Consider the following 41,762-nt stretch of genomic DNA (forward strand, 5'->3'; position numbering starts at 1 on the left):
GCCCCCTATCCTACCGTTACATGGCTGCCAGGGTATGAAACAAACACGCAAGTGCAAGGCTCACCTCCCATGAACATTGATTCTGAAACAGGGCAACTTACCATGCGCCCCAACCGGAAAGGACTTTTTGTGTTCGGTATCAGGTGCCAGGAGTTTAGAAATGGTGTGAAGATAGGAGAAGTGCGTCGTGATTTTCAGGTGCTTGTGCTCGATTGCCCCACAAACCAAACACCGCAGGTTTCTGCCAGAGAGCAAGGCAAGACAGAAAATTATAAACAGGGAGATGTTTTGCGTATAAGTGGCACTAGTAATCGCTGCATAGATGTATTCTTTACCGACCCTGATAAACCTGAGTTTGTATCGCTAAGGGCAAGGCCTGTAAACTTTACAAATCAGAATTTTACACTGCAGGGCGTAACCAGTGGCACAATCAACCAGGGCACAACCGCAAATCAATCTCTTAAGGCAACACTATGCTTTGATGAATGCTTTGATACTGAAGGCAAAGTATACCAGATGGACCTGATCGTAAGCGACGATGGCTGCAGCCTGCCACGCCAGGATACGATACGGCTTAGCTTTGTAGTAGACCCCATACCGGATGCACCACCAACAGTATCGCTTTCTACGCCACAAAGAGTATTTAGTGTAAAGAACGGCGATATCATCAGCTTTAATGCACTGGGTTTTGATACTGACAACGATGACGTTACGATAACAGCTGTTGGTAAAAACTTTAACTTAACAACCCAAGGCATCAGCTTCCAGCCTCAAACAGCTACAGGGCAGGTTACCTCCCCCTTCAGGTGGGCTATAGATTGCAGGGCACAACAAGAGTCTTACCTAATCGATTTTGTAGTAAACACCACTGTGTGCGGCAAAACAATCAGCCGTACCGAAACGATAGAAGTGCGGCCAGAAAATACGAACAATGTTCCTGTAATTAGTTCTGATAAGCAAGTAACAGTATTCAACCTGGTAGTTGGTGAACCATTTGAGGCAAAGATATTTGGTAAAGATATTGACCTGCACAACCTCACTTTGCAAGCATCAGGCAATGGTTTTAACCTGGCAGATGTGGGCATGAACTTTACGAGCACTGGCGGCGAAGGCAACGCAGAGGGTTTGTTTAATTGGATTGCAACCTGCAATGCTGCGCAGCAAAGTATAATGCGTGTTACCTTTAATCTTAAAGAAACTGCCTGTGTACCCTCCGCTGACCAGCAGTTGGTATTTGAATTCAGAATAACTGCTCCCAATACGGCTCCTACTTTTACTACCGATAAAAATGTATTGGTTTTCGACCTTGATTTGAACGAACCATTTGAGGCAAACTTTTTTGGCCGCGACCTGGACCTGAATGCCCTAACGATGAAAGCGACCGGTGACGGCTTTACTTTAGAAGAGATGGGTATGAGCTTTGGCAGCCAGAACGGCAACGGAACCTCTGATGGTAAATTTACGTGGGTAGCGAATTGCCTTGCTGCCGACAGAGGTACGCTTCGTGTAACATTCGACTTAAACGAACAGGCTTGCAATCCCTCACCGGACCAGCAGATCGTAATGGAATTTAGAGTAAAAGTGCCCATTATCTCCGATTATGTGCCTGCCAACATATTTACACCTAACGGAGACGGCCTGAATGATTACTTTGAGATACCTTCTCTACCCCAGGACTTCTGCACCGCACAGTTTGCAAGTATAAAGATATTTAACCGCTGGGGTAAGGAAGTATATGTCAGCAACAGCAATACCTTTAAATGGAACGGAAAAGGTGTGAATGATGGTGTATACTTTTACGTGATAGATTACCAAACTACTACTTACAAGGGCTCAGTGACGCTTGTAAGATAAGCTCTTCTTAAAGTATACGCTTCACCAAGAGCTTACCAAACTAAAATGAAAGTTTATACTTTTAAGCAAGGACAAAATGGAGAAGCTACTTATTGACACCTTTATGCTATACCATGAACAGAAGCACGGTGTATAAGCTTAGCCACAGAAAGTCCATAAAATTCCAGTAACTGCGGAGCATAGTTAACTGAAGCCTACGGTATGGATCGCGGATAAAGATCAGGCTTCTAACACCATCGGCAGCAACGTGTGCCGTTTTAAAGAATAGGAAAGAAAGAAATATAATTCCGCCTAACAGGTGCAGGATATGAAGTGCTGAGATCAAGTATAAATACGTGCCAGAAGCTTTGCCGCTAAAGTACACGCCAGACCTGCTCATCTCATTCCAGCCAAGGAGTTGCGCCACAATAAAGAGCAAACCCAGCACCAGTGTAATACCCAAATAACGGGTCATGCGGTTTAATTTGTCTTTGCGGTATAGCCTTGGAATTTTACTTATTGTATAGCTGCTAAATAGCAGCAGCACTGTACTAACACTAAAAAACTTCGGTAACTCAAAATTCTGGCTCTGAAAACCGCCTGTTCTGGCAAAGGCAACTACTAAAATAAAGAACAACACACCAATACCGATCATGCTCAGGAAAAGCAGCACCCTGATCGGATGCATTCGCTCCATTTTTCCAAAAGCGGAAAGTTGCTTGGGGTTTACTTTATTTTTTTTATCCGGATCCATTTATTACTACAAGCTACTACCAAAGCACGCTGTAAAAGATTTGCTGTGCTTTGTTATTTGGGTTACTACTTTATACCGAACCTCACTACGTATAGTTTTGTATTTATATCATTTAATTTACGTGTAAACGTACATTCTGCTGCTCCCTAACAACTCGTGCATTCATCAGCTAGTGCAATTTCAGTTCAGACCACAGCAGCTGTAGGATTATACAGGATGGCAATTATCTTTCTCTTGCAGAATCCGTTATAGGAGTACACGCAAATCCGAAGGTTCATGCTGAAATCTATACTTTATAACATCCTTCTCTTAATCTTGTTTACGTTTTGTGCAGTTAAAGGTAATGCCCAGAGCAGATCGAACTACACCAGCGATAACAGAGTTTTTGTTACCTTAGATGGGGTATCACAGGCTTACAGCTTCTCGTCTAACGAAATGTTGGTACGCTATAACAGGAGCACCCAGAAACTGGAATGTATCCTAAATATAGCCACATTGCTTCCTGCCAACGACAGTACACCTCCTAACATGGCCTATGATGTATTTTTTGGAGCCAAATACCCGGACCTTCTTTTTTATATTGATGCCCCTATAGAGAAAGTTAACGGAAGTAGCTTAAATCCCGGAAGTATAAACAAAACCACAACAATAAGTCTGCAAGGCGTAACAAAGCAGACCATTGTACCACTTGCACTTACAGCAGACCGGAATGCCATTGTGTTTAACACCAGTTTCGACTTGATGCTGGACAATTTCTCGGCAAGTGTGCCAGTGCAATACTTTAACCTGCTTACGGGGCGTATTATGATTACAATTAACAACGCTAAGTGGGTAGGCCTCGATACCTTCTGACAAAGTATAACCGTACCTGAACTATACACGCACAACCTACAATGCCTACACCCAGCACCAAAAAGTTAATAAGAGCTATAGTAGCCCTACTGCTGCTTTGCCTGAATATATCCGGTGCAATGGCGCAGAAAGTGGCATTAGTGCTTAGTGGCGGCGGCGCCAAGGGGATTGCCCATGTTGGTGTTTTAAAGGCCTTAGAAGAAAACAACATACCCGTAGATTATGTGATAGGGACTTCTATGGGTGGTGTGGTAGGTGGGCTGTACGCAGCCGGCTATGCTCCCACTGAGATAGAGTATTTGTTCAACACTAGAGAATTTCAGGATTGGGCCCGTGGCCGCACTGAAGAAACTTACACCTACAGCTTTGCCTCACCGGATATCAGTCCTTCTTTCCTGCACCTGAACCTATCCATAGACTCCACTTTTCAGATGCACCTTAACTCCAGTCTTGCAAACGGTGCTTCGCTTAATTTTGCCTTTTCCCAGTTACTGGCACAGCCATCTGCCAAAGCAAGGTATAATTTTGATAACCTGATGGTCCCTTTCAGAAGTATGGCTTCAGATATTTATACGCAGCAGCAGGTTATTCTCAGTAAAGGGCAGCTTTCAGATGCAGTACGGGCTACCATGACGGTTCCGCTGGTGTTTAAGCCGATACGCATAGAGCGTAAACTGCTTTATGACGGAGGCTTGTACAACAATTTTCCGGTAGATGTGGCCAGAAGTGAGTTTAAACCTGATGTAGTTATCGGCGTTAATGTGTCTCCTAAAACCTACAACGAATACCCTTATGGGAAAGACGATTTTGACCTGCCCCAGACATTATACTACACAATGCTTTCTAACAGCGACTCTACAGCTCTTGGGATAAAAGACATTTACCTTCAACCCGACACTAGAAACCTGACAGCACTGGATTTTAACGAGGTTAAAACTCTATTCGATGCCGGGTACTATGCCACTCTTAATAAAATGGAAGAGATCAAAAAGAAGATAGGCAGGCGTGTAACACCGGAGCAGATCTCGGCTAAAAGAGAAGCGTACAGACAAGATTTTACAGCACTTACTTTTCAGGATATATCAGTAACTGGTTTAAGCGAAGCACAGAGCGCGTATGTAAAGAAGTTTTTTCGCAAAGAAGGCGAGGTTTATAGCATGCAAGATATCAAAAAGGGATATTTCAGACTAGCAGCCATAGAGAGCTTCAGGAGCATTTACCCAAGCATACAATATAACACTGCGAAAAGAAACTATGAGTTTAACCTGCAGTTGGAGCACGACGATGAGCTGCAGCTATCAGTAGGCGGTGTGCTCGCCTCAAGGCCTATAGATAATATTTATGCCGGCTTCGACTATAGTCTGTTGCGCAAAAGGCTCTATACTTTCTCCAGTAGCTTTAACACGGGCCGTTTTTACCAGGCTGCTAAATTACGTGTGCGGATGGATGTACCCGCGCGGTTCCCATTTTACCTGGAGCCCTCTTTTGTGTATAACAACTGGAGCTACCTGTCTACAAAAGGCTTTCTGCTGGACCGCGACAAGCTGCCCTTTATAGAACAATCAGACAGGAACTATAACCTGAGCCTGGGCTTTACTAATACTTATAAGGGCAAGTTGGTACTTAACGGAGGGTATGTACAAACCATTGACCGCTACAGCAACCGACTAGAAATACTGAGTACCGACACGCTAGACCGAACAAACTTTAATGCATTTACAACCGGACTTACATTCATAAAAGGGCACCTGAACCGGAAGCAATTTGCCTCTGCCGGTAGCATGCTTACAACCTCAGCCAATTATTTTAATGGCCGCGAAACACTCCGCCCCGGTTCTACCAGCACAGCCACAGGCAAGCAGCAGACCGAACATGAATGGTATAAACTAAAGGCCACCTACGAGGGCTATTTTGGAGAACAACGGCACCGGATAGGTTACCTGCTGGAAGGGGTTATCTCAAACCAGCCATTCTTCCAGAACTACCGGTCTACTCTTACTTCCGCCTCCGCATTTACTCCGCTTTCAGATAGCAAAACACTGTTCCTGGATAACTATCGGAGCAACCGCTACCTGGCAGGAGGCATAAAGTATATTTACCTTTTTAGCCAACGGATAGAAGGCCGGTTAGAGGGCTATGGATTTCAGCCTTACAAACCTATCCTACAAAACTCAGAACAGCAGCCATACCATGGCGATTTACTTCAGGGTACCTCCTTTATTGGCAGCACCAGCATGGTCTACCACAGCATCATCGGGCCTGTGGCCGTAAGCCTGAACTACTACGGAGACACGGCCAAAGAGTGGGGACTGCTCTTCCATATCGGCTACATCATCTTCCAGGACAGAGCTTTGGATTAAGTTGATAAGTCTTAATTTATACTTCCTTAATTACTTTAACAATTTCAACCTTATACACTGATTTATAAATATATAACTTATAATATACTTTATAGTTCTTACAGTTACAGCTATCATACATCAGAATGTGTAAATTCTGTATAAAACCCCTCTGTATACTAATTAAAGCCTTTTAAAGACTTTGGAAATGCCACTAAAGTGTTGCCAAGTTTTATGCGATTACAATACCCAGCGTGCAAAAGCTAATGTTTTAAAATTGCTTTGCCTGCTCGCCAAAAAACTGCTAATCAGAGACCCAACTATGGTATTAGCTGTACGGTATGTAGGCTCAGATTTCTTCTGATTTAATGGCATTTGATGCTGCTGGTAATATCTAAAGTTGTTCCTTCTAAAACCATTTTGCAAGTCATTAAACACACTTAGAATATTTCTCATTATACTTTTAATCAATGCCTTACCTCTTTTATAAAAACTTATACTTTAATCTATATCAAGGCTAATGACTGTTCGACTTTGCATTCAAACGCTTGCAAAAAGTGCTCATTACACAGCTTTTTACAGCAGGTGCAACAAATTTTAAAGCCAATCAGGATATCATACTTTAAGTAAAAACTATATCTTTACCTCATCTATCATAACCAGAAACGCCATGAAAAAGACCATCCTTAGCCTTTTTGCCGTTGCCGCACTTGCCTCCTGCAACCAGACTCAATCCACCACCGATGCTACTGAGCCAGCAGTCACAACAGAACAGGCTGCCGCTACTGATAATGCCTACGGTGCCGCTTTTGCTGAAAAGGATATTGTAAGCACAGACCAATTGCAAACACTTGTGCAGAACAAAGATTCTGTTGAAGCCATTGTTACCGCAGAAGTAGTAGAAAGCTGCCAGTCCAAGGGCTGCTGGATGGATGTGAAACTTGCCGATAACAGCACCATGAAAGTTACTTTCCGCGACTATGGTTTCTTCCTACCTGTTGAAGATTTGAAAGGACGTACAGTGGTGTTCACCGGCACAGCCAAACGGGAAGTAATTTCGGTAGATGATCAGCGCCATTATGCTCAGGATGCAGGCAAATCAAAAGAAGAAATTGCCGCCATCACCGAGCCAAGAGAAGAGTTACGCTTTGTAGCCGATGGCGTTAAACTGAAGTAAAGTATAAACTTATACCATATGTTAAACAGGCTCCCCTACCGGAGCCTGTTTTTTTGTGGCTACTATACTTACAAGAGTTAAGAATCAAGACTAATTTTTAAAAATCTCTTTCCTATTTTTACCAAAGTATAACAACACTTGCCATGGCCCTAGAGAAAGATCCGGCTCAGGAGATAAAAGAGCTTACACACCGCATAAATTACCTGAACTACCTATATTACCAGAACAGCGTGTCTGAGGTATCGGACTTTGAGTTTGATGCTATGCTGAAGCGCCTGCACGACCTGGAAGACAAGCACCCTGAACTGCGTGACCAAAACTCCCCTACCCAGCGTGTGGGCGGCACCATTACCAAAAGCTTTAAAACAGTTTTCCACCGCTACCCGATGCTTTCTTTGAGCAACACCTACTCCGAAGAAGACCTGCGCGAGTTCGACAAGCGTGTGCGCAAAGCTATTGGCGATGAGGTGGAGTATGTGTGCGAGCAGAAGTTTGACGGCGTGGCCATCAGCTTAACGTACGAGAACGGCCAGTTTGTACAGGGCGCCACCCGTGGCGACGGCACCAGAGGAGACGATATTTCTGTCAATGTGCGCACCATCCGTGATATTCCGTTGCATGTGCAGGGCCAGGACTACCCTAACCTTTTTGAGGTACGCGGTGAGGTGTTTATGCCGTTACAGGTATTTGAAGACCTGAACGCAGAAAGAGAAGAAGCCGGAGAACAACTGCTGGCTAACCCTAGAAACGCAGCCTCAGGCACCTTAAAGCAGCAGGATTCTTCTATTGTGGCCAGCCGCAAGCTAGGCTGCTTCTCTTACAGCTTCCACTGCGACAACAGTCCGTTCCAGACACACTCCGAAAGTTTGCAGGCCATCCAAAACTGGGGCTTTAAAGTATCGGATACCTGGCGCAAGTGCGGCTCTGTTGAGGATGTGCTGGCGTATATTAACGAATGGGAAACCCGCCGTTTTGAGTTGCCTATTGCTACCGATGGCGTAGTGGTAAAGGTAAATAGCTACCATTTGCAGGAAGAACTGGGCTTTACGGCTAAAAGTCCGCGTTGGGCTATTGCTTATAAATACCCGGCCATGAGTGCCGCCACGAAACTGCTGGGCATACAGTATCAGGTTGGCCGTACGGGTGCAGTTACGCCTGTAGCTTTGCTGGAGCCGGTGCTGCTGGCTGGTACGGTGGTTAAGAGAGCCTCGGTGCACAATGCAAACGAAATTCAGCGACTGGACCTGCGCCTGGGCGATACGGTTTTTGTAGAGAAAGGCGGCGAAATCATCCCAAAGATAACAGAAGTAGATTTTAGTAAACGTACTGCAGACAGCGAGCCTATACTTTATCCTACCCACTGCCCTGCTTGCGGCTCCGAATTAATCCGATCCGAAGGTGAGGCAAACTTTTACTGCCCTAACGAGAAAGATTGCGCTCCTCAGATACAGGCAAAGCTAGAGCATTTCATCAGTCGTAAGGCCATGAACATTGATGAGTTGGGTCCAAAAACGATTGAGCAGCTTTATAAAGCTGGTTATGTGCGCAACGCTGCCGACCTTTACGACCTGACCTTAGAGCAATTGGCGGGTTTAGAGCGTATGGGCGAAAAATCGGCAAACAACATCTTAAAAAGCCTGGAGAAATCGAAAGAAGTAGCTTACGATAGGGTGCTGTTTGCACTGGGCATAAGGTTTGTGGGTAGTACAGTAGCTAAAAAACTAGCTGAACAGCTTCCTGACATCGTTGCCCTGCGCGGCGCCTCTTACGAAGATTTGGTCTCTATAAATGAGATTGGTGACCGCATCGCCAATTCTATACTGGAGTACTTCCAAGACCCTGAGCATGTACAGCTAGTTGAGCGCCTAAAGGCTTCTGGCTTACAGTTTAAAGCAGAGATCAGCCCCATAGAAATGGAAAGCGACAGGCTGACCGGTCAGACTTTCGTAATATCAGGCGCTTTTGAAAGTATAAGCCGTGAAGAGCTGCAGCAGCTGATTGCCAGCCATGGCGGTAAAGTAGTATCATCCATCTCGGGTAAGCTAAACTACCTGGTGGCCGGCGACAAAATGGGGCCGGCTAAACTGGAGAAGGCAACTAAACTCGGCATTAAAATCCTGTCCGAAGATGAATTCCTGCAGATGATCAAATAACAAAACTTCTAGTTAACCACATAAAATGAAGACGCCAGGTTGCAAAACAGCCTGGCGTCACTCATCTTAAACAAACAAACATGATTATTAAGTAGAATTTGAGCATTACAGCTTAGCAAAATCAAAGTATAAATTTGGCTCTGCCTTAGCCTGCTTTGCTACAGCTAAACTAAAACTTCATAGTTTTATTCTGACTTATTTATACAAAGCAATAAGAATTAAAATCTAAAAAAAATATACTATACCAATGCCCATAAAGTATAGACGAAGACTGACATCCTGTAGCAGTTCGTGTCTATAAAAAAAGTAAAGCACCTAAAAGATTTAATATTGCTGCTATTAACCTGTACAGAATGCAGAAAATTTGCTACTTTGTGTAGCTTTAAGCAATAAATTAGCACTAGAAATCATACCTTTTATTAAAGGTTTAGCATCATAAACAAGGCACCTGTGAGCAGCATGTCTATCCCGATTCCGGTTATACCACTTAAAAAACGTTACACCATAGCCATACATGTGTTCGTGTGGCTAATTTTTGGTAGCTGGATATTTTACTACACGGCATCTAAGCAAACTATAACACTGGGCAAAGCCATGGATCTGGTGGTAGGCCTACTGTTTCCGGTAGGTATTTTTTATTTTAACTGGTATGTACTTATATCCAAATATCTTGCCCGCAACAAGATATTCTTGTATATAACAGCTGTACTAGCCACGCTGTTTGCACTGGCACTCGTACAAGCACCTATTGACTATTACATTTTCGGGAATTACAACCCAAGTATGGCCTCGCTTTACAGCACTGAGCGCATTATACAATACATGGTTAGCGGCCTTGTGGTGGTGTTTATAAGTTCTGCCCTTAAGGTTACTGGTAACTACATCCGAAACGAACGCCTGAACAAAGAACTTGAGACGCAAAAACTTACAGCTGAACTGGCTTACCTTAAATCGCAGGTAAACCCTCACTTCCTGTTTAATACACTGAATAATATTTACTCGTTGGCCTATAAGCAGTCGCCGGATACACCGGATGCCATTATGAAACTGTCGCTGCTGATGCGCTACATGCTGTATGAAAGCAACGATACGCTGGTAAGCCTTGAAAAAGAAGTAGACCACATCAAAAACTTTATAGACCTGCAAAAGCTGCGCCTGCGCGAGCATACAGGAATCAAGTTTAACATAGAAGGTGATCTAGCCGGAAAACAGATCGCTCCGATGCTACTCATGACACTGGTAGAAAATGCGTTTAAGCACGGCCTGGTAAGTAAAAACGAGATAGGCATCATATTAAACCTAGTAGTCGATCAGAATTCGCTTACCTTCAGTACCGTTAATAACACCAGCTCCCATAAAAAGCGTGAGTTCGGCGGCATTGGACTGGAAAACCTGCAACGCAGGCTTAACCTGCTTTATGCAAACAAACACGACCTCGCTTTCGAAGAAAAAGACGGTACTTTTTATGCAACCCTAAAACTATACTTTCAACGATAACGCTAAAACTATGACCATACGCTGCATTGCTGTAGACGACGAGCCCCTGGCACTGGATATTATTGAAAGCTATATTAGCAAACTGCCTTTTCTGCAACTGGTAAAAACATGCTCCAGCGCCACTGAGGCCATGCAGGTACTACAGGAAGAGCAGGTAGACCTGATGTTCCTGGATATTGAAATGCCCGAATTAACTGGTATTCAGTTTCTGAACATTCTTAAGCACCAACCACTTATCATCTTTACCACCGCTTACCCTGATTATGCGCTGGAAGGCTTTAACCAGGATGCCGTAGATTACCTGCTCAAACCCATCCCCTTCGACAGGTTTTTGAAAGCCGTAACCAAGGCACAGGAAAGGCTGCAGCGAAACGGTAAGCCAGATACAGCTGCTTCGACTTCAGCACCACAACCGCCTCAGCAGGAACAGGAGTTTATTTTTGTAAAAGCCGATTATAAAACCATACGTGTTGATTTTAAAGACATACTTTGGATTGAGGGCCTGAAGGACTACATCATCATCCAGACAAAAGACCAGAAGATTATCACGCTGCTATCGATGAACAAGATGATGGAAAAACTGCCTGATTCAAAGTTTTTGAGGGTGCATCGTTCTTTTATTGTGTCGCTGCAGAAAATAGACAGCATCGAGAAAAGCCGTATTAAAATTGGCGCGAAAGAAATCCCGATAGGAGAAGTATACAAAGATCAGTTCCTGAAGTGGGTGGAAGAGAACAACATACAATAAAAGTATGAATCTAGAATTACGGGTCATGAAACCAAATTGGTCGTACAAAGAACAGTGATCTGCGAATTAAGCTTATAACATCATTTGCAGAATCCAATTCATAATTCGAACTTCGTAATTCAGAATTCATTATGATGATTAGAGAGAAACTAAGAGGAACTGGCGTAGCTCTGGTAACGCCATTTAAAGAGGATTTATCCGTTGACTACGACGCGCTGAAAAAGCTGTTGGATTTTGTGTTGGACGGCGGAGTTAACTATCTGGTAATAAACGGTACTACAGCGGAGTCGGTGACAACTACCACAGAAGAGAAAGCCGAAATACTTCGCCTTGTAAAGCAGTATGTAAACGGCAGAGTACCTTTAGTGTATGGCATTGGCGGTAATAATACCCAACATGTACTGGAGCTACTACAAACCACCGATCTAGATGGCATTACGGCTATACTTTCTGTTAGCCCATACTATAATAAGCCATCTCAGCAGGGTATTTACCAGCACTACCTGCAGGTAGCCAACGCCTCTCCTGTTCCGGTTATACTTTATAATGTACCTGGCCGCACAGGCAGCAACGTAACCGCCGAAACTACTCTACGCCTGGCCTTGCACGATAACATTATTGGGGTTAAAGAGGCCTCTGGCAACATAGAACAGTGCATGGCCATTGCCAAACACAAACCGGAAGGCTTCATGCTAATCAGCGGCGATGACCTACTGACGGTGCCAATGGCTGCCTTTGGTGCTGAAGGTGTAATTTCGGTCCTGGCAAATGCTTTCCCGGATAAGTTCTCTAAGATGATAGAGCTATCCTTGAACTACCAGTTTAAAGAGGCTACAGCGCTTCTGAACGATTTTGTAGACATTAACCCGCTGATGTACGAAGAAGGCAACCCAGTAGGCGTTAAAGCAGTGCTGGAGCGTTTTGGCGTATGCTCTCCTTTTGTAAGATTACCATTGGTTGAAGCTTCAGCAGGCCTGAAGGATAGAGTTTATAAGCTACTGTAGCAGGGATGAAAATTAAGGTAGTACTTAGCCTGCTCCTAAACAATACAAGCCTGAAGCTCTACAGAAAGTATACATTTCCTTATACAACTCCTACCGAATTCACAGAAGAGGAAACGATCCTTCTGGAGCAGATGTAAGAGCATACCTCATCATTATAAAAGGCCGGCCTGAAACCGGCCTTTTATTTTACGCGCCATACCATTTAGCCATTACCTCCCCAGCAGCTTTGTTCTGAGGTGTAAAATCCAGGTGGTCGCGCCGGTTTTCCCGTAACTTAGGGTACCATTTCCAGATAAAGGTTCCGCCAAACCATGGCTGCTGCCAGAACTGCCGGAACATGGCCTCGTAAGCGTTTGCCTGTGTTTGCTCTGAGAGCTGCAACAGCTGCCATTCTCTGTCTGGCCATTTCCAGGGCTCTATGGCTGCATCAGGAGTACTTTTATAACCTATCTCGGTAAACACTACCGGCTTTTTATACTTTGCCTGCAGGCTGGCAATAGCTGCGAAGTGCCCTTTCCAACCCTGTTGCAGTTCCTCTACCCTAGGCTCTGTGTTTGTAGTAAGCGGAAAGTAGGCTTGTATGCCGATAAAATCCAGCTCGTCCCAAAACCTGATCTCTTCATATTCTTTGTACCAGTTGGCAGCATAGGTTAATTGTCCCTTATATACTTTCCGGATTTCTTTTATGAGTTTACGCCAGTCCTCTTCTCTTTTTACAGCTGACAAGTATAACTCGGTACCGATACAGAGTGCATCAATGTTTTGCTCCTGAGCCAGGCGGGCATAATGAAGTATAAAATTGCTGTAGTTGGTAAACCACTCCTGCCACTCCTCCTCCGTCTGCATTTCAACGTCGCCTAGCCATTTGCCGCTGCTACGGTCCATTAGCCAGATGTGTGGCTTTAGCAGGGTTTTAAGCCCTACCTGCTTAGCTAATTGGGTGGTATGTATCAATCCGCTGTCACGTTCGCCCCAGTAAACTTTATTACCTCGTTCTAATCGTATCTCCGGCTCGTTATAGGCTGTTTGCCAACCAAAAGGCGTCTGGGCAATCCAGGTAACATGATAGCGCTTTAACATTGCCAGCTGCTCCAGCTTTACTGAGTCGCCTGCTACCCAACTCACCCCTCTAAACTTGTTTACCGGTGCAACCTCCTCCTCTGTAACAAAAGCCACGGGAACAAGAGCTGCACCAACCAGGAAGAGGATCAGCAAAATGATAAACAGCGGAATAAACAGTCTCTTTTTCATAAGCAAAACTAAATCGCTTTGATAGCTTTAGAATAACTCCTTGTAACTAAAATAACATTTAAAACCTTTAATCAATTGATTAAACACTGCATCATTTAAAACTGATTTACACATTACTAAAGATATATAAACGAATAAACAAGCTATTTTTTAGAGCAGTGCAGTTGTGAGTTAATTATAAGCTTACCCCAATTTTTTTACTAGATTAATTTAGTAATTTGTGGCCTCTTATAGTTACCCTTATGCGCATACTTCTGTTACTGCCACTGGCCTTATTCTTTAGTTGCAAGCAATCTTCTAATAAAACGGTTTCTGGCCCTCCCACCGATCATGCTTTGGCTGCAGAAGCAAACAAACCTAATGCGAGCAACGACAAAGTATACGTTACCTATGTAGCCGATACCACTAACCTGTCTCCTGAGCCTGAAACACCTATTAAATTAATGCTCGAGGGCAGTTTTCATAAACAGGAAGTATGGCAAGGTGCCGAGAAGAAGCCATGGTTAGCTGTTTTTTATGAAAATAACCGTTACTACCTGCGCTCCACCGCATTAAGTATACACCCTGCCTATGACCCTGTGTACGATTCAGATCAGGAAATAGAGGGCTCACGTGTAATATCAGGAAGAGAAGTTCTCAGCCAGGATTCTAGTACCGTGTTCTTCTTGACTGGCCTTACTAAATACACCGAAGGTGAACTCGATACAGTGGCATTTAAACGAAACATCATACCTGCTAACAGAGCTTTAAGGTATACATTCAAAGGTAAGCCCTACAGCATCAGCGCCTATGGCGACAGCGTACAACTAGGCAAGAATGAGTATAGCTACCGAAACTATGGCTGGAAAGTAGGCGGAACAAAGAAAGGCAGGCGCATTGAACAAATATTAGCTGAAGACGCACAATTTGATGAGTCTATTTACATGTTGCTCTGGGCTGGCGATTTGGATCGCGATGGCATCCCGGACCTGCTGATCGATATATCAAACCATTACAATGTATCCTCTATAGCTTTGTTTCTTTCTTCGATGGCAGATAAAGGCAAGCTATATAAACAGGTGGCGCTGTTTCAAACTATCGGCTGCTAAACTCACTGCTTTTCCCTTTCCGAGTCTCAACTGCTCGTTCAACCTGCTTGCTGATACCCTTCATCCGCGCCAGCACATCATTTACGGAATAGAAGGCATCAGATTGCACTAAAACACCGCAATGTGCATTTACTGGGTAACAAATAGTTAATTGCGGTACAGTATTTAAAGTACACCTTGCCTCTTGTTTAAGCATATTAGAAAGCAACTGGCAAGGTAAAAAGGTACGTTTACGGATTTAATCTACCTTCTCTTTACTGCGGTCCGGAATTTGACAGTTCACCCGCTATGACGCTAACGCAACGTAATTTTACAAAACACTTTTCCGCTCCCCGGATCATACTGCCCGTACTTCTGGGTTTAGGAGTTATTGGGTATATGCTCTATCAAAACTACGAGCCCGAGCAATTAGAAACCCTGCTTAACGCCAGCCCCTTCTGGATAGGCATGACGCTTCTGGTGCTGTTTATACGTGATTTTGGATATATGTACCGCATTCGATTTCTGACAGATAAAGCCCTGAATTGGAAGCAAAGCTTTAATGTGATCATGCTTTGGGAATTTGCCTCTTGTGTACTGCCATCGGTTGTGGGCGGCTCTACCATTGCAGCATTTATACTTTACAAAGAGAAGATACCGCTAGGTAAATCTATTGCGCAGGTAATGGTTACGGCCATGCTTGATAATTTATACTTTGTGGTTATCTTACCATTAATCTTACTTTTTGCGGGCACTCAAGTTTTCCCGGACCTGCTCAGCATAAACCCGACCCTGCGCGAAAGCTTGGGCATTGCGTTCTTCGTGAGTTACCTCATGATTACTATGTATGCCAGCCTCATGTTTTACGCCCTTTTTATCAACCCAAAGGGAGTAAAAAAGCAACTGATACGATTAGGCCAAACGAGGCCGTTTAGGCGCTGGAGAACAGCTTTGTTTCAGCATGCCAACGAACTTTTAATTGCTTCTAAGCATTTGCGCACCAAAAATTCTGCCTTCTGGTTGCATGCCAGTGTCTCTACTATTTTTGTTTGGACAGCCCGTTATGTAATTATCGGATTTTTAATAGCTGCCTTTACACACCTAAGCCTACACGACCACCTGGTAGTATTCTCTAGGAACTTGGTGTACAAGATTGTGCTGTTTTTGTCGGTAACACCAGGCGGTGCTGGTATGGCAGAAATATCTTTCCCGGCATTTTTCGGTGCTTTCTTGGGTGGTTTTACCACAATTGTGGTTTTACTGTACCGTTTGCTAACCTACTATGTATACCTATTGGTGGGCGCTATTGTGTTTCCGAGGTGGGTTGCTCGCAGGTTTAAACGCGATCAAGCAGAACCAGCCACAACGGCAAAAGTACCAGCCGAAGCCATGCTATAGCCCCTTCTCACATATTTTAAGGAGGTATAACCTTTGGCTTTGCGGTAATATTAGTATAAACAAAAGAGCCATTCTGTTATAAGAATGGCTCTTTGCAATATGTATTTAGAGTATACTTTTATCTTGCCTCAGCAGTTGGTTGCTCTACTACGACTCTCAGGTTTTCAAGCCCACGTTCAAAGTCAGGTCCCACTAAACCGTCCAGCATTAGTCCAAAATACTTACCAATCGGGTTGACACCCATGTCAGATTCCATGGTCCATGTTACTTTAGTTCCTTCCGGAGTTTCTTCAAACTGGTAGAAAGCTAGTCCTTCTCCCTGTCCTTCAAACTGCATCTTTGTATCAACACGCTGGTTAGTAACACTTTCTGTTATGATGAGTGAACCATTGCCCACATCCGGGTGCTTACTGAACCAGTTATACTTTGCGCCTTTGCCTGCATCAGGCCCTTCGTAAGATAATAGCATTTGAGGATCTATAGTGTGCCAGGGCGACCACCTTTCCCAGTTTTGCAGCCTGTTCACCTGGTCAAACACTGCAGGGGCGGGTGCTTTAAGTACGGCAGTGCGCACCACTGTTACTTTTGAAGGAAGAAAAAGCGACACAATTAATAGCACCGCTATTAGCGCCAAAAGGCCTAATCCTATCTTTTTGAGGACTTGCATGATGTGTTGTGTAAGGTTGAACTGTTAAACATAGCAATAGTTTAATACTAATACAACACTTGTTACAACACAAAAAAAAACCGCAGCTTACGCCGCGGCCTTTTCTCAGATGGAAATTTAATACTAATGTACTGCGTGTTATACGTACAAGTTTCAGAAAGTATATTTTTTATACTTATAACAGTCAAAAGTTGCAAATAAAACGATGCAGAGAAGTACATGCACGTTGCAGAAACAAGTTGCGGCCTGTTTGCATAGTAATCCTTATTACGAAGCGCAAGGTCTGGCTATCATAAACTAATTTTTCCCCTTAGTTCTTCATGTGTAAGAAAAACTATTTCTAGAGATGTTCAAGTGAGTTCCTCTTAGCTAATCTATAACCATCTCTATTACAAAATAGGCAAAGGAGCCAACTAATAGTAGAGCAAGTGCAGTATTTGGATTCATAGGCGGTAAGGTTTATTTGTATTATTAATAACTTGTCTCTTATAAATAACACATCTTAGCACCCAATGTTTTACCTTGGATAACCCTGACTTCAACTGTTTCAGAGCCTATTCTTAATTGCGGGTACTTTGTTACCAATTTTTACGATCGGAGTTATAATAAGTATCTATAGGTGCGGGCTCTAAAATAAAAGAAGCCTCTCCAGCTTTATACCAGAAAGGCTTCTTTTGATTTACGTTACTCTTACCTATTCCAGAAGTACCCGTAGTTTCGGCCTCCTACTCGGTTAACTCTTTCTCCAATTCCATACCGATCGTCTCCAAAGTCTCGGAAAGCATCCTCATTACCGTAAGATGCATCATGGCGATAGCCATGGTTTCCGCGGCTGTCGAAGTCCCGGTACATATCGCCTTCTTCTGGGTTATCAAAATTGGGGTTGTACCCCATGTTATAACGGTAGTGCCGCTCTCTGCTTGCATAAGGGCCTTCGCCGGGGCGTGGGTAATAACTTACCGTATCAAGGTCGTTCTCAGCAGATCTTGGTAAGCCATACTCTTCAGATCGTGGTTGTGCAGTATAGTTGCTGATGTCATACATTTGGTCGTAACGCGCATCTCGCATGCCAGCCTCTCCTCCGCTTCTGCCATACTCGCGGCTGTGCTGCCTACGGTAAGCCTGCCCGGGCTCGTGCTGTGTATCTCCTAAATAAGCGTGTCGCCTGCCTTGGAATGGCCCGCGCTCACTGTGCCCATCATCGTATTGGCGGCTGTATCTGCCGTAGTTCATTTTACTATCGTCTCGGAACATTGCGTACATATTTTAAGGGAGCCGCATGTACTGGGGCTCCGCGATCTTCAATAAATTAACGTCTGTTGCTTTTACCTCTCGGCTGGTTTTGCCGCGACTCATGCTGCCAACGATCTGTTTCGCTGTAGTAGCTGCCTTCGCCGTAATGCGTGGCACCCGGCGTATAGTTGCGTCCGGCAAAGCCACCGCTGTAATCGTTATCATAATTGCGGTTGCCCTGCTCGTAACGTCTATAAGACTCGTAGTCTCCTACAGAGCCGCGTGCCAGGTTCTCATTATCTCGATCGTGGCGCACATCGTGGCCAAAGCGTTCATCAGCCATGCGATACCTGGCCTGCGGCTCACGGTTACGTCTCAGATCATCATAATCTTGGTCACTATAATCGGCTCTGGAATCGTAGTGGCGCCCTGAGTTATACCTGCCTCTCGGTATGTAACTCATACCATAAGGGTTATCGCTGTTCTGGCTGCGGCGGGAAAAATCCTCACCGGCATAACTAGCTCCCCCTGGTCCAAACCTACCTTCAGGATAAATGTTCTGCTGATCATCGCCTGAATTAAAACTTGCAACATCACCATACTGCTCAAAGTCGTTGCGGCCATAGCCACGGTTAAAGTGTGAGTCTAGGGTATAGTTGCCCTCGTCTGAGTTCTGACCGTGATGGTGGCCATGCAGCCAACGAGCATCCGGGTCACCAGCTCCTTGGTTTCTGTCGTCGCGTCGGTCATATCTTCTGTTGTCTCTCATAGCTTGGATTTTAAACGTGTTTAATTCAATTACACATCTTATTACGGTAAGATGCTGCACTTTGGTTAGTTACTCCTGTCCCCGTACGTAAACCCAACATAGCTTCCTGCGTTAAAAAGGTATAACTAAAAATTAAATAAGACCATGGAAGGAACAGATTGGTATAACAGAACAGGCTACACTGATTACCGCAACCATTACCGCGGAGACGACCGTCCAATAGATGAGGATATGTACCGTGGAGCCTATCGTTTAGATACAGACAGCGACCATAAAAATGTAAGCACCTGGGATTGGAAATCTAATGACAATACCCAAAGAAGCCGCGACTATAACGCAAGCTATAACCGTGACTACAACAGAAATTACAACAGCGACTATAACCAGAACCACAACCGAGATTACAACACCAGCGGTAACCGCCGTGCCGGTGAACTCTCGAACCAACGTGATTATGAGCGCGACTGGAGCGGACGCTATCACAACGACCGCAGTGGCTACGACCATGATAACCAGAACATGAACAGCCGCTACCGCCGCAACGATGATAACAACAACCGCTCATCTTACAGAACCGGCAACAGCAGCGATTGGAACAGGCGTGACAGAGATGACTACAGCAACCGGGATCGCGGCCAGCATGAGCATCGCAGCGTAAGAAACCGCATGGACGACCGTGATAGAAGTAACAACATTGGCAGCAACTTTAACGCTGACTATGGTCCTGATAACTATGGCCGAGGCAGAGGAGAAAACTATGGTAACATGGCAGGCTCGCTGAGCTACGGCTACGATGGCACCAACAATTATGACCCTGATTGGGACAGGCAGTACGACCCACAAAGCGGACGTAGAAAAAGTTATCATGGCAATTATACCAGCCGCCACCCGGAGCAGAACAGAGGCGGCCGAGGAAGCTCTGATAATAACAGAAACCAAAATTACTAAAAGCACATATACACCGGAGGGTAAAACACGCTCCATTTTAAAACCTAAAATTTAATAAGATGAATTCAGACAATAAAAACCGAGATAAGGATAAACTAAAGAATGAAGACACCAATGAAACCTTAAACAAAGGCAACAAGGTGCCAAACATTCATCCTACCGGGCAGCAACAGCAGGTAGATAATGAACAACTAAAGAAAGGAAAAATTGGCGGCGCACCGTCTCAAAAAAGCGGCAGCAGAGGCAGCTCTGATGTACAGGACGGTGGTACCGATATCGGCAGCAGTGCAGGCAGCCACTAAACGTAACTATTTGAATAAAAGGCCGGTATATCCGGCCTTTTTAGTTTACCAGCCACTTCAAAACCTTTAGGCACAGAATTAGTTTGTGTATTAATCAAAAATTGGAAAGTATCGTTTTGCTGCTGTATTGCCTATTGTAGTTACATGAACCAACCCTACCCAACTAGTTTAAAACGCTTGAGTATACTTTTGTTATGCGCCACACTTGTACTGCTCATCAAATGCCATACTACTTCTACACAATCAAAGCCAGTGCTTGCCTCTACTGTTCCAAACCATCAACTTTGGACGAAGCTGCTACAGAAGCATGTAGAAAGCAGTGGATTTGTAAACTATAAAGGCTTTATACAAGATAGCTCAGCACTAAACCTGTACTTGCGAACGCTTCAGGCAGGTGTGCCCGACCCCAATACCTGGACACAAGAAGAACAGCTTGCTTACTGGATAAATGCCTACAATGCGTATACTATAAAACTAATCGTAAATAAGTATCCGCTTAAAAGTATAAAAGACCTTAACAGCACCATTGCCATACCTTTTGTGAACACCATCTGGGACCGGAGGTTTTTTACTCTTGGAGGCAGGAAGTATAGCCTCAATAAAATTGAGCATGAAATTCTTAGAAAGAAATTCCATGAACCCCGGATTCATTTTGCTATTAACTGTGCCTCCGTATCATGCCCTGTATTGCGCCGTGAGGCTTACACAGCCGCTAAGCTAGAGCAACAGTTGTCCGAACAAGCCATAACATTTATAAACGACCCAACTAAAAACCAGCTTTCATCTGGCAATCCAAAGCTTTCCAGTATCTTTAACTGGTTTGGTAGCGATTTTAAAAAGGATGGAAGTATAATTAGCTTCATAAACCGCTATTCAAGTATAAGTATAAAGGAAGATGCCAGTGTGGAGTACCTGGAGTATGACTGGCGCCTGAACGAGCAGTAATATGCAACAATCCCAACACCTTGTCATCATCGGAAACGGCATTGCCGGCGTTACACTTGCACAGCATGTGCGGCAGAAGAGCAACTGCCGTATCACGTTGGTGTCGGAGGAGTCGGCTACTCACTTCTCTAGGCCTGCTTTAATGTATGTGTACATGGGCCACATGCGCTACAAAGATATCTTACCCTACCCAGTTTGGTACTGGCAAAAACACAACCTGCAGCAGGTGCATGGGCGGGTTACAAAAGTTGATTTCGAAAAGAAGGAATTGGAGCTTCAGAATGGCGAAAGTATAGAGTATGATACACTGGTGCTGGCAACCGGCTCCTGTCCCGCCTTCTATAACTGGCCCGGCCAAAACCTGAAAGGTGTACAGGGGTTGGTAACATTACAAGACCTTCAAAGTATGGAGGAGAATACTAAAGAGGTAAGTGAGGCAGTGATAGTTGGTGGAGGTTTGATTGGGGTTGAGATGGCCGAGATGCTACTTAGCCGTGGCATTGCTGTTACCATACTGGTGCGTGATATGCACTACTGGTACAACGTCCTCCCTAAACAAGAGGCTATATTGGTAGCTAACAATATCCGGAGGCATGGTATTAACCTGCTATTCGGTGAAGAGCTTCGAAGTATAAACCCGGACGCAGAGGGCCGCGTGCAAAGTATAACTACCCAAAGCGGCAAGCAATTGCGCTGCCAGTTTGTAGGGTTAGCTACAGGCGTAATACCTAATGTAGCATTCCTGCGTAACTCTGGCCTTGAAACAGACAGAGGCATACTGGTTAATGAGTTTTTCGAAACCAGCCAACCAGAAGTATACGCTATCGGAGACTGTGCCCAGTTCCGACATCCTGCTCCTGACGCACCCGCTGTAGAGCAGCTGTGGTACACGGGGCGGCAGCACGGCGAAGCATTAGCTCAAACTCTAACGGGCAACAGGCAAAAATATAACCGTGGTCCCTGGTTTAACTCAGCTAAGTTTCTGGATATGGAGTACCAGACATATGGTTTTGTGCCAGCCACTTGGGATACATCCTACGACTCGCTATATTGGGAGCATAGTGACGGCGCCAAAGCCATCCGCCTATTATATGAGCAAGAATCTGGGTTACTTATTGGGGTTAACCTTTTAGGTATACGCTACCGCCACGATCTTTGCCATCACTGGTTGCAGCAACAGTATACCATACACCAGGTGATGCAGGAGTTGCCTGCCGTTAATTTTGATCCAGAGTTTTTCCAGCGCTACGAGCAGGAGCTTTACACGCAGTATGCACAGCGCTTCCCTAACCAGGCTACTCCTGCCAGTAAAACCAATTGGTGGGACCTGCGCAACCATTTTAACCTGTTCTCATCTTCTGACAGCTGTTAACATAAGTATAACATGAGCCCCCTTACATCTACCTATAGTTCACCTGTTACACCCAATGCCCGTGGCGGCGCATTTAAACTTGTTGGTTTGCTTCTTATTGGTTTGGGTATACTTGGCCTGCTGGTAGCAGCATTCGGTGCTGAGGCAGTATCTCCGGTACTTACAGGGCTTGGTGGAACTGCTGCTCTTACTGTAGGCGGACTGCTATATGTGTGGGAGGCACGAAAGCAGAAATCTGTGGCTGAGCAGAACAACGGTGCATGGCAAAACGATGTGACAGCCCGTGGAGCCAGTGCCTGGGTTTTGGGTGTGGTGCTTACTGGCTTTTACGTGCTGTTGTACTGGTTTCCGGATACCTTGCGAGGTTTGGTACTGGCAGTAGAGCCGCTCAGCCAGTTATTACGCAACCGCCCCGCCGACCACTGGTTTCTATACGGCACCTTTTATACCTTGGCTATACTTATAATGGGCGTGCACGCGCTCTTAAAGTACCGTAACAGCAACTACCATATTATCCGGACAGTCTCTGTTATGTTCTTCCAGTTGGGATTTGCATTTCTACTGCCGGCCCTGCTGCTTTTCCTGAACAAGCCTGAATTTTACTTCAGTTACTTTTGGCCCTTAAAGTATGATTACCTTTTTCCGGGCACAGTTAGTTACCTCATAGACAATGGCGCTGCGCTGGGTGTGTTTATGGTGTTTTGGGGAGCTGTGTTTTCTTTTCTGGCTACGCCTGTTCTTACCTACTTCTGGGGCAAGCGTTGGTACTGCTCCTGGGTGTGTGGCTGCGGTGGCCTCGCCGAGACAGCCGGCGATCCTTACCGCCACCTCTCAGACAAAAGCAAAAAAGCCTGGCAATGGGAAGTAGCTATCATCTATCCTATATTTGGGTTTATCATCTTTACCACACTTATACTTTGGATTAACTCTTGGAGCGAAGGCAAGTTATTAGGCAATCTGTCACAAGGATTCTCCAGCACCTACGGTTTTTTTATTGGTGCCATGTTTTCGGGTGTAATAGGTGTAGGATTTTACCCGATAATGGGCAACAGGGTGTGGTGTAGGTTTGGTTGCCCAATGGCGGCTTACCTTGGGCTGCTGCAAAAGCACTTCTCAAGGTTCAGGATAACCACCAACGGCGGCCAGTGCATTTCGTGTGGTAACTGCTCTACCTACTGCGAAATGGGTATTGATGTACGGCACTATGCGCAACAAGGAAAACCAATTATACGATCATCGTGTGTGGGTTGCGGTATTTGCGCCCATGTGTGTCCTAGAGGTGTGCTAAAGCTAGAGAATGGTCCCCGCGAAAACCGTTATGCGCCCACTACGCTTATTAAGCGCAATGATGTTGGTATACTTAATTAAAAAACAGAAAGCCACCTTTAAGGGTGGCTTTTCCAATATCTTCAACAAATAGCTTGTTATTGTAGCTCTTCCTGCTCCATGTATTCCCACATGGCATCTTCGTTAGAGCCAGTCTTAAATGCATAGATCAGCATAGTAGTGTACACGCCGATAAGCAGAAAGCTTAGAGGAATTGAAAATACGAAAGAGACAATTAGGGTTTTGATCGGATCAGGCTTTGAACGCATTTTCGTGGAAGCATACCAGAAAAATAAAACATTAAAAATCCCTGAAAGTGCTACAAAGTTTAAGATGTCAATCATCGGCTAAAAGTTTATTTAAATCTTATTGTACCAAGAAGTATGCCAGCGTAAATAATCATTGTACTCTCGCCATTGTCACCTCTTAGATTTATCCTCTTTTCAATAGCTGTTAATGCAATTTAAACGACTATTTTATAATTGCCAAATTTTTTAACTGCAAATTTTACAAATTTTAAAAAAAGTAAAACATGTAAAATTCTCTATATATCAGACTGTTTATATACCTTTTGTCGTTTTATAAGCTTCATCCAATCCAAATATAACTATCCCTCCTTCTGTACAACCAGTCAATAACGTTGCTACACTAATTGCTTAAATAAAAGATTTTCAATTTAAACATCAACATACAACTTGGCGTAAGAAAAGCATTGTATTATTTGTTGGGTGTTAACTAAGTTAACAACACAATAATTCATTTCTAACGATTTAAAATAGCTTTCCCGCCTGCACTTTTTCTCGCAGCACTTTACTTTTAAGTATTAACAAGTTCAGGATCAGCCAGAACTATTTACAAAAATATTTTATCCTAATAACCGTAAAGGGTTAATTATGATATTAATGTGTAAACTATATATTTGCCTGAATGCCTGCATCAGTTATTTAAAAACATCCTGCATCAGGTAAAACTCATCCGAACCTACGACTAAAGTACTATGAATGCAAAAGAACAGATAGTGATCAAAGCCAGTAATCTTTTTCTGAGGAAAGGATATGTTGGAGTACTGATGGCCGAAATTGCTAAAGAAATGGGTATGAGTAAGAAAACACTTTACCAATACTTCTCAAGCAAAGAAGAGCTAGTGCAGGAAGTGATAAAAACTTACCAGCTGGAGATGCAAACTACTGTAGAACAACTTATAAACGATACAACAATCTCATTTCCAGAAAAAGCCAGCCGGATTTTTAAGTATGTAGCAACAAGGTTAAATGGCTTGAATCCTGTATTTATACAAGACATCAAAGAAAACTCCCCTACAAGCTGGAAGCTAATACAAACGTATAAATCACAGGCTGCTTACTTAAGATTTAACTCACTACTGGAGGAGGGTGCCCAGTTGGGTTACGTTCGCAGTGATATCAACCGGTCACTGGTCGTTATGCTTTACGCCAATGCCCTGGATACAATCGTAAATCCGGAATTTCTGCGCCAGGTACCTCCACAGCTTACTGCAGACCTACCTTATACGCCGGATGCCATACTTGACGGTGTGGTTAATATTATCTTTAAAGGAATACTGAAAGAGAAAGTTTATGAAGTATAAAAAAGCAGGCTACCATCTCTGGCAGCCTGCTTTTTATTTATAAGCTCATTGTGAGGATTTGTTCCACATCCTGTACCTGAATATCGGCTCTTTCGCCCAGGTTCTTCACGCCACGTTCCTCAAAGCGTTTTACAATCTCCTTTATGGTGTCTTGGCCGACTTCATAATCTCTTAACTTTGTCTTAATGTCCAGAGACTCAAAAAAGGCAATAGTAGCTTGCATTGTAGCTTCTATACGCTCATCTTCTGTGCCAGCATCAACACCCCACACACGCTCTCCGTACTGCAGCAGCTTCTCTTTTTTACTTTCTAGTTTGTAGCGCAGCAGCGATGGCAGTACAATAGCTAGCGTTCGTGCGTGGTCTATGCCATGCAGGGCGGTGAGTTCATGCCCTATATAGTGGGTTGCCCAGTCTGTTGGTACTCCTACGCGTATCACGCCATTCAGCGCCATAGTGGCGCACCACATAAAATTAGCCATGGCATCGTAGTCCTGTGGGTTCTGGATTACCTTAGGCCCTTCTTCTTTCAGGGTAATAAGTATAGCTTCTGCCATTCTATCCTGCAGCGGTGCGTTAACCGGGTATGTTAGGTACTGCTCCAGCACATGCGTAAAGGCATCTACTACACCATTGCTTATCTGGCGCTGTGGCAACGTAAAAGCTGTTTCAGGGTCAAGTATCGAGAACTTTGGGAAAGTATAAGGGCTACCGAAAGAGAATTTCTCTTTCGTTTCTGCACGCGTGATCACCGAGCCTGAGTTCATCTCAGAACCTGTGGCTGGCAGTGTTAGTACTGTACCAAATGGAACAGCTTTAGTAACAGGTGTTTTCTTTGAGAGAATGTCCCAGGGCTCCTCTCCCTCGAACTCCATTGCTGCCACAATGAATTTGGTACCGTCAATTACAGAGCCACCTCCAACAGCTAATACAAAGTCTATCTGCTCACTTTTTGCCTGGCTTACAGCTTTCATTAGTGTTTCATACTGCGGGTTGGGCTCAATGCCGCCAAACTCTGTTACGCTTCTTCCCTTCAAGGCATTCATTACCTGTTCGTATACGCCGTTCTTTTTGATGCTGCCGCCTCCATACGTTATTAATACGCGTGCATCTTCTGGAATTTCGTTGGCAATGGCTGCAATCTGGCCTTTACCGAAAAGTATCTTAACAGGGTTATAAAATGTGAAGTTGTTCATGTTTATAGTTTTATTCGTTTGTTGATCATTCAGCCACTTTAACCAGTTGCTTACCTATGTTCTCTCCTTTAAATAGGCCTAAGAAGGCCTCTGGTAACTTATCAAAGCCTTCGGCTATACTTTCTTCATACTTTAAATTACCAGCTTTAACCCATGTTGCTAGCTCTTTTGAAGCCTCTTCAAAACGTTCGGCATAATCGCTTACAATAAACCCTTTCATCAGGCTCTTTTTTGTCAAGAGCAGCGGCTCTACTCTCGGACCTGTAGGGCGGCTGGTAACATTATAGAGTGCTATTTGCCCACATATAATAATGCGACTGAAATTATTGAGTAAAGTGTACACTGCGTCAGATATCTCACCGCCTACATTGTCAAAGTATATATCAACTCCTTCAGGACAGGCTTTCTCCAGCGCTTCCTGCATATTGCTGGTGGTTTTATAGTTAATGCCCTCGTCAAAACCGAGTTGTTCCTTCAGATAAGAGATCTTTTCATCAGAGCCGGCAATGCCCACTACTCTGCAGCCTTTCAGCTTTGCTATTTGACCTACTACCATACCCACTGCGCCAGCTGCTCCAGATACTACTACCGTTTCACCTTGCTTAGGCTCACCAATAAAAAGCAAGCCACAGTACGCTGTTAAGCCGGGCATTCCTAAAATGCCTAAATGGTAACTTAATGGGGCCAGGTTTGGGTTGATTTTGTGCAGGCCATTGCCATCTGATAAAGTATAAGTTGCCCATGGCAGGTTTCCCAAGACATTGTCTCCACTTTTATACTTACTGTGGCGGCTCTCCACAACTTCTGCTACAACGCCACCTGAAATGGGCTCGTGCAGTTTATAAGGCGGCACATACGATTTTGTTTCACTCATGCGTCCGCGCATGTACGGGTCCACTGAAATATAAAGTGCCTTTAATAACACCTCCCCTTCTGCAGGACTACTTACCTCCTGCTCCGTAAATTCAAAATTACTTTCGTTTGGCATTCCTTGTGGTCTGCTGCGCAATAATATCTTTTTACTGTTCATACTTCTGATCTTAGTGTAAAGTATAATCTATGCAAAACAGGCCATGTGGGTTTTAGTTTTGAGAAATGAAGTTATAAAAGTATAAAAACAAAAAGGGGCTTAGCATTTGCTAAGCCCCTCCTGTTATATATCGCTAGTAAATTACTTTACTTTGTCAACGATGCTCTTGAACGCCTCTGGGTGGTTCATGGCAAGGTCAGCAAGTACTTTACGGTTAAGGTCGATGTTTGCTTTCTTAAGAGAGCCCATCAACTGAGAGTAAGACATACCGTGCTCACGCGCACCAGCGTTGATACGCTGAATCCATAAAGCTCTGAAGTCTCTCTTCTTTGCTTTTCTATCGCGGTAAGCGTAAACTAAACCTTTTTCAACTGCGTTTTTCGCAACTGTCCAAACGTTCTTACGACGACCAAAGTAACCTTTGGCCATCTTCATTATTTTCTTTCTTCTGTGTCGTGCTGCTACGACATTGACCGATCTTGGCATTTTGTTAAAAGTTTTGGGGACTGGTGATTAAGATTAATCTTCAAAAAAGACCAGGCTCCGGGTTCGTACTAAATAGTTAACCTAAAATAATTAAATGTTAAGCATTGCTTTTACTCTGTCCATGTCAGCTGAGCTAACAAGACCTGTGTGAGTAAGATTACGCTTCTGCTTCGTGGTTTTCTTAGTCAGGATGTGGCTCTTGTAAGCGTGCTTACGCTTAATTTTGCCAGTACCTGTCAAAGAAAAACGCTTCTTTGCACCAGATTTAGTTTTTACTTTTGGCATGTTTATATAATTGATTTGATAAAATTACTTCTTAGGAGCCGGTGCCACTTTCGGAGAAAGAATCAGGAACATCCTTTTTCCTTCCAGCTTAGGTAACTGCTCAACTTTAGCTACATCCTCCAGCGCTTGAGCAAATTTAAGCAATAAGATCTCGCCTCTTTCTTTAAACACAATGGTTCTACCCACAAAGTGTACATAAGACTTAATCTTAAATCCGCTTTCCAGGAATCCTTTGGCGTGCTTCAGCTTAAACTCAAAGTCGTGATCATCGGTGTTAGGACCGAAACGAATTTCTTTGATCACCACTTTCTGCGCCTTCGCTTTCATTTCGCGCGTTTTCTTCTTCTGCTCGTACTTAAATTTCGAGTAGTCGATGATACGGCATACCGGCGGATTGGCTGTTGGCGAGATCTCGACAAGGTCCAGATTCTGCTCGTTAGCTATCTTTTGGGCATCTCTAGTCGAGAATACCCCCTGCTCTACATTGTCACCAACTAACCTGACTTCTCTGGCCGTTATTTTATCATTGACTTTGTATGGCTCTTCCACTTTTCCGCGTGGGATAAAGCGCTTGTTTTGAGTAGCTATAGTTGTACCTCCTTAAATTAGTTTCTACAATTAGGCTGCGAATATCGCAATTAATCTATCAAAAAGAAAATCTTTTCTTAATTGTTAAGCATTTCGGCTACTTTGCCTTTGAATAATTCTACATATTCTTCCACTGACATAGAGCCCAGATCGCCTTCGCCGTGCTTGCGCACCGACACCGCTCTGTTCTCCTGCTCTTTCTCTCCAACGATCAGCATGTAAGGTACTTTACGAACCTCGGCATCACGTATCTTTCGTCCGATCTTCTCGTCACGGTTGTCGATAAAGCCTCTGATATCTTCCTGCTGCAGTCTGTTATAAACTTCCTGTGCAAAGTCATGATACTTTTCAGAGATTGGAAGTATGGCAAACTGCTCCGGGCTTAACCAAAGTGGGAAATTACCAGCGCAATGCTCGATAAGTACCGCCACGAAACGCTCCAGCGAGCCGAACGGGGCTCTGTGGATCATTACAGGGCGGTGCTTGGCGTTGTCAGCACCGATGTACTCCAGCTGGAACCTTTCTGGTAAGTTATAATCCACCTGAATAGTTCCAAGCTGCCACTTACGACCAAGCGCATCCTTCACCATGAAGTCCAGCTTAGGTCCGTAGAACGCAGCCTCGCCCAATTCGGTTACAGTACGAAGGCCTTTCTCTGCGGCAGCCTCTATAATAGCACTCTCAGCTTTCTCCCAAACATCGTCTGTACCAATGTATTTAGCCTTGTTTTCAGGATCGCGCAGGGATATCTGGGCAGTGTAATCTTCGAAGCCGAGCGCCTTAAATACGTATAGCACCAGGTCAATAACCTTGATAAACTCTTCCTTTACCTGGTCTGGGCGGCAGAAGATGTGCGCATCGTCCTGGGTAAAACCTCGCACTCGTGTTAAGCCATGTAACTCGCCGCTTTGCTCGTAACGATACACTGTACCAAACTCTGCAAAACGTACCGGCAGTTCTTTGTAAGAGCGTGGGCGTGTTTTGTAGATCTCGCAGTGGTGCGGGCAGTTCATCGGCTTCAGCAGAAACTCCTCATTCTCGTTCGGTGTCTTGATCGGTTGGAAGGAGTCAGCGCCATACTTTTCGTAGTGGCCTGAAGTAACGTAAAGTTCTTTACTGCCAATATGCGGTGTTACAACCGGCTGGTAACCGGCTTTAACCTGTGCCTTACGCATGAACTGCTCCAAGCGCTCGCGTAACAGGGTGCCTTTTGGTAACCACAACGGTAAGCCCATGCCAACTTTCTCAGAGAAAGCAAACAACTCAAGCTCCCTGCCTAACTTACGGTGATCGCGCTTCTTAGCCTCCTCCAGGCGCTCCAGGTACTCAGTCAGCTCCTTTTGTTTAGGGAAGGTAACGCCATAGATACGGGTCAGCTGCTTCTTGCTCTCGTCGCCGCGCCAGTAAGCACCGGCTACGTTCATCAACTTCGCAGCCTTGATAGTACCGGTATTTGGCAAGTGCGGTCCGCGGCAAAGGTCCACGAAATTGCCCTGTGTATAAAATGTGATGGTACCGTCTTCCAGGTCCTTGATCAGGTCGAGTTTATACTCATCGCCTTTTTGGGTAAAGTACTCCTCCGCTTCTGCTTTAGAGACTTCGCGGCGAACAAACTCGTTCTTGCTACGTGCCAGCTCCAGCATTTTCTGCTCTACTTTTGCAAAGTCATCCTGCGAGAAAGACTGCTCTCCCATGTCAACGTCGTAGTAAAAGCCGTTCTCCACAGGTGGGCCTATACCGAACTTTATACCAGGATATAGCTCTTCCAGCGCCTCTGCCATCAGGTGTGCAGAAGAGTGCCAGAAGGTATTTTTTCCTTCGTCATCATTCCAGGTGAGCAGCTGCACGGTTGCATCCTCATTTATAGGGCGCGTTATGTCCCAGACTGTACCGTTTACTTTGGCAGCAAGCACATTTCTAGCTAAGCCTTCGCTTATACTTTGTGCGATCTCGAAGCTTGTTACGCCTTGGTTATATTGGCGAACAGAGCCATCTGGCAGTGTGATGTTGATCATGTAAGTAATTTCTATTGTTCTATAGTTTCCCGTTGTACTGCTGTACTATCGGGTGTTGGTCTTGTTAATTTATACTTAAGCCGGCTTATAGCTTGATATCCGTACGAATAGCGAGGCTCCACCTCTACTAAGCGCTGGTATGTTTGCAGTGCCTTTACGTTTTGGCCACTGCGCTCGTAAGCACCAGCCAGTGTACTCAGATACTTTGGTTCCTGCTTATACTTTGGATACACCTTTTCAAGATGCCCCAGTGCTGCTTCAGTATTGCCCTGTTTATAGGCGTCCATCCCTAATATGAAATGGGCACCATGTATAGTATCATTCAACGCCACCGCACGGTTAAAGCTGAAAAGGGCACTATCCTGCTTTTGCGCCGATTGGTACACCAGGCCTCTGTAATACCAAAGCCTCGCATCATTTGGCTCCATTTTCTCAGCTGCTTGCAGATATGGTTTAGCAGCTTCAAAGTCTTTCCTGCTTACCAAGATGCCTGCCAACTCGCGCTGTGGCTGCATAAACTCCGGCAACTGCTCCAAAGCTAACTTATAATTCTGTATTGCTCTTGCCGTATCTCCCGTTGCCTCTTGTAGCCTTCCTTTGTAGTAGTAGGCATAGGCATCAGTAGGCGACAGTTCCTGTGCTTTAATTAAGTATTCTTTTGCCTGTTTATATTCTTTTCGTTGTAAGTATAATTCTCCCAGCAGCACATAAAGCGAACTACTCTGATAAGAATTACGCTCTGCCTGCAATGCTAAAGGCAAGGCTTCTTCCTGCCGGTTAAGTGCGCGCAGTACCTGGGCCTTTACAAATAAAGTAGAAGGCTGGTTTTTAGTAAGCCTCACAGCATCATCAGCATCCTGTAGGGCCTTCTCCAACTCGCCTTTCCGGAGCAATACCATAGCACGCCTGGCATACAGGCTACCGTCTCTTTTCGACTGTTCGATGGCAGTGTTCAGGTTCTTCAACTGGGCATCTGCATCGTCTTTCACCTCAGCCAAATTTACCATCTGTTCGCTATTAGCCTCTTCGCCAGTACACGCACACACTGATAATAACAGCACCAATCCCCACAAATTCACTAATCTTTTAAACGGCATAAGGCATGCATCAGCTTTATGAGCTTCTTAAGAGCGCTAAATTAAAACAATTTACCTAAATAGAATAATCCTATGTAATTAAACAAAGGGTATATAAAACAGCGAGCCTGCATCCGGACTGGAAGCAGGCTCGCTTAAAATAGCTTTTATTTATACTCAGGTATTCTGTTTCTCCCGAAGCATAATCTTGCAGCGCCTGCTAAGTTCTAACTCCTCCTTCGTTTCTAAGTCGGTTAGCGTTAAAGCTTTCGTAAGCGTTGAAATACAGGCTTCTTTATCTTTCATCTCATTATAAACCTGAGCAAGGTCGTAGTAATACCTGATATTTTTGGGATTATACACAATGGCACGCTCTATTGCATCGGCAGCATCTTTGTTAGTGGCTGTACCGCAAATACCACCAAACAAAACCTTAGACGCTGCTTTTTCAGCAAAATTAAGGTTTGCCATCTTAAAGTACCAACGCCCCAAAATATGCCATGCACCAGCGTGTTCCGCATCTGCTGCCAGTGCAGCATCTACAAATGATTTTAATTCATTTATACTTGTAAGCCTCTCTCTAGGCCCGGAAACCAGTGCCTGGCAACCAAGAGACAGCGCCATAACATAATTTGACTCAGCATCAGTTGGGTTAAGAGCGTAAGCTCTATTAGCATAAGTTCTGGCCTTAGCGGCATGCTCCAGCTTTTTAGTTTCGTCAGTATAACGTTCGCTGATCTTGCTGTGCAAGTAGCTGGCTCTGCATAGGGCTATGTAATTTTCAGAAGCCTCCTCTAGTATCTTTTCATAAACTACCAGTGCTTCGCTGTCACGATAGCTTCCTAAGAGTTCCTCAGCACGTTGCAGCAACTTGTCGTTATTGCCGGAAACACCATCGTCTGCCACGCCTGCAAAAGCTGCGCAAAAGAGGAAAAGTATAACTGGAAATGCTCTAAAAAGTCTTCTCATATACAATACTACACATCACAACCTACGGAATATCAAAGACTTTTGCAAGCGAATTGCAGCTGGATTAAAAAAGATCCAGCTGTTTTTTCTCTTTAAGCGCCTTGATTTCCTTGTTGACGTGCATGTCCTCTTCTACGTTTTCAGGCTCAGAGAGTTGGGTACCGCTGATCTTAGCCGCCTCCTCTGCCAATTCCTTCAGCTCAGAGGGCAGCGTTACAGGAGCTTTGCGGGGTGCAGACTTTTTTGCTTTGCCCTTTTCATCTTCCGGCTGCTCTACAGCATCCATCTTTGGCACCTCCACGTCATAGATCTTGAAGTAGTTGAGTTTATTACCCATCGCCTTCCAGCCTTTCACATCGATAAAGTCGCTCAGCAACAGTTTCTCTGTAGCTTTTTCGCCACGCAGGCTCAGCTTGAACTTAATAGTAGCTAGCGGTTGCGAGTGCGTTGAAACAGCTTCCAGTCTGGAGTTCTTGCTCTCTGAGATAAAGGTAAACTTCTTACCTACGGTGCTAGTTTCTACTTTAAAGCGCTTCACATAGTAGGTCTTGTTATCGCCTTCATAATAAATTGCTGAGATTACCAACTCTGGCTCAAACTTCTGCAGCACCTTGATCTTCTCAACAGTGTAATGGTTACTCAGATCAAATGTAGTCTGCTCGTACGTACCATCTTCATAGATCACAAGTATGGTATCATCTGTATTGAATGAACCTAGGTAGCGACCACGCCCTTCCGTGTTTAATCTACCGATCACTTCATCGTAGTAAATCTCACGACCACCTAATGTTGAATCGCCAAGGCTCTTCTGTAACACTTTCTTCACTGGGTATTTCGTAACGATGTTACCGTTTGAGCCTTTGCCCTTAATCATCAGTTCTGCGAAGTCGTAATCAAACTGCTTGTTTCGGGCTGTAGATTGTGGCGCTAAGGTTATACTTACTACCTCCGACTCTGAATTAGGGTTTGCTGTCAGGTAGTGTACTTTAGAGCCTTTACTACCTTTGGTAAGGTCGTATTCCTTATCTCTGGTGATGGACTTCACGGCAAAACGCTTTGCAAACGATACGCCTGTTTTACCATCCACATAGATCATATTATACACCATATGCTCGTCGTTCTTGTTGTAAACGCCAGCCATGATGATGTCTTTACCCACGAAGGTCTTATCAGCTACTTTCGTTACAGTGAACTTACCGTCCTTGCGGAACACGATGATGTCGTCCATGTCAGAGCAGTCGCATACAAACTCGTCTTTGCGCAAGCTGGTACCAATAAAGCCGTCTTTGGCGTTCATGTATAGCTTCTGGTTCGCAATGGCCACTTTCTGCGCAGTAATTACATCGAAGGTTTTGATTTGGGTTTTACGTTCTTTGCCTTGGCTATACTTCTTCAGCAATCCTTCAAAGTATGCGATGGCGTAGCGGATCAAGTTAGCCAGGTTATCATCTACCTCAGCCATTTCCTCCTCCAGTTTCTTTATGTACTCGTCTGCTTTAAAGGAGTCATACTTTGAAATTCGCTTGATCTTAATCTCCGTCAGGCGCACAATATCATCCTGAGTCACCTCGCGGCGCAGTAGCTTCTTAAACGGATCAAGTCCTTTATCTATAGCCTCTAATACTGCCTCCCATGTTTCGCATTCCTCAATGTCGCGGTAGATGCGGTTCTCAATAAAGATCTTCTCGAGAGAAGAGTAATGCCACTTGTCTTCCAGTTCTCCTTTTCGAATCTCGAGCTCACGTTTAAGCAAGTCTACTGTTTTGAAGGTAGAAATACGTAATAACTCATCTACATTCAGGAAGTGCGGCTTGTCATCAATGATCACACAAGTGTTCGGAGAAATAGATACTTCACAGTCTGTGAAGGCATATAGCGCATCCATGGTCAAGTCCGGGGAAACGCCTGGCGGCAACTGCACCTGAATCTCAACATTAGCTGCCGTGTTGTCGATCACCTTCTTGATCTTGATCTTGTTGTTCTCGCTCGCCTTCACGATCGACTCCATCAGACCGGTTGTAGTCACACCGTAAGGCACATCACGGATAATAAGCATGGTTTTATCCACCTTCTCTATAGTGGCGCGCACACGTATTTTACCACCGCGCTGACCACCATTGTAATTCGTTACATCAACCTGACCACCGTTCGGGAAGTCTGGCAATAACGTGGTGCTACGGCCTTTCAGCACATCAATAGAGCCTTTGATGAGCTCCTTGAAGTTATGCGGCATTATCTTCGTGGATAAACCTACGGCAATACCTTCTACACCCTGAGCAAGCAGCAATGGGAATTTTACCGGCAAGGTAACCGGCTCATTCTTACGGCCATCGTAGCTTAGTTGCCACAGTGTTGTCTGAGGGTTAAACACCACATCCAGGGCAAACTTAGAAAGGCGTGCCTCAATGTAGCGTGGAGCAGCAGCACTGTCGCCGGTACGCACATCACCCCAGTTACCCTGCGTCTCTATTAAAAGGTCTTTCTGGCCCAGGTTTACCATCGCATCGCCGATAGAAGCATCGCCGTGCGGGTGGTACTGCATGGTTTGTCCGATTACGTTGGCCACCTTGTTAAAGCGACCATCGTCCATCTCTTTCATGGCGTGCAGAATACGGCGCTGCACCGGTTTCAAGCCGTCTTCTATGGCTGGTACCGCACGCTCCAGAATTACATAAGAAGCATAGTCTAAGAACCAGTTTTCGTAAAGGCCGGCAACAGGTGTTACATTATGGATAACTTCTTCATCGCCATCTGTAAACGCAACCTCCAGCTCGTCTTCTCTTTCTATCTCGTTGTTTAACTCGTCGTTATGCATATACTTCTTCAACTATGTCTTTCTCAATCTTCAAATTATCGATAATGAAATTCTGACGCTCCGGCGTGTTCTTGCCCATAAAGTAGCTCAGAATCTTCTGTATCGTCGTATCCTTCTGCAGGATCACCGGCTTCAGTTTAATGTTGTCGCCGATAAACTTGCCAAACTCATCCGGCGAGATCTCTCCCAAACCTTTGAATCGGGTAATCTCAGGGCGCTTGCCCAGTTTTTGTATCGCTTCCTGCTTCTCCGTTTCGTTGTAGCAGTAGATTGTTTCTTTCTTGTTGCGCACACGGAACAGCGGCGTCTCTAGGATGTACACGTGGCCATTACGCACCAGGTCCGGGAAGAACTGCAGGAAGAATGTCAGCAACAGCAGGCGAATGTGCATACCATCCACGTCCGCATCGGTAGCAATTACCACACGGTTGTAACGCAGACCCTCTAAGCCTTCTTCAATGTTGAGGGCATGCTGCAGCAGGTTAAACTCTTCGTTCTCGTAAACTACTTTCTTCTTAAGGCCATAGCAGTTCAAAGGCTTACCTCTTAAACTAAATACCGCCTCCGTATCCACGTTTCTGGATTTGGTGATAGAACCACTTGCAGAGTCACCCTCGGTAATAAACAGCGTAGAGAGCAGGGAATTTTCATGCTTGTCTTCGTTGAAGTGTAGGCGGCAGTCGCGCAACTTGCGGTTGTGCAGGTTGGCTTTTTTTGCACGTTGATTGGCTAGCTTCTTCACACCGGCCATGTCCTTACGCTCACGCTCACTCTGCTCAATGCGCCTCTTCAGCGCTTCGGCAGTTGCCGGGTTCTTATGCAGGTAGTTATCAAGGTTCTCTTTAATAAAGTCATTGATGTAGGCACGCACCGCTGGTCCGTCTGGCCCCATGTCAATTGAGCCGAGCTTTGTCTTTGTCTGCGACTCAAATACAGGCTCCTGCACTCTAAGTGAGATAGCGCCAACTATTGAACCACGGATATCAGCTGCATCGTAGTCTTTTTTGTAGAAATCGCGCACCGTTTTCACGATGGCTTCACGGAAAGCCAATAAGTGTGTACCCCCCATGGTCGTATATTGACCGTTCACGAAGGAGTAATACTCTTCGCCATAGTCGTTACCATGAGTTAATGCCAACTCGATATCCAGGCCTTTCAGGTGGATGATCGGGTAACGCATCGCTTCTTCGTCGGCTTTGTTTCTTAAAAGATCTAATAGACCATTTTCAGAATAAAACTTCTTGCCATTGAAGTTGATGGTAAGGCCAGCGTTCAGGTATACATAGTTCCAGATCTGGTTCTCGAGGTACTCCGGGTTAAACTGGAAGTTCTTGAAAATGGTATCGTCCGGAGTAAATACTGTAAGCGTACCGTTACGCTGCGACGTCGCTTCTAAAGGCACATCATTCGTCAATACACCTTTCTCAAACTCAGCAACCTTCATCTGCCCTTCACGAACAGACTGGATGCGGAAGTGGCTCGAAAGGGCGTTCACCGCTTTGGTGCCCACACCATTCAGACCTACTGATTTCTGGAAGGCTTTGCTGTCATACTTACCACCGGTGTTAATCTTGCTCACGCAGTCGATCACCTTGCCCAGCGGAATACCACGGCCATAATCGCGCACCTGAACTTTGTGGTCAGAAATTTTAATGTCAATGGTTTTACCGAAACCCATCACGTGTTCGTCAATGGAGTTATCGATCACCTCTTTCACTAAAATGTAAATACCGTCGTCAGCAGCCGAACCGTCGCCAAGCTTACCAATATACATACCAGGGCGCAGCCTGATGTGCTCGCGGGGCTCCAGGGAGCGGATACTGTCTTCGTTGTAATTATGCTCTAACTCTGCCATTCTGTAAGCGTAAGTGTAGTTGATTTGGTAAATTCAATCGGAAATATAGAAAAATAAAAGCGACCTGCTGCAACAAAAAGTTCCACTAGCAGAACAAAACGCAAATAACTAAAAAATTTAGCTAAAATTTTTAGCAAATCAATTTAGCTGTGTTTCCTTATTAGTGCTTCCACTAGTATAGAACCATAAAACTACTGCTCTGGTTCATCAAAATCAAGTTATTTAGCACTAAGCTTAGCTATTATATTTAGCAAACTAATATATAAAAAATTCTATAATTTAAGCCGAACATTTACGTACTTTAAAGCAAAATGTATTGCTGCTTTTGAGGCATACCCTTATATGGAATTAAAACTACCTAAGTATCTTAAGTTTATACTCGTTCTGCTAGGCGCCGTGCTGCTGATTGGACTGCTGCAGTCGTTTAAGTCGGTGCTCGTACCTTTGGCATTCGCACTGCTTTTTGCTTTGCTCCTGCTGCCTCTTACAAAAGACCTGGAACGGTTTCGAATACCACGGCCGCTGGCTATACTTACCTGTATTGTGTTGGTGGTAATTATTTTAGGCGGAGTTATCTGGTTCCTGTCTATACAGCTGGTAAGCCTCACTTCTGAGCTCGATACAATTGGCAATAACATCGGAGACCTGCTCGATAAGGTGCAGCTGTTCTTGTACGACAAGTTTGGCATAGAACCATCTGACCGCAACGACCTGGTGAGAAACACCATTGGCGGTTTACAAGATATTACCACCACCTTTCTGGGAAGCACTATTTCCATGACTACAGGCGCGATTTCGATGCTGGTGCTGGTGCCGATCTTTGTATTCTGCTTTTTGTATTATCGTGATCACCTGGAGCAGTTCCTGTTTAAGTTTGTGGCCAAAGACCGGCGCAGTAGCATGGTACAGACGGTAATGAACATACAGCAGGTGGTGCAAAGTTATATCTCAGGGCTGATGATCGTAATTTTTATAGTGGCCTTGCTGAACTCTGCCGGCCTGATGGTTTTGGGTGTAAAGTATGCTATTTTCTTTGGTGTGTTTGCCTCTATACTTACCATCATTCCCTACATTGGTATATTGATTGGAGCCACTTTACCCGCACTGCTTACCTTAGCTACTACAGGTCACCTGATAGACGCTGTACTGGTGGTTGCAGTTTTTATGTTTGTGCAGTTTCTGGAAGGAAATTTCATCACACCATTCGTAGTTGGCTCCAAAGTAAGTATAAATCCCTTTGCAGCGATAGTAGGCCTACTTATTGGAGGCGAGATTTGGGGTGCTGCCGGCATGATCCTCTCTATCCCGATTATAGCCATGCTAAAAGTAGTATTCGATGTATATCCTCCGCTCACACCCTTCGGTTTTCTTTTAGCTGACATAGATACTGTTAACACTAAAAAGCCAGGACGTATTAGCAGTTGGATTCAGGAAACCTGGAACGGAATACTTACAAGGAAGAAGAATAAAGGGAAATAATGCTAATGCTATTTGCTTAAAGGTTTGGGTACAGACAAATTGAAACGGATTACTAAAAAAATTGGTTTAGGAGATGAGCCATTGGCAGAAGCCGGTGCGCCAGACGTAACGGACTTAACTCCCAACCATTTGTACGCGATAGTAGATATTGAGACCACAGGCGGACAGCCTTCTCAGGACAAGATAACAGAGATTGCCATTTTCATTCACGACGGCCTGCAGGTTGTAGATAAGTACAGCACCCTGATCAATCCGCAGCGACCTATCCCCTACTTCATTTCTCAGCTTACGGGCATTACCGATGACATGGTAAAGGATGCTCCTAAGTTTTATGAAGTGGCCAAAGAGATTGTGGAATTTACAAACGGTAAAGTGTTTGTAGCCCATAACGTGCGTTTCGATTACTCCTTCATCAAAAAAGAGTTTGCCGACCTAGGTTATACTTTTCAGCGCAAAACCCTCTGCACTGTGCGCCTGAGCCGTAGCCTGATTCCCGGCTTGCCATCTTATAGCTTGGGTAAGCTCTGTAAAAGTATAGATATTCCGCTTACCCAGCGGCACCGTGCCATCGGCGATGCTGAGGCAACGGCCAAGTTATTTGATAAGCTGATCAAGATCAACCGCCCTATTGTGGACGGTAACATGAATATGGCAGCCGAGCATACTTCGCAGGCGTTAAAGCAAGAAATCAAGACTTCTTTACTGCCACCGAACATCAGCAAAGAACAAGTTGATGCACTCCCAACTGTACCCGGTGTTTATTACTTCTACAACGAGAAAGGCGAAGTGATTTATGTGGGCAAAAGTATAAATATCCGCAAACGCATTATCCAGCATTTTAACATCGATTATAAAAGCCGTAAGTCTCTGGACTTCAAAAATAACATTGCAGATATTACCTATGAGTTGATGGGTAATGAGCTGGTGTCGCTGTTATTTGAGTCGGCGGAAATAAAGCGGATGAAGCCGCACTACAACCGCCAGCAGCGCCGTAGTGTGTTTAACACCGGCATCTTTACTTACATGGATGACAACGGCTATAAGAGGTTAACCTTCGGAAGTATAAACAAAGCCGATAATGTAAGCCTTACACCAATTATAGCTTTGTCGAATCACTATAAGGCTAAGGGTTTCCTTTTTCATAAAGTTGGTAAGTATAATCTCTGTCAAAAGCTTTGCGATCTTTATAAGACTACCGGTGCATGCTTCGATTTCCAGGTGCATCAGTGCAGTGGAGCCTGCATCGGCAAAGAGAGCCCGGAAGAGTATAACCAACGCGTAGATGCCGCATTGGATTCTTTTACCTATGAGCATAACAGCTTCGTGATTATAGGCAAAGGTCGTGAGCCTGGCGAGAAATCAGTGGTGGTGGTAGAGCACGGCACTTATATGGGGTTCGGCTTTGTAGATGATACGTTTTCTGCCTCAGCATTAGATGATTTTAAGGGTGCCATTACCCGTTACAACGATAACAAAGATATACAGCAGATCATACGCGGCCATATGCGCGGCAAGCACAAAGACAAAGTATTGATTTTTGATTAAAAGAGAGCCTGTAACATGCATTACAGGCTTTTTCATTTTTGTGATTTGCACTTTCCTTTTTTATTCTATACTTAGCACAAAGCATTTAAAACATAAAGCAACTATGAATAAGAGATTTAGACCTGGTGTATTGTTCGGCGATGAAGTAAGTGAACTGTTCCGATATGCCAATGAAAATAAATTTGCGCTACCTGCTGTGAATGTGATTGGTACAGACTCGGTAAATGCCGTGTTAGAAACAGCCAAAGAAGTAAACTCACCGGTTATCATACAGTTCTCGCATGGTGGAGCACAGTTTTTTGCCGGCAAAGGACTAGCTAACGATCAACAGAAAGCAGCTATTGCCGGCGCTGTATCCGGTGCGCAGCACGTGCACCTGATGGCCGAAGCCTATGGTGTTCCGGTTATACTTCACACTGATCATGCTGCCAAAAAATTACTGCCTTGGATAGATGGTTTGCTGGATGCAGGAGAAAAATTCTATGAGCAAAATGGCAAACCACTTTACAGCTCGCACATGCTCGACTTATCTGAAGAAGAGCTAAAAGAAAACATAGAAACCTGCGCCAGCTACCTGAAACGTATGGATAAGCTGGGCATGACGGTTGAGATGGAGCTAGGCGTAACCGGTGGCGAAGAAGATGGTGTTGATAATACCGGAGTAGACAGTTCCCGCCTGTACACACAACCAGAAGAAGTTGCCTTTGCCTACGAAGAATTAAATAAAGTAAGCAGCCGCTTTACCATAGCCGCCGCTTTTGGCAATGTGCACGGCGTGTATAAACCTGGTAACGTAGAGCTTCGCCCAGAAATCCTGAAAAACTCACAAGACTACATTCATAAAAAGTATGGCACCGGCCCTAATCCCGTGAATTTTGTGTTCCATGGCGGCTCCGGTTCAGAGAAAGCCAAAATAACAGAGGCTATTGGTTACGGAGCCATCAAAATGAATATTGACACCGATATGCAGTGGGCATTTTGGGAAGGAGTACGCAACTATTACGAAGGCAAACGTGAGTACCTACAGGCCCAACTGGGCAACCCGGAAGGCGCCGACTCCCCAAACAAGAAATACTACGACCCAAGAGTATGGCTGCGCGAGGGTGAGAAGAACTTTATAGCACGTTTAAAAGAAGCTTTCGAAGATTTGAATTGCATGAACAGAAACGCTTAGTATAATTTA

General features: G+C 44.6%; 36 protein-coding genes (1 of these 36 cut by a window edge). 20 read left to right on the forward strand and 16 right to left on the reverse strand.

Annotated features, from left to right (window positions below; translation table 11 throughout):
* Positions 1–1,854 carry the 3' portion of a gliding motility-associated C-terminal domain-containing protein gene (locus WG943_RS08170; protein ID WP_340408081.1) on the forward strand. The gene continues 666 nt to the left of window position 1, outside the view, so the window shows 1,854 of its 2,520 coding nt (coding positions 667–2,520); its start codon lies beyond the left edge, outside the window; the stop codon is at positions 1,852–1,854.
* Between the two features lie 106 nt (positions 1,855–1,960).
* Here WG943_RS08170 and WG943_RS08175 read toward each other — a convergent pair whose 3' ends face one another.
* Positions 1,961–2,587 (reverse strand): cytochrome c oxidase subunit 3, encoded by a 627-nt coding sequence (locus tag WG943_RS08175; RefSeq protein WP_340408082.1) that lies wholly within the window; start codon positions 2,585–2,587, stop codon positions 1,961–1,963.
* A gap of 276 nt (positions 2,588–2,863) precedes the next feature.
* Here WG943_RS08175 and WG943_RS08180 point away from each other — a divergent pair, with 276 nt between their 5' ends.
* The 8 genes from WG943_RS08180 (at position 2,864) to WG943_RS08215 (ending at position 12,494) form a co-directional block, all read left to right on the forward strand.
* Positions 2,864–3,439, forward strand: coding sequence for a hypothetical protein (locus WG943_RS08180; RefSeq protein ID WP_340408083.1), 576 nt, complete (start codon positions 2,864–2,866; stop codon positions 3,437–3,439).
* Positions 3,440–3,480: 41 nt separating this feature from the next.
* Positions 3,481–5,799 (forward strand): patatin-like phospholipase family protein, encoded by a 2,319-nt coding sequence (locus WG943_RS08185; RefSeq protein WP_340408084.1) that lies wholly within the window; start codon positions 3,481–3,483, stop codon positions 5,797–5,799.
* Between the two features lie 649 nt (positions 5,800–6,448).
* Positions 6,449–6,955 (forward strand): DUF4920 domain-containing protein, encoded by a 507-nt coding sequence (locus WG943_RS08190; protein ID WP_340408085.1) that lies wholly within the window; start codon positions 6,449–6,451, stop codon positions 6,953–6,955.
* A 143-nt stretch (positions 6,956–7,098) separates the two neighbouring features.
* Entirely contained in the window at positions 7,099–9,108 is a 2,010-nt protein-coding gene (gene ligA / locus WG943_RS08195; RefSeq protein WP_340408086.1) for an NAD-dependent DNA ligase LigA, read from the forward strand.
* 459 nt (positions 9,109–9,567) lie between these two features.
* Positions 9,568–10,605 (forward strand): sensor histidine kinase, encoded by a 1,038-nt coding sequence (locus WG943_RS08200; RefSeq protein WP_340408123.1) that lies wholly within the window; start codon positions 9,568–9,570, stop codon positions 10,603–10,605.
* 10 nt (positions 10,606–10,615) lie between these two features.
* Positions 10,616–11,353 (forward strand): LytR/AlgR family response regulator transcription factor, encoded by a 738-nt coding sequence (locus WG943_RS08205; protein WP_340408087.1) that lies wholly within the window; start codon positions 10,616–10,618, stop codon positions 11,351–11,353.
* A gap of 134 nt (positions 11,354–11,487) precedes the next feature.
* Positions 11,488–12,357 carry a 4-hydroxy-tetrahydrodipicolinate synthase gene (gene dapA, locus WG943_RS08210; protein ID WP_340408125.1) on the forward strand — a complete coding sequence of 290 codons (870 nt, stop codon included), beginning with the start codon at positions 11,488–11,490 and terminating at the stop codon, positions 12,355–12,357.
* Between the two features lie 5 nt (positions 12,358–12,362).
* Complete coding sequence (locus tag WG943_RS08215) at positions 12,363–12,494, forward strand: hypothetical protein (protein WP_340408088.1); 132 nt, start codon at positions 12,363–12,365, stop codon at positions 12,492–12,494.
* 49 nt (positions 12,495–12,543) lie between these two features.
* On the opposite strand, the gene WG943_RS08220 is transcribed toward WG943_RS08215, so the two are convergent.
* Entirely contained in the window at positions 12,544–13,608 is a 1,065-nt protein-coding gene (locus WG943_RS08220; protein ID WP_340408089.1) for a glycoside hydrolase family 113, read from the reverse strand.
* 242 nt (positions 13,609–13,850) lie between these two features.
* Between WG943_RS08220 and WG943_RS08225 the strand changes: the two genes are divergently transcribed.
* Together WG943_RS08225 and WG943_RS08230 are read left to right on the forward strand one after the other, a co-directional pair.
* Complete coding sequence (locus WG943_RS08225; RefSeq protein WP_340408090.1) at positions 13,851–14,696, forward strand: hypothetical protein; 846 nt, start codon at positions 13,851–13,853, stop codon at positions 14,694–14,696.
* A 288-nt stretch (positions 14,697–14,984) separates the two neighbouring features.
* On the forward strand, positions 14,985–16,073 hold the full coding sequence (locus tag WG943_RS08230; protein WP_340408091.1) for a lysylphosphatidylglycerol synthase transmembrane domain-containing protein: 1,089 nt from the start codon (positions 14,985–14,987) through the stop codon (positions 16,071–16,073).
* Positions 16,074–16,191: 118 nt separating this feature from the next.
* Here WG943_RS08230 and WG943_RS08235 read toward each other — a convergent pair whose 3' ends face one another.
* The 3 genes from WG943_RS08235 to WG943_RS08245 form a co-directional block, all read right to left on the reverse strand.
* Complete coding sequence (locus WG943_RS08235; protein WP_340408092.1) at positions 16,192–16,740, reverse strand: SRPBCC family protein; 549 nt, start codon at positions 16,738–16,740, stop codon at positions 16,192–16,194.
* Positions 16,741–17,430: 690 nt separating this feature from the next.
* On the reverse strand, positions 17,431–18,003 hold the full coding sequence (locus tag WG943_RS08240) for a hypothetical protein (protein ID WP_340408093.1): 573 nt from the start codon (positions 18,001–18,003) through the stop codon (positions 17,431–17,433).
* Positions 18,004–18,049: 46 nt separating this feature from the next.
* Positions 18,050–18,742, reverse strand: a complete 693-nt coding sequence (locus WG943_RS08245) for a hypothetical protein (protein ID WP_340408094.1) — start codon at positions 18,740–18,742, stop codon at positions 18,050–18,052.
* Positions 18,743–18,886: 144 nt separating this feature from the next.
* Here WG943_RS08245 and WG943_RS08250 point away from each other — a divergent pair, with 144 nt between their 5' ends.
* The 5 genes from WG943_RS08250 (at position 18,887) to WG943_RS08270 (ending at position 23,677) form a co-directional block, all read left to right on the forward strand.
* Positions 18,887–19,690, forward strand: a complete 804-nt coding sequence (locus tag WG943_RS08250; protein WP_340408095.1) for a hypothetical protein — start codon at positions 18,887–18,889, stop codon at positions 19,688–19,690.
* Between the two features lie 59 nt (positions 19,691–19,749).
* The gene (locus WG943_RS08255; protein WP_340408097.1) at positions 19,750–19,992 is read left to right on the forward strand and encodes a hypothetical protein; all 243 of its coding nucleotides are present in this window, start codon (positions 19,750–19,752) and stop codon (positions 19,990–19,992) included.
* A 144-nt stretch (positions 19,993–20,136) separates the two neighbouring features.
* Positions 20,137–20,937, forward strand: coding sequence for a DUF547 domain-containing protein (locus WG943_RS08260; RefSeq protein ID WP_340408098.1), 801 nt, complete (start codon positions 20,137–20,139; stop codon positions 20,935–20,937).
* A 1-nt stretch (position 20,938) separates the two neighbouring features.
* Positions 20,939–22,309 (forward strand): NAD(P)/FAD-dependent oxidoreductase, encoded by a 1,371-nt coding sequence (locus WG943_RS08265; protein WP_340408099.1) that lies wholly within the window; start codon positions 20,939–20,941, stop codon positions 22,307–22,309.
* A gap of 12 nt (positions 22,310–22,321) precedes the next feature.
* The gene (locus WG943_RS08270; protein WP_340408101.1) at positions 22,322–23,677 is read left to right on the forward strand and encodes a 4Fe-4S binding protein; all 1,356 of its coding nucleotides are present in this window, start codon (positions 22,322–22,324) and stop codon (positions 23,675–23,677) included.
* A gap of 56 nt (positions 23,678–23,733) precedes the next feature.
* Here the strand turns inward: WG943_RS08270 and WG943_RS08275 are convergent, their stop codons facing one another.
* Positions 23,734–23,979 (reverse strand): hypothetical protein, encoded by a 246-nt coding sequence (locus tag WG943_RS08275; protein WP_340408103.1) that lies wholly within the window; start codon positions 23,977–23,979, stop codon positions 23,734–23,736.
* 653 nt (positions 23,980–24,632) lie between these two features.
* Between WG943_RS08275 and WG943_RS08280 the strand changes: the two genes are divergently transcribed.
* On the forward strand, positions 24,633–25,241 hold the full coding sequence (locus tag WG943_RS08280) for a TetR/AcrR family transcriptional regulator (protein WP_340408105.1): 609 nt from the start codon (positions 24,633–24,635) through the stop codon (positions 25,239–25,241).
* A 37-nt stretch (positions 25,242–25,278) separates the two neighbouring features.
* On the opposite strand, the gene WG943_RS08285 is transcribed toward WG943_RS08280, so the two are convergent.
* From WG943_RS08285 to WG943_RS08330, 10 genes are all read right to left on the reverse strand, one after another.
* Positions 25,279–26,436: an iron-containing alcohol dehydrogenase gene (locus tag WG943_RS08285; protein WP_340408106.1), complete on the reverse strand. Its 1,158-nt coding sequence runs from the start codon at positions 26,434–26,436 to the stop codon at positions 25,279–25,281.
* A 25-nt stretch (positions 26,437–26,461) separates the two neighbouring features.
* Entirely contained in the window at positions 26,462–27,466 is a 1,005-nt protein-coding gene (locus WG943_RS08290; protein WP_340408107.1) for an NADP-dependent oxidoreductase, read from the reverse strand.
* A 141-nt stretch (positions 27,467–27,607) separates the two neighbouring features.
* Positions 27,608–27,952, reverse strand: a complete 345-nt coding sequence (gene rplT / locus WG943_RS08295) for a 50S ribosomal protein L20 (RefSeq protein ID WP_340408109.1) — start codon at positions 27,950–27,952, stop codon at positions 27,608–27,610.
* A 90-nt stretch (positions 27,953–28,042) separates the two neighbouring features.
* Entirely contained in the window at positions 28,043–28,237 is a 195-nt protein-coding gene (gene rpmI, locus WG943_RS08300) for a 50S ribosomal protein L35 (RefSeq protein ID WP_219878368.1), read from the reverse strand.
* A gap of 24 nt (positions 28,238–28,261) precedes the next feature.
* The gene (gene infC / locus WG943_RS08305) at positions 28,262–28,786 is read right to left on the reverse strand and encodes a translation initiation factor IF-3 (RefSeq protein ID WP_340408111.1); all 525 of its coding nucleotides are present in this window, start codon (positions 28,784–28,786) and stop codon (positions 28,262–28,264) included.
* 116 nt (positions 28,787–28,902) lie between these two features.
* Positions 28,903–30,840: a threonine--tRNA ligase gene (gene thrS / locus WG943_RS08310; RefSeq protein WP_340408112.1), complete on the reverse strand. Its 1,938-nt coding sequence runs from the start codon at positions 30,838–30,840 to the stop codon at positions 28,903–28,905.
* Between the two features lie 11 nt (positions 30,841–30,851).
* A complete protein-coding gene (locus WG943_RS08315; protein WP_340408113.1) occupies positions 30,852–31,937 on the reverse strand; it encodes a tetratricopeptide repeat protein in 1,086 nt (361 codons plus the stop codon).
* 156 nt (positions 31,938–32,093) lie between these two features.
* The gene (locus WG943_RS08320; RefSeq protein ID WP_340408115.1) at positions 32,094–32,885 is read right to left on the reverse strand and encodes a hypothetical protein; all 792 of its coding nucleotides are present in this window, start codon (positions 32,883–32,885) and stop codon (positions 32,094–32,096) included.
* Between the two features lie 64 nt (positions 32,886–32,949).
* A complete protein-coding gene (locus tag WG943_RS08325) occupies positions 32,950–35,700 on the reverse strand; it encodes a DNA gyrase/topoisomerase IV subunit A (protein ID WP_340408126.1) in 2,751 nt (916 codons plus the stop codon).
* Positions 35,693–37,555: a DNA topoisomerase IV subunit B gene (locus WG943_RS08330; protein ID WP_340408117.1), complete on the reverse strand. Its 1,863-nt coding sequence runs from the start codon at positions 37,553–37,555 to the stop codon at positions 35,693–35,695. The genes WG943_RS08325 and WG943_RS08330 overlap by 8 nt, the downstream gene beginning before the upstream one ends.
* A 342-nt stretch (positions 37,556–37,897) precedes the next feature.
* Here WG943_RS08330 and WG943_RS08335 point away from each other — a divergent pair, with 342 nt between their 5' ends.
* The 3 genes from WG943_RS08335 to fbaA all read left to right on the forward strand — a co-directional run bounded on the left by WG943_RS08335 (position 37,898) and on the right by fbaA (position 41,753).
* On the forward strand, positions 37,898–39,034 hold the full coding sequence (locus WG943_RS08335; RefSeq protein WP_340408118.1) for an AI-2E family transporter: 1,137 nt from the start codon (positions 37,898–37,900) through the stop codon (positions 39,032–39,034).
* 24 nt (positions 39,035–39,058) lie between these two features.
* On the forward strand, positions 39,059–40,579 hold the full coding sequence (locus WG943_RS08340; protein WP_340408119.1) for an exonuclease domain-containing protein: 1,521 nt from the start codon (positions 39,059–39,061) through the stop codon (positions 40,577–40,579).
* Between the two features lie 103 nt (positions 40,580–40,682).
* A complete protein-coding gene (gene fbaA, locus WG943_RS08345) occupies positions 40,683–41,753 on the forward strand; it encodes a class II fructose-bisphosphate aldolase (protein ID WP_340408121.1) in 1,071 nt (356 codons plus the stop codon).
* Positions 41,754–41,762 lie beyond the last annotated feature (9 nt).

This window comes from Pontibacter sp. H249, assembly GCF_037892465.1.
Taxonomy (GTDB): domain Bacteria; phylum Bacteroidota; class Bacteroidia; order Cytophagales; family Hymenobacteraceae; genus Pontibacter.

What these genes read in the sequence shown, in the direction of transcription:
- WG943_RS08175 (WP_340408082.1), bottom strand. Translation starts at nt 2,587, where the DNA reads ATGGATCCGGATAAAAAAAATAAAGTAAACCCCAAGCAACTTTCCGCT.
- WG943_RS08180 (WP_340408083.1), top strand. Translation starts at nt 2,864, where the DNA reads ATGCTGAAATCTATACTTTATAACATCCTTCTCTTAATCTTGTTTACG.
- WG943_RS08185 (WP_340408084.1), top strand. Translation starts at nt 3,481, where the DNA reads ATGCCTACACCCAGCACCAAAAAGTTAATAAGAGCTATAGTAGCCCTA.
- WG943_RS08190 (WP_340408085.1), top strand. Translation starts at nt 6,449, where the DNA reads ATGAAAAAGACCATCCTTAGCCTTTTTGCCGTTGCCGCACTTGCCTCC.
- ligA (WP_340408086.1), top strand. Translation starts at nt 7,099, where the DNA reads ATGGCCCTAGAGAAAGATCCGGCTCAGGAGATAAAAGAGCTTACACAC.
- WG943_RS08200 (WP_340408123.1), top strand. Translation starts at nt 9,568, where the DNA reads ATGTCTATCCCGATTCCGGTTATACCACTTAAAAAACGTTACACCATA.
- WG943_RS08205 (WP_340408087.1), top strand. Translation starts at nt 10,616, where the DNA reads ATGACCATACGCTGCATTGCTGTAGACGACGAGCCCCTGGCACTGGAT.
- dapA (WP_340408125.1), top strand. Translation starts at nt 11,488, where the DNA reads ATGATTAGAGAGAAACTAAGAGGAACTGGCGTAGCTCTGGTAACGCCA.
- WG943_RS08215 (WP_340408088.1), top strand. Translation starts at nt 12,363, where the DNA reads ATGAAAATTAAGGTAGTACTTAGCCTGCTCCTAAACAATACAAGCCTG.
- WG943_RS08220 (WP_340408089.1), bottom strand. Translation starts at nt 13,608, where the DNA reads ATGAAAAAGAGACTGTTTATTCCGCTGTTTATCATTTTGCTGATCCTC.
- WG943_RS08225 (WP_340408090.1), top strand. Translation starts at nt 13,851, where the DNA reads ATGCGCATACTTCTGTTACTGCCACTGGCCTTATTCTTTAGTTGCAAG.
- WG943_RS08230 (WP_340408091.1), top strand. Translation starts at nt 14,985, where the DNA reads ATGACGCTAACGCAACGTAATTTTACAAAACACTTTTCCGCTCCCCGG.
- WG943_RS08235 (WP_340408092.1), bottom strand. Translation starts at nt 16,740, where the DNA reads ATGCAAGTCCTCAAAAAGATAGGATTAGGCCTTTTGGCGCTAATAGCG.
- WG943_RS08240 (WP_340408093.1), bottom strand. Translation starts at nt 18,003, where the DNA reads ATGTACGCAATGTTCCGAGACGATAGTAAAATGAACTACGGCAGATAC.
- WG943_RS08245 (WP_340408094.1), bottom strand. Translation starts at nt 18,742, where the DNA reads ATGAGAGACAACAGAAGATATGACCGACGCGACGACAGAAACCAAGGA.
- WG943_RS08250 (WP_340408095.1), top strand. Translation starts at nt 18,887, where the DNA reads ATGGAAGGAACAGATTGGTATAACAGAACAGGCTACACTGATTACCGC.
- WG943_RS08255 (WP_340408097.1), top strand. Translation starts at nt 19,750, where the DNA reads ATGAATTCAGACAATAAAAACCGAGATAAGGATAAACTAAAGAATGAA.
- WG943_RS08260 (WP_340408098.1), top strand. Translation starts at nt 20,137, where the DNA reads ATGAACCAACCCTACCCAACTAGTTTAAAACGCTTGAGTATACTTTTG.
- WG943_RS08265 (WP_340408099.1), top strand. Translation starts at nt 20,939, where the DNA reads ATGCAACAATCCCAACACCTTGTCATCATCGGAAACGGCATTGCCGGC.
- WG943_RS08270 (WP_340408101.1), top strand. Translation starts at nt 22,322, where the DNA reads ATGAGCCCCCTTACATCTACCTATAGTTCACCTGTTACACCCAATGCC.
- WG943_RS08275 (WP_340408103.1), bottom strand. Translation starts at nt 23,979, where the DNA reads ATGATTGACATCTTAAACTTTGTAGCACTTTCAGGGATTTTTAATGTT.
- WG943_RS08280 (WP_340408105.1), top strand. Translation starts at nt 24,633, where the DNA reads ATGAATGCAAAAGAACAGATAGTGATCAAAGCCAGTAATCTTTTTCTG.
- WG943_RS08285 (WP_340408106.1), bottom strand. Translation starts at nt 26,436, where the DNA reads ATGAACAACTTCACATTTTATAACCCTGTTAAGATACTTTTCGGTAAA.
- WG943_RS08290 (WP_340408107.1), bottom strand. Translation starts at nt 27,466, where the DNA reads ATGAACAGTAAAAAGATATTATTGCGCAGCAGACCACAAGGAATGCCA.
- rplT (WP_340408109.1), bottom strand. Translation starts at nt 27,952, where the DNA reads ATGCCAAGATCGGTCAATGTCGTAGCAGCACGACACAGAAGAAAGAAA.
- rpmI (WP_219878368.1), bottom strand. Translation starts at nt 28,237, where the DNA reads ATGCCAAAAGTAAAAACTAAATCTGGTGCAAAGAAGCGTTTTTCTTTG.
- thrS (WP_340408112.1), bottom strand. Translation starts at nt 30,840, where the DNA reads ATGATCAACATCACACTGCCAGATGGCTCTGTTCGCCAATATAACCAA.
- WG943_RS08315 (WP_340408113.1), bottom strand. Translation starts at nt 31,937, where the DNA reads ATGCCGTTTAAAAGATTAGTGAATTTGTGGGGATTGGTGCTGTTATTA.
- WG943_RS08320 (WP_340408115.1), bottom strand. Translation starts at nt 32,885, where the DNA reads ATGAGAAGACTTTTTAGAGCATTTCCAGTTATACTTTTCCTCTTTTGC.
- WG943_RS08325 (WP_340408126.1), bottom strand. Translation starts at nt 35,700, where the DNA reads ATGCATAACGACGAGTTAAACAACGAGATAGAAAGAGAAGACGAGCTG.
- WG943_RS08330 (WP_340408117.1), bottom strand. Translation starts at nt 37,555, where the DNA reads ATGGCAGAGTTAGAGCATAATTACAACGAAGACAGTATCCGCTCCCTG.
- WG943_RS08335 (WP_340408118.1), top strand. Translation starts at nt 37,898, where the DNA reads ATGGAATTAAAACTACCTAAGTATCTTAAGTTTATACTCGTTCTGCTA.
- fbaA (WP_340408121.1), top strand. Translation starts at nt 40,683, where the DNA reads ATGAATAAGAGATTTAGACCTGGTGTATTGTTCGGCGATGAAGTAAGT.